This window comes from Streptomyces sp. NPDC096152, assembly GCF_044763235.1.
GTDB lineage: Bacteria > Actinomycetota > Actinomycetes > Streptomycetales > Streptomycetaceae > Streptomyces.
On the sequence record NZ_JBIWFW010000004.1, the window covers coordinates 1 to 56,188 of the forward strand.

A 56,188-nucleotide genomic window follows, 5' to 3' on the forward strand; every position below is an offset into this window, starting at 1 on the left:
TGAATGTCCGCGATCACCGGGATCTGCGACTTCCGCGCGATCGTCGCCAGCGCGTCCGCGTCGTCCTGCGTCGGACACGCCACCCGCACGATCTGGCACCCCGACGCCGTCAGCTCCGCGATCTGCTGCAACGTCGCACCGATGTCCGACGTACGCGTCGTCGTCATCGACTGCACCGACACCGGGGCCCCGCCCCCGACCGGTACCGACCCGACCTCGATCCGCCGCGACACGCGCCGCTCGGCGATCGGCCGGCCCGGTACCTCGGGAACGCCCAGGGAAACGGCGGTCATGGCGTCACTCGCGGTTTCCGGAGACGGTCTCGCGCAGGGCGCGCAGGGACTCCTTGAGGGAGCCCATGGTGGCCAGCACGGCGGTGGGCTCGTACCCGCAGTGCGCCATGCAGTTGGCGCAGCGCGGGTCCTTGCCGCGGCCGTACTTGTCCCAGTCGGTGTCCTCCACCAGTTCGCGGTACGTCGGGACGTATCCGTCGCTCATCAGGTAGCAGGGGCGCTGCCAGCCGAAGAGGGAGTAGTTCGGGATCGCCCACGCGGTGCACGGGAAGTCCACCCTGCCCTCGAGGAAGTCGAGGAACAGCGGGGAGTGGTTGAGCCGCCAGCGGCGCCGGTTGCCGCCCGCGAAGGCCTTCTTGAACAGCTCGCGGGTCTGCTCCACGCCCAGGAAGTGCTCCTGGTCGGGGGCCTTCTCGTAGGCGTAGGCGGGCGAGATCATCATCTCGTCGACCTTCAGGTCGTCGTTGAGGTAGTTGAGGACCTCGATGACGGTCTGCGGGGTGTCGGTGTTGAAGAAGGTCGAGTTGGTGGTCACCCGGAAGCCGCGCCGCTTGGCCTCCTTCATGGCCTCGACCGCCTCGTCGAACACGCCCTCCTTGGCCACCGACTCGTCGTGCCGCTCACGCAGTCCGTCGATGTGGACGGCGAAGGCGAAGTAGGGGGAGGGCGTGAACCGGTCCATCTTCTTGCGCAGCAGCATCGCGTTGGTGCACAGGAAGACGTACTTCCGCTTGGCCGTCAGCTGGCGCACGATCTCGTCGATCTGCGGGTGCATCAGCGGTTCTCCGCCCGCGATGGACACCATCGGCGCGCCGGACTCCAGCACCGCTCCCACGGCCTGCGCGACCGGCATCCGCTGCTTGAGCACGCCGGCCGGGTGCTGGATCTTGCCGCAGCCCTCGCACTTCAGGTTGCAGGCGAAGAGGGGTTCGAGCTCCACGATGAGCGGAAACTTGTCCCGCCTGCGCAGCTTCTGTTCGGCCAGGTATGTAGCGACCTTGATGGACTGACGCAGCGGCATGGCCATCTGGCTCACCTCCGGGGGAGCAACACACTACGGTGCCATTCGAAGAAAGTCGGCAGAACGGAACGAAGAACACGGAACGCTGATATTCCACCGCGCACCGTGCCGATCCGGACGAGTTCATGTTCTGGAGCGTCCACGACCACCCGGACGGCCGCAACCGGGCGCGCGCCCTCGCGCACCGCGCCCAGGAGCGTGGCCGCGGACTCCATGTCGACCGCGATCGCGCCGGTGGCCCGCAGGCCGGAGCGTTCCGGCCCGCGGACCACGTGGTCGGATCCGGTGACCGGCCCGGTGTGGACGGTGCGCCCGGGCAGGGCGCGCGCGAGTTCCCCGACGAGCAGCTCGGTGCCCACGCACCGCACGGTCCCGCGCGGATCCCGGGTCTCCTCGGCGACCACCAGGTCGCCGGGGTGCATCCCGGGGGCGAGTCCGGCACAGAAGCCCGTGGCGAGCACGGCGGCCCCGGCGAGCGCGGGGTCGGCGAGGAGCCGGGTGACGGAGCGTTCCGCCGCCCTGGGCCCCATGCCGGTGCGCAGGACGGTGACGGGCCCGCCGGCGGCCCGGTGGTCCGGTCCGGCCCCGGGGCGCCCGAGGCTCCCGCGCCCGGCACCGCGGCCGCCCGTGCGCAGGGCGAGGCGCTCGATGCCGAGCGCGCAGGCGATCAGCAGCGGTGTCGGGGCGGGCCGGGCGTCCATCAGCCCGCCTCGGCCCCGGCGCGGGCCTTGGCGGCGAAGGGCTCGCCGTGGACGTACCGGCCGAGCGCGGTCAGCGGGAAGACCTGCCGGTAGAGGTGGTAGTTGATGGAGAAGTCCCAGGGGAAGCCGGTGCCGGTGAAGTACGGCTCGTCCCAGGAGCCGTCCTCCCGCTGGGTGGCGGCGAGCCACGCGACGCCGGACTCGACGGCCTTGGACTCCTTCTCCCCCGCCGCCAGCAGGGCGAGCAGCGCCCAGGCGGTCTGCGAGGCGGTGGAGGCGCCCCGGCCGCTCCACCCCTTGGCGTCCCGGTAGGAGCGCAGGTCCTCGCCCCAGCCGCCGTCGTCGTTCTGCACCGACTCCAGCCAGGTCACCGCGCGGCGGATCGCCGGGTGCGCGCCGGGCAGCCCGGCGGCGACCAGGGCGGGCACCACCGACCCGGTGCCGTAGACGTAGTTGACGCCCCAGCGCCCGAACCACGAGCCGTTCGGCTCCTGTTCGGCCAGCAGCCACTGGATGCCGCGCCGGGTGCGCGGGTCGTGGGAGAGGCCCTCGACCGCGAGCATCTCGACGACGTGGGCGGTGACGTCGGCCGAGGGCGGGTCGATGACCTCGCCGAAGTCGCAGAACGGCAGCCGGTTGGGGAAGGGGCTGGTGTTGTCGACGTCGAAGGCGCCCCAGGCTCCGTTCCTCGACTGCATGCCGAGGCTCCAGCGCACCCCGCGGGCCACGGCGTTGTCGACCCGTTCCGGGTCGTGGTGGCGGACCCGGCGCAGGGCGAGGACGACCTCGGCGGTGTCGTCGGTGTCGGGGTAGTTGTCGTTGTGGAACTCGAACGCCCAGCCGCCGGGCGGCAGTCCGGGGCGGCGCACCGACCAGTCGCCGGGCCGCACCACCTGCTCGCCGAGCATCCAGTCGGCGGCCTTCACCAGTTGCGGGTGGTCCGCGGGGACGCCCGCGTCGGCGAGGGCGATGGTGGCCAGGCAGGTGTCCCACACGGGCGACTGGCAGGCCTCGATCATCCGGGCGCCGTCCGGGCGCCGGACGGCGAAACGGTCCAGCGACCGAAGGCCCGCGCGCATGACCGGGTGGTTGAGGTCGTAGCCCAGCAGGTGCAGCGCGATGATCGAGTACACGGCCGGCGGCTGGATGCCGCCCCAGCAGCCGTCGTTCTCCTGGCGTTCGATGATCCAGCGGGCCGCGGTGTTCATCGCGGCTCTGCGCAGCCGCTTCGGCGCGACCTTGCGCAGCGCGTGCAGCGCCTTGTCCAGACGCTGGAAGGCGCCGTCCCAACTCGCCGCCGGGGCGAAGGGTCTGGGCGGGTTGGGGCGGTCGGGGTCGGTGTGCAGCTCGTCGAGCGGGAAGGGCGCGGGCCGCACCGGCCGCTTGGCGGAGACGACGGTGAGCGGGACGATGGTCTGCCGGGCCCAGCAGCCGAAGTCGTAGATGTTGAGCGGGACCCAGGTGGGGAAGTAGAGGAGCTCCGGCGGGAGTTCGGGCAGGTCCTCCCACTTCCACCAGCCGAACAGGGCCAGCCAGATCCGGGTGAAGACGCGGGAGGCCGCGATGCCGCCCTGCGCGCGGATCCAGGCCGAGGCCCTGGCCATGTGGGGGTCGCCGGGCGCGTCGCCTGCCAGGCGGAGGGCGACGTAGGCCTCGATGGTGGTGGACAGCTCGCCGGGGCCGCCGAAGAAGGTGGCCCAGGTGCCGTCCTCGCGCTGCTCGCCGCGGACGAAGAGGGCGGCGGACCGGGTCGTCTCCTCGTCGAGGATGCCCAGGAACTGACGCAGCAGCAGGTCCTCGGCGTCCATCGTGACGTTGGTCTCGAGGTCGCCCTTCCACCAGCCTTCCGCGTCCTGCCGGGAGAGCAGGAAGTCGGTGGCGCGCCGGACCGCGCGTTCGGCGGCTTGTGCTGCCCCGGCCGCCACGGGTGTGGTGAGTACGGTTTCGCTGGCCGCGGCAGCGCGGGGCGGGAGAGTGGCCCCGGTACTTCCGTCGGTCGTCGCTGTCATGGCTTCCCCTTCGTGCAGTCGTGCGAGTCGTGCTGCTGTGGGTCCGCCGTCGGCCGGTGCCTGGAAACCTCCTGCGGCACCGGCCGGCGACTACGCGAGGCTGGTTCGACCGATAACGATCATCTCTTTCGTACGACGACGAAGTCGGCGAGCGCCGTGAAGGAGGCCCGGACCGGCTCGGGCATGTCGACGGCGTCGAGGGCTTCGATGGCGGTGGTGTGCTGGCGGCGCGCCTCCTCGGCCGTCCACGCACGGCCGCCCGCCTCCTCGATGAGGGCGGCGCGGGCCGCGAACTCCTCCTCCGAGAAGTTCTCGAAGTCGCTGCTCTTGGCGTCGGCGGCGAGCATCTCGCCGAGCCGCTCGGAGGCGGATCCGCCCGCCGCGAGGGCGGCCACGACCGGCAGGGACTTCTTGCGCTGGCGCAGATCGCTCCAGGTCTGCTTCCCGGTGGCCTCCGGGTCGCCCCAGATGCCGAGGAGGTCGTCGACGGCCTGGAAGGCCAGGCCGAGGTGGTAGCCGTACTTCTCCAGCGCGTCGGCGGTCGCGTCGTCCGCGCCGCCGAGCACCGCGCCGATGGAGCTGGCGCAGGCGAGCAGTGCGCCGGTCTTGTTGCCCTCCATCTCCAGGCACTCCGCGACGCTGACGCGGTCGCGGTGCTCGTAGGAGATGTCCTGCGCCTGACCGTCGATCAGGGCGCGGGTGGCGGTGGTCAGGCGGCGGGTGGCCCGGCCGGCCTCTACGGTGCCGAGTTCCAGGAGGACCTCGTTGGCCAGGGCGAACAGGGCGTCACCGACCAGGATGGCCTGGGCCGGGCCGTGCACCTTCCAGACGGTGTCGCGGTGCCGGCGCTGCTCGTCGCCGTCCATCAGGTCGTCGTGCAGCAGCGAGAAGTTGTGGACCAGTTCGACGGCTACCGCGCCGGGGATCCCGGTCTCCGGAGCGGCCCCGGTGACCTCGGCGGAGAGCACGGCCAGGGCCGGGCGGACGGCCTTGCCGCCGTCGCCGTGGGCCGGCCTGCCGTCGGCGTCGATCCAGCCGAAGTGGTAGGCGGCCACCGTGTCCATGGGGGGTGCCAGGCGGTCGACCGCCGCCCGCAGAACCGGCGTGGCCAGGGTCCGGCCGCGCTCCAGCAGCGCGGTCACGTCCGCCGCGGTCCTTCGACCGGGCGTCGAGGCCGGGGGCACAGTGGGCACAGTGTCTCTCCTTGTTGCGGTGCCGGGGATGCGGGAGCCTGCCGCGCCGTGCTGGTCGAGCATCACGCCGCCTCCTCCAGAGCGAAGAGGCGGCTCGGGCGGGGCCGGCCGAGGGCGCGCAGCGCGGCCTCCGCCGCGCTCACGCCGCTGCGGACCGCACCCTCCATGGTCGCGGGCCACCCTGTGGCGGTCCACGCTCCGGCCAGGTACAGGCCGGGTGCCTTGGTGCGGGCGCCGGGCCTGAGACGGCCGACGCCGGGGGTCGGGGCGAACGTCGCCGTGCGCTCCCTGGTGACGAAGAAGTCCTCGACCTCCGCGCCCCGCGCGCGGGGCAGCAGCCGCCGCAGCTCGGGCAGGTAGCGCTCCCGCAGCTCGGCCACGGGCGCGTCGATCTCGTCCTGGGCCGCCGACTGGGAGACGGCCAGGTACTGACCCCGCTTCAGGCCGGAGGCCTCCGTACGGTCGAAGACCCACTGCACCGGGGTGCCGAGGGCGGCGAAGAAGGGGCGGGCGAGCACCTTGCGGTCGTAGACGACGTGGACGTTGAGGATGGGCGCGGTGCCGATCCGCAGCAGCCGCTCGGGCGCGTCGAGGGCGCCGGGCGGCAGCAGGCCGTGCGCCTCGCGCTGCGCCACGGCGAGCACGACAGCGTCGGCCCGCAGCGTCTCGCCGGGAACCCGGACGCTCCAGCCGCCGTTCTCGTGGGGGGACAGGGAGGTGACGCGTGTGCGGAGTTCGGTGCGCACGCCCGCGGAGTCGAGCGCCTTGCGGGCCAGCCGGTCGTGCAGCTCTCCCAGCGGGACGCGGGCCCAGCCGATGTCGGCCGCGCCGGGGTGGGACAGCAGACCGGTCTTGAACACCATCGCGGCGAGCCCGAGCGAGGTGTCGCCCGCGACCGCGTTGAGCGTGGCGACCCCGACCAGGTCCCACAGGGCCTCGACGGCCCGCGCCGACTGGCCGTGCGCGGTCAGCCAGCTGCCGAAGTCCTGGGCGTCCAGGGCCGGATCGCTGAGGTCGAGCGCCTTGAGCGCGAGCGCGGCCCGGCCGACCCGGGCGCGCTCGGCGAGCGAGAGGTGGGGGTAGGCGGCCAGGCTGCGTCCCAGGTGCAGGGGCACGGGCAGCGCGTCGCGCCGCAGCCGGCCGAGCCGTCGTCCCTCGGGGCGGGTGGCGTCGAGGACGGGCACGTCGAGCCGGTCCTGCAGCGGGGCGAGCGCGGCGGCGTCGATCCGGCCGAGGAACCAGCGGTACGCGGCGCAGCAGCGCAGGTACACGTGCTGGCCGTTGTCGACGGTCAGGTCGCCGCGCCGGAAGGAGAAGGCGAGGCCCCCGAGGCGGGGCCGCCCTTCGACCAGCGTCACGCGCACTCCGGCGTCGGTGAGCGCGAGCGCGGCGGTGATGCCGGCGAGTCCTCCGCCGACCACGACGGCGTGGCGCGCGGCGCCACGCGGGGCGCCGTTCAGCGGCTGGTCCGGCCGGGTGCCGTCGGTCATCGCGCGCCCTCCCCTGTGCGCCCGCCGTGGCGACGCGGTGCCCCACGGCCGGTCGTTGCCGTCAGGGACGCCGCGTGGCGGCGGAGGGTTGCGCGCCGTTTCTCGGCGGTGGAGCCGACCGGGAGCGAACGGTCCATCAGGCGCGCCTCCTGACGGTCTGCCGGGAGACGTGCCGGGTGTCCAGCCCGGACAGGCCGCGCACGGCGACGTACGCCTTCTCCCGGCCCGGCAGCGAGACCCGGCCGCGCAGCACGGCCTGCGGCTCGCGCTCGATGCGGTCGAGCAGGCGGCGGTAGATACCGGCCATGGCGGCGACGCACGCGCCGCTGCGCCGGTCCAGCATGGGCAGCAGCCGGTAGCCTTCGGCGAACAGGGCGCGGGCGCGGCGCACCTCGAAGTGGACCAGACCCGCGAAGTCGGAGCCCTCCGGCGGGATCGGGCCGCGGAACCCGGCCGAGCAGCCGAACTTGGCGAGGTCGTCGGCGGGCAGATAGGTGCGGCCGCCCGCGGCGTCCTCGCGGACGTCCCGGAGGATGTTGGTCAGCTGCAGCGCGAGGCCGAGCGTGTCGGCGTACTCGGGGGCGCGCTCGGCGCCCCGCGCGCCCGGCTCGGTGCCGAACACGCCGAGCGAGAGCCGTCCGATGGCCCCGGCCACGCAGCGGCAGTAGGCCTTCAGGTCGTCCCAGGTCTCGTAGGTCTCGCCGCGGACGTCCATGAGGACGCCGTCGATGAGTTCGTCCAGGCCCCCGAGCGGGATCGGGAAGGTCCGGGCGGCGTGGGCGAGGGCCACCGCGACGGGGTCGGTGTCGTCGTCCTCGACCCCGCCCTCGCGGACCCGGCCGAGCAGGGCCCGGGTGTCCTCCAACCGGGCGATCTTGACGTCGTCCGTCAGCTCGCCGTCGCCGATGTCGTCGACGCGCCGGGAGAACGCGTACAGCGCGGACATGGCGCGCCGCTTGGACGTAGGCAGCAGCCGGATGCCGTAGGCGAAGTTGCGGGCCTGCTGACCGGTGACGGCCTCGCAGTAGCTGTAGGCGGCGAGTACCGGTGCGGACACCTGCGGCGGAGCTTCCACGGCCCGGATCACCCCTCTCCTCGCAGGGTCACGCCCACCTCGCGCAGCAACTGGACCTTGCCGGGCTTGGGCGGGCCGGGAAGTACGTCGTACCGGGCGGCGGCGATCGCCCGCACGACCGCCCTTCCCCCCGCCACGAACCCCGCGAGCAGCAGCTTCAGCCTGCCGTGGACGCTACCCACCAGGGGGGCGCCCTCGTCCAGCAGGATGCGGGCACGTTCCGCCTCGTACGCGACCAGGGCGCGCACCGACGCGCCGGCGGTGGGGGCGGCGAGATCGTCCTCCCGCACGTGGAAGCGCTTCATGTCGGCGGCGGGGAGGTAGACCCGGTCGCGGGCGAGGTCCTCCGCGACGTCCTGGAGGTGCTCGACGATCTGCAGGGCGGTGCAGACCGCGTCGGAGCGGCGGATCCGCTCGGGGGTCGAGGTGCCGGTGACGGCGAGGACGAGGCGGCCCACGGGGTTGGCGGACAACGCGCAGTAGGCGAGGAGGTCGTCGTAGGTCTCGTACCGCGTGACGAGCTGGTCCTGGCGGTTGGCCGCGATCAGGCCGAGGAAGGGCTCGGGGGTCAACGCGTGGCGGCGGACGGTGGGCTGGAGCCGGCGCAGCAGCGGGTGGCGCGGTGCGCCGTCGAACACGCGGCGCAGGTCGTCCTCGAAGGCGTCCAGGAGGACCAGGCGGTTCCCGGCCTCCTCGGGCGACACGCCGAGCAGCCGGGCGTCGGCCCCGCCGGGGGCCAGGTCGCCGTCGCCGATGTCGTCGACGAGGCGGGCGAAGCCGTAGAGGGCCATCAGGTCGGCACGCCAGGCTCTGGGCAGGAAGAACGGCGCCACGGGGAAGTTCTCGCCCGCGGCCTTGTCCAGCGTGGCGCGCCCGGGGTCGCGCGCCGCGGTGGTTCCCGTCACCGCGCGCTGCCCGGAGCGGGGACGGCACGGCTTGCGCTGAGCTGGGGAGTTTCCGTAGCCATTGCCGTCACATCTCCCGTTCTACACTGCCGATCCAATACACACTATTTCGGACACGCCGCCGGACCCTCCGCGGGGCTGCCCCGAGGGAGGGTGTCGCGCATTATCGCCCCATGTGCCGCTTTCGGGGACCGGTACAGCTTACGTTGTACAACGTGATGTGTTCCGCAGGGGTGTCCGGCACATCACAACAACACACCGATTGGTGTCAAGATTCCGTGCCCCGGCCCGAGTTGGCGTTTCCTTTGCAGACGCGGGGCCCCACCGGAGCAGTTCCGGCGGGGCCCGACGGCGTCCGGGTCACTTGCCGGTGAACTTCTCGTACTCCTTGAGCACCTCTTCGGTGGGGCCGTCCATGCGCAGCTCACCGCGCTCCAGCCACAGCACCCGGTCGCAGGTGTCGCGGATCGACTTGTTGTTGTGGCTGACCAGGAAGACGGTGCCGGCCTCCTTGCGCAGCTCCCGGATGCGCTCCTCGGACCGCTTCTGGAACTTGCGGTCACCGGTGGCCAGCGCCTCGTCGATCATGAGGACGTCGTGGTCCTTGGCGGCGGCGATGGAGAAGCGGAGCCGGGCCGCCATGCCGGAGGAGTACGTCCGCATCGGCAGCGTGATGAAGTCGCCCTTCTCGTTGATGCCGGAGAAGTCGACGATCTCCTGGTAGCGCGACTTGATCTCCTCGCGGGACATGCCCATCGCGAGACCGCCGAGGATGACGTTGCGCTCGCCGGTCAGGTCGTTCATCAGGGCCGCGTTCACGCCCAGGAGCGAGGGCTGGCCGTCGGTGTAGACCTTGCCCTTCTCGGCGGGCAGCAGGCCGGCGATGGCGCGCAGCAGGGTGGACTTGCCGGAGCCGTTGGAGCCGATCAGGCCGATGGCCTCGCCGCGGTAGGCGACGAAGGAGACGCCCTTGACGGCGTGCACCTTGCGCACGCCGCGCTCCTCGCCGCGCTTGAGGATGCGGCTGAGCGCGGCGGTGGCGCTGCCCTTGCCCGTCTTGGCGCCGTTGACGCGGTAGACGATGTGCAGTTCGTCCGCGATGACGGTGGGGATCCGCTCCCCGTCGACGCGGGCGGCGTTCTGCTCAGCCACGGCCGTACCTCTCCTCCGCCTTCCAGAAGTAGACGAACCCGCCGGCGAAGACGACGACGGCCCAGAACAGGGCGACGGCCCAGACGTGCGGCGGCAGGTGCGAGGCACCGTACCCGTCGATCAGCGCGAACCGCATCAGATCCATGTAGACCGCGGCGGGGTTCACCTGCATCAGACGGATGAACCACTCCGGCCGCCCGGCGAGCATCCCGCTGATGGAGAACATCACTCCGGACGCGTACATCCAGGTACGCAGAAGGAACGGCATGAGCTGGGCCAGGTCGGGGGTCTTGGCGCCCATCCGGGCGACGATCAGCGCGAGGCCCGTGTTGAACAGGAACTGCAGCGCCAGCACCGGCACGATCAGCAGCCAGGACAGACCCGGGTAGCTGCCGAAGCCGATGGCCACCACGAACAGCACGATCATCGAGAACAGCAGCTGCTGGAGCTGCTGCAGCGCGAAGGAGACCGGCAGCGAGGCGCGCGGGAAGTGCAGCGCCCGCACCAGGCCGAGGTTGCCGGAGATGGCCCGCACCCCCGCCATCACCGAGCTCTGCGTGAAGGTGAACACGAACACGCCGGTGACCAGGAAGGGGATGTACGTCTCGGGCGTCATGCCCCGGCTGGCCCGCAGGATCACGCCGAAGATGAAGTAGTACACGGCCGCGTTCAGCAGCGGGGTCGCCACCTGCCAGAGCTGGCCGAGCTTGGCCTGGCTGTACTGGGCGGTCAGCTTCGCCTGGGAGAAGGCGAGGATGAAGTGGCGGCGCCCCCAGAGCTGGCGGACGTAATCCGTCAGCGAGGGCCGGGCGCCGCTGACGGTAAGCCCGTGCCTGGCGGCGAGCCGCGCCGCCGTGAGGCCCTCGTCGGGCGACGGTGCCGCGTCGACCGCGACACCGCCGTCGTGCGTTGTCTCACTCACAACCGGATACTTTCGTCTTCGAAGACGCGCCGCCTGTGCGGGCAGCGCGAGCGCGGGCCGGGTGGTGACCCGGCACCCACGGGATTGCTTGTCAGATGACCGGAGGCCGGCCCAGCCGGGTCAGCCGCCACACCGTACGCCACTTCATGGGCCGACGCGGACCGCACGGTGTGGTCCAGCCTTCCCGGAAACCGCCGAACCAGGCCTTCAGCGCCGGCCGGGAGGGGCGGCGGAGCAGGGTGAGCAGCATCCAGACCCCGAGGTAGACCGGGACCAGCGGCGCGGGCAGGTTGCGGCGGGCCAGCCAGACCCGGTTGCGGGCGACCATGCGGTGGTAGACCGCGTGCCGCGAGGGCGCGGTCGTGGGGTGGTACAGCACCATGTCGGACCGGTAGTCGATCATCCAGCCCGCGTCGAGGGCCCGCCATGCCAGATCGGTTTCCTCGTGCGCGTAGAAGAATTCGTCCGGCAGCGCACCCACTTCCGCGAGGACCTGGGTGCGGACGGCGTTGGCGCCGCCGAGGAAGGTGGTGACCCGGGAGGAGCGCATCGGGTCGGCGGCGCGCAGCCGCGGCACGTGGCGGCGCTGGGTGACACCGGTCTCCGGGTCGGCGATGCGGAAGCTGATGATGCCGAGCCCCGGATCGTCCGTGAAGGCCCGGCGGCACAGCTCGGCGGTGTCGTGGTGGGCGAGGAGGCCGTCGTCGTCGAGGAAGAGCAGGATGTCGACGTCCCGGCCGCTCGGGCCGAAGGCCTCGATGCCGACGTTGCGCCCGCCGGGGATGCCGAGGTTCTCCGGCAGCTCGATCGTGCGGACGCCCTCGGGGACGTCGGGGACGGGCGAGCCGTTGCCGACCACGACCACCTCGACCCGGTCGCCCTCCTGCTCGGCGACCGAGTCGAGCAGGGCGCGCAGCTCGTCGGGGCGGTTGCCCATGGTGATGACGACCGCGCCGACCTTGGGCGCGTTGCCCACGGCGCTCATCGCAGCCTGCTGGACGCGAGGACGGACACCAGGTGCAGCAGGGTCTGCAGCAGCGCGATCCCGGCGAGTACGGCGGTGCCGAGCCGGGTGAAGAACAGGTCGCCCCTGGCCGCGTCGGCGATCGCGAGGACCAGGATCAGCAGGGACGCCTCGATGCCGAGGATCAGCCGGTGGAACTTCAGCGCCGCGGCGGCCCGGCGGGCCAGCGCCATGCCGGAGGAGCGCGGCTCGGACGCGGCCTCCTTGACCGGCGGCAGGCCGCCCTGGTGCCGGGCGACGCCGACGAGGTCGGTCTCGGCCTTGACCAGGATCGCGCCGAGGGCGGCGAGGGTCCCGAGGAAGGCCCACAGCCAGTCGATCCGCCCGCTGCCCCACAGGTCGGCGGCGCGCAGGCCCAGCCCGACCAGGACCGCGGCGTCGCACAGATAGGCGCCGACCCGGTCCAGGTAGACACCGCCGAGCGAGAACTGCTGCTTCCAGCGCGCTATCTCGCCGTCGACGCAGTCCAGCAGCAGGTACAGCTGCACCATGACCACGCCGAGCACGGCGCCCGGAATCCCCGGCACCAGCAGGGCCGGGCACGCCAGGACACCGCAGAGGGTCATCAGGTACGTGAGCTGGTTGGGCGTGATCCTGGTGTTGACCAGGTAGCGGTCGACCCGCAGGGACACCTCACGCATGTAGAGGCGTCCCATCCAGTGCTCACCGCTGCGCCGGTCCTTGACCCCCGCGGGGTGGACGACCGGACGGAGTTCAGCTACCGATGGCCTTGACATAGTCGGCGTAGATGTCCTTGATCTGGTTCGTCTTGAGGGCGAGGTGTTCGAGGATCGTGTAGCGGCCGGGCCGGGTCTCCGGGGCGAACTCCACGGCGCGGACGAACTCGTCCACGGTGAAGCCGATCTCCTCCGGCAGCACCGGCAGTCCGTGCCGGCGCAGCACCCCGGCCATGAACGCCGACTGCTCGTGGGCCCCGCGCAGGTACATCGCGAAGGCCGCGCCCAGTCCGCACTGCTCGCCGTGGCTCGCGGCGCGCTGGGGGAACAGCAGGTCGAAGGCGTGGTTGATCTCGTGGCACGCCCCCGACGAGGGCCGGGAGTCGCCCGAGACCGACATGGCGATCCCGCTGAGCACCAGCGCCTCGGCGAGCACCTGGAGGAAGTCGTTGTCGCCGATGCCGCCCGGGTGCCGCAGCACCGCCTCGCCCGCCTGGCGGGCCATGGCCGCTGCCAGCCCGTCGACCTTCTCGCCGTTGACGCGGTGGGCAAGTTCCCAGTCCGCGACGGCGGAGATGTTGGACACGGCGTCGCCGATGCCGGAGCGGACGAAGCGCGCGGGCGCCTCGCGGATCACGTCCAGGTCGATGACGACGGCGATCGGGTTGGGCACGCCGTAGGAGCCGCGGCCCGCGTCGTTGTCGAGGGTCGCAACCGGGGAGCACAGGCCGTCGTGCGCGAGGTTCGTCGGCACCGCGACCAGGGGCAGGCCGACGCGCGCCGCGGCGAACTTGGCGCAGTCGATGATCTTGCCGCCGCCCAGGCCGACGACCGCGTCGAAGTGGCCGGACTTCATCTCGTCGGCCAGCCGGATCGCGTCGTCGAGGGTGCCGCCGCCGACCTCGTACCAGGTGGCGCCGGGCAGGGTGGGGGCGACCCGGTCGCGCAGCCGCGCGCCGGAGCCGTTGCTGACGGCGACGGCGAGCCGGCCGGAGTGCGAGATGCGCTCGTCGGCGAGCACGCAGCCCAGGTCGTCGAGGGCACCCGGGCGGATGTCCACGACGACCGGCGACGGGATGAGCCGGGTCAGTACTGGCACGCGATCTCCCGTCCCCGGGCGAGGTCGTCGTGGTTGTCGATCTCGACCCAGCTGACGTCGCCGATCGGCGCCACGTCGATCCGGAAGCCGCGGTTGACCAGCTCCTGGTAGCCGTGCTCGTAGAACTGCTGCGGGTCGGTCTCCCACACGGCGCGCAGCGCGTCGGCGAGCTCCGGGGCCGCGTCGCCCTCGATGAGGGTGACACCGATGTACTCGCCGGTGGCCTCGGCGGGGTCCATCAGCTTGGTGATCCTGGTCATGCCCTTGCCGGGGTCGACGACGACCTTCATCTCCTCGTCCGCCAGGTTCTTCACCGTGTCCAGGGCGAGGATGATCTTCTTGTCGCCGCCGCGGGCGGCCAGCAGCGTCCGCTCGACGGAGACCGGGTGGACGGTGTCGCCGTTGGCGAGGATCACGCCGTCCTTGAGGGCGTCACGGCCGCACCACAGGGAGTAGGCGTTGTTCCACTCCTCGGCCTTGTCGTTGTCGATCAGGGTGAGCTTCAGGCCGTACTTCCGCTCCAGGGCGGCCTTGCGCTCGTAGACGGCCTCCTTGCGGTAGCCGACGATGACCGCGGCCTCGGTCAGGCCGATCTCGGCGAAGTTGCCGAGGGTGAGGTCGAGCACCGTCGGCTCGCCCTCTATCCCCGCCGGCCCCACCGGCACCAGCGCCTTGGGCAGGGTGTCGGTGTAGGGGCGCAGACGCCGTCCGGCGCCGGCCGCCAGCACGAGGCCGATCATGCGGGTTCTCCTTCGTCGTGTACGGCGGGCGCCCCTGCGGACACCCAGAAGCGGATGCTCTCGGCGAGCACCACCAGGGCGACGACCACGGCGAGGACCGTGAGCGCGACGGTGAACTGCGAGGCGGTGAGCAGCGCCGCCAGCACGGTGACGAGCAGCGTCCGCCCTTCGTGCCCCCCGACGGCGCGCACCAGCCACGCCGGCGGCGCTCCGGCGTCGCCGCGGATGCGGTACACCGTGTCGTAGTGATGGTAGGCGACCGCGGCCACCAGGCCGAAAGCCGCCGGAAGCGCTCCGTTCACGCCGGCCTTGGCGGCCAGGGCGAGGACGGTGCCGTACTCGGCGGCCCGGAACAGCGGCGGGACGAGCCAGTCGAGGGCGCCCTTGAGGGGGCGGGCGACGGCGAGTGCGGAGGTGAGCGCGTACACGACGGCGGCGAGGACCGGCCAGGGGCCGCCGAAGCCGGTCAGCGCGGCGGTGGCCACGACGGCGAGCGAGCCGAGCAGGGCGAGGGCCGGGGCGGCGGCGCCGGGCAGCCGGCCCGCGACGGTGCGCAGGGCGCCCGCGAGGACCTGGGCGAGCGGGCCGCTGTCCGCGAGGTCGGCCAGCGCCCCGGCCGCGCGGTCCGTGCGCGTCGCCCTGCGGGTCACCGAGCGCAGCACGCGGCCCGCGGTGGTGTAGGTGGCCGCGAAGGCGCAGCCGGCGAGCAGCGCGTAGAAGGTGACGCGGGGCGTGGTGGCCGCCGTGAGGAGGGCGATCATCGCCCAGCGCTCGCCGATCGGCAGGACGATCATCCGGCGCACCCAGACCGTCCAGCCGACGCTGTCGAGCTTGTCGGAGAGGGCGGCGGTGGGGCTGGTGTTGGCGGTGGCGTCGTGGTTGGCCTCGTTGAAGGAGAAGTCGACGACGTGCCGGCAGGTCTGCAGGACCATCGCGCCGAGCGCGAGGGCCCACACGTCGTCTCCGCCGCGGGCGGCGCCGAGGGCGAGGCCGGCGTAGTAGGCGTACTCCTTGGCCCGGTCGAAGGTGGCGTCCAGCCAGGCGCCGAGGGTGGAGTACTGGAGCGAGTAGCGGGCGAGCTGGCCGTCGGTGCAGTCCAGTACGAACGAGGCGATGAGCAGCACGCCGGCCGCGACGAAGCCGCCGCGGGTGCCGGTGGCCGCGCAGCCGGCCGCTATCAGGGCGGTGAGCAGGGAGGCGGTGGTGACCTGGTTGGGGGTCAGGCCGCGCCGGGCGCACCAGCGGGCGAGGTAGCGCGAGTACGGGCTGATGCAGAAGGTGGTGAAGAAGCCGTCGCGGGCCTTCACGGCCGACTTCAGGCGTACGGCTTCGTCGTCGACGGCGGCGACGGCCTGCCGTGCCTCGTTGCGGCCCTGCGGGTCGGTGGGCACGGCGGCGACGAGGCTGCCGAGCTCGGGGCGGTGCACGGCGGAGCCCTCGGCGTCGAGGGCGGCGACGATGCGGTCCGCGAGGCTGTCCACGGCCAGTGCGGTGCCGCCGCCGACGGAGTTCTCGCGGGCCATCGCCCGGGTCAGGGCCTGACGGCCGGCCGGGCGGGCGGTGACGGCGCCGGGCACGGCGGCGAGGTCGAAGCGGGGGTCGGTCAGGCCCAGACGCAGGGCGTGCGGATGGCCGACGAGGCGGGCGTCGACGACGGCGACCCGCTGGTCGCCGGGGACCTGGGCCAGCTGCGTCTCGGCGTCGGAGGCGTCGGAGGCGATCCGCACGTCGAAGCCGAGGGACCGCAGATCGTTCTCGATCGACGATCCGGGGACCGGCTGACCGGTGAGGATGGCGGTCGACAACCGAAGTCACTCCCTGGGGGCCGACGCGTCCGCGCCGGTCATGTGCATGGTGGGGGGCGCCGTATGCCTGTGGCACCCGGGCGGCATGTCGGCAGAGGCTATCGGATGCGGGGAAGACCGTGTTCACCGCCCGTTCACGGGACGATCAACGCGGTCTGCTGCGGCCTGCGCCGCGATCATCATCGGTGATGCGGGGGCCTCGCCACAAACCGCGGGGGCGGGGACGGGCATCGCGACGGGGGGGTGGGGTGAGGGGGCGCCCGGGAGAGCGGGTGCCCGAGAGGGCGGGACGTCCGGCGTACGACAGCGGGCGGGGTGTCCGGCATCACGGCGGTCGCCGGTGTGACGGGGGGTGCTCGGTGTCACGGGCGTCGGTGTCGCGGCGGGTGTCCGGAGTCACGGCGGGTGCTCCGTGTCGCGGTGGGTGGCCCGCATAGGGTGGGGCGGCATGACGTGGCTGATCACCGGCGGGGCCGGGTACATCGGGGCACATGTGGCGCGGGTCATGGCCGGGGCCGGGGAGCGTGTGGTCGCGCTCGACGACCTGTCGGCGGGGCGGGCGGCGCGGCTGCCCGAGGAGGTGCCGCTCGTCCGGGGCTCCTCACTCGACGCGGAGCTGCTTGAGCGGGTGCTGGCCGAGCACGAGGTGACCGGGGTGGTGCACCTCGCCGCGCGCAAGCAGGTCGCCGAGTCCGTGGCGCAGCCGACCCGCTACTACCAGGAGAACGTCGGCGGTCTCGCCACGCTGCTGGACGCGATGGCCGGGGCCGGGGTCCGGCGCCTGCTGTTCTCCTCCTCGGCGGCCGTCTACGGCAATCCGGACGTGGACCTCATCACCGAGGACACCCCGTGCGCCCCGGTGAACCCCTACGGCGAGACCAAGCTGGCCGGGGAGTGGCTGGTCCGGGCGGCGGGGCAGGCGCACGGCATCGCCACGGTGTGCCTGCGGTACTTCAACGTCGCCGGCGCGGCCGCCCCGGAGCTCGCCGACACCGGTGTCTTCAACATCGTCCCGATGGTGTTCGACCGCCTCACCCGCGACGAGGCCCCGCGGGTCTTCGGCGACGACTACCCGACGCCGGACGGCACCTGCGTACGTGACTACATCCACGTCGCCGACCTGGCGGACGCCCACCTGGCGGCGGCCCGGAGGCTGGCAGGGACGGACGGCGGCGGGGACCTGACCCTGAACATCGGCCGCGGTGAGGGCGTGTCGGTCCGGGAGCTGATCTCGGTCGTCGGCGAGGTCACCGGCGACCGGCGGCCGCCCGTCGTCGAGGCCCGCCGTCCGGGGGACGCGCCGCGCGCCGTCGCCTCCGCGGAGCGGGCCGCGGCGGAGCTGGGCTGGCGGGCCCGGCGCGGGGTGGCCGAGATGGTCTCCTCGGCCTGGCGGGGCTGGCGGCTGCACCACGGCGACTGACCGCCCCACCGCCCGATCGGCGGTTCGTTCACGCAGGTCAGGGCGGGGTCCGGGGCACATGACAACGGTGTTCAGTGCCGCGTTGCCCGGTACCCGCCGCCCGTAGTTGACTGTGGTCCCGGAACGCGTCTCAGGAGGGCGGAAGGTCAGATGGGGGCCGGTCACGACCACGGGCACGCGCACGGCGCGGCGGCCACCGGGACGGCGGCGGCCGCGCACCGCGGCACGCTGCGCGTCGCGCTGTCGATCACGCTCGCCGTGATGGTGGTGGAGATCATCGGCGGCGTGGCCGCGGACTCGCTCGCGCTCGTCGCGGACGCGGCCCACATGGCGACCGACGCCGTCGGCCTCGGCATGGCCCTGCTCGCCATCCACTTCGCCAACCGCCCGCCGAGCGGCAACCGCACCTTCGGCTACGCCCGTGCCGAGATCCTCGCCGCGCTCGCCAACTGCCTGCTCCTGCTCGGCGTCGGCGGCTACGTGCTCTACGAGGCCGTCCAGCGCTTCCTCACCCCGGCCGACACCCGGGGCGGTCTGATGATCGTCTTCGGTCTGATCGGCCTGGTCGCGAACTCCGTCTCACTGACGCTGCTGATGCGCGGCCAGAAGGAGAGCCTGAACGTGCGCGGCGCGTTCCTGGAGGTGGCCGCGGACGCCCTCGGCTCGCTGGCGGTGATGATCTCGGCGGCGGTGATCCTGCTCACCGGCTGGCAGGCCGCCGACCCGATCGCCTCCCTGCTCATCGGCGTCATGATCGTGCCTCGCACCGTCAAGCTGCTGCGCGAGACCCTGGACGTCCTGCTGGAGGCCGCGCCCAAGGACGTCGACATGGCCGAGGTGCGGGCGCACATCCTGGCCCTGGACGGGGTGGAGGACGTCCACGACCTGCACGCGTGGACGATCACCTCCGGGATGCCGGTGCTCTCCGCGCACGTCGTGGTGAGCACGGACGTGCTCAACGCCATCGGCCACGAGAAGATGCTGCACGAGCTCCAGGGCTGCCTGGGCGACCACTTCGACGTGGAGCACTGCACCTTCCAGCTGGAGCCGGGCGGCCACGCGGAGCACGAGGCGCGTCTGTGCCACTGAGGCGGCTCTGTGCGGCTGAGGCGGGCCTGTGCCACTGAGGGCGCCCGGCGCCGCGACCCGGCCCGGCGCGGACATGCGAGAGTGCCGGGAAGCGCCGGGAGTGCCGCTTTCGTACGGCAGACTTGGGGTTCGAGGACCGATGTGAAGGATGGGTATGTCGATCACACCTGCCACCGAGACGCACAGCTCGCCGAGCGGCACCACGGAAGCGATCCTGCTGGAACTGGTCGACGAGAACGGCGTGACGATCGGCACCGCGGAGAAGCTCGCCGCCCATCAGCCGCCCGGGCGGCTGCACCGCGCCTTCTCCGTGTTCCTCTTCGACGAGCGCGGCCGGCTGCTGCTCCAGCAGCGGGCGCTCGGCAAGTACCACTCCCCCGGCGTGTGGTCCAACACCTGCTGCGGCCACCCCTACCCCGGCGAGGCGCCCTTCGCGGCGGCGGCCCGGCGGACGTACGAGGAGCTCGGGATCTCCCCCTCGCTGCTCGCCGAGGCGGGCACGGTCCGCTACAACCACCCGGACCCGGACTCGGGCCTGGTGGAGCAGGAGTACAACCACCTGTTCGTGGGCATGGCGCAGTCCGCGCCGCGGCCGGACGAGGCGGAGGTCGGCGCGACGGCGTTCGTGACGCCCGCCGAGCTCGCGGAGCGGCACGCGCGGGACACCTTCTCCGCCTGGTTCATGACCGTGCTGGACGCGGCCCGCCCCGCGATCAGGGAGCTGACGGGCCCGTCGGCCGGCTGGTGAGGCGGTACGTCACCGTGGGGGCTTGAGCGGCAGGGCGGCCCAGATCACCTTGCCGCCGCTCGTGGTGTGCTCCATGTCGCAGACCCCGCCCGCCTCCCGGGCGATCTCCCGGACCAGCAGCAGCCCGCGCCCGCCGGTCCGGCCGTGGTCGGCCTCCAGGGCCGTCGGGCGGTAGGGATGGTTGTCCTCCACGGACACCCGTACCCACTCGGCGCCGACGGCGACCTCCACCGCGAGCATCGGCGACAGCAGCGCCGCGTGCCGTACGGCGTTGGTGACCAGCTCGGAGACGATCAGCAGCAGCCCGTGGACGAGGTCGTCCGAGACGGGCACCCCCTGACGCAGCAGCAGGTCCCGCACGGCGTGCCGGGCCTGCGGGACCGAGGCCTCGACGGCGGGAGCGGTGAACCGCCAGACACCCTCGTACGGCGCCGGATCCGGCGGCCGCTCCAGCGGGGGAACCCCCGCGCCGTCCGCTGGGCGCGGGCCGTACCCGCGCCCGTGGTCGCCCGTCGTCGGGTCGCCACCCTCGCGCTCGATTGTCGCCACACGTCGAGTGTTGGTAACGCACCCGTCCTACCTATAGGACTGAACACAAGTCAGCTGGTTTGAAGCGCTTTCTGACCGGCTGGGTATGACACGGTCACGTGTGGGACCGCTCCTGTCGCCCCCCGCGCCGCCTTCGCGAACTCTTCGGTTTGTACGGGCGGCCGCCGGGCGCCCGGGTTCGCGCCCCCGCGGGCGGCGCCGCGCCCGCCGAAACGGTCGCGTTCGGGCCGAGCCGGTCGCCCGGCGGCGTGTCGTACCTCTCCCCGGGCCCTTCTTGATCGAACGGCCGGTCCGGCGGATAGCATCCGGCGCATGGAGCCGCAGCTGCAGCACGAGGTCACCGACGGCGTCGCCACGGTCGTCATCGACCACCCGGCCAAGCGCAACGCCATGACGGCCGCGATGTGGCGGGCGCTGCCCCCGCTGCTGACGGCCCTCGCGGCCGATCCGGGCGTGCGCGCCCTGGTGCTGACCGGGGCCGGCGCGACGTTCTGCGCGGGCGCCGACATCTCCACGCTGCGCGGCTCCCCCGAGGAGGCGCAGCGCCTCGCGGTGCTGGCCGAGGAGGCGCTCGCGGCCTTCCCGAAGCCGACGCTGGCCGCGGTGCGCGGGCACTGCGTGGGCGGCGGCGCGCAGCTCGCGGCGGCCTGCGATCTGCGGTTCGCGGAGGCGGGTGCGCTGTTCGGGGTGACCCCGGCGAAGCTCGGGATCGTCTACCCGGCCTCCTCCACCCGCCGGCTGGTCTCCCTGGTCGGCCCGGCCACCGCCAAGTACCTGCTCTTCTCCGGCGAGCTGATCGACGCGGGGCGGGCGTTGCGCACCGGACTGGTCGACGAGGTACTCCCCGAGGGTGAACTCGGCGCGCGCGTCAAGGAGTTCACCCGCATCCTGGCCGCGCGCTCGCAACTGACCCAGGCCGCGGCGAAGGAGTTCGCGAACGGCCGCACGGACCGTGACGCCCACTGGGCCGCCCAGTCCCTCGACGGCACCGACACCGCGGAGGGCGTCACCGCGTTCCTGGAGCGCAGGCGACCGGTCTTCACCTGGACCGTTCCCGCGTCGGACTGAGACGCCCGCGCCCCGCCGAGGGACGCCCTGAGCCCCGGCTGTCGGTCCCGCCTGCCACAATTGCGGCGCAACCCGAAGTGAGAAGGCGGTACGGGATCGTGACGACACCCCTCGTAGGGTCCATCGAAGGCAGGATCGCCGAGGAGCTCGGCGTACGGGAGCGGCAGGTGAAGGCCGCCGTGGAGCTGCTCGACGGCGGTTCGACGGTGCCTTTCATCGCCCGCTACCGCAAGGAAGCGACCGAGATGCTCGACGACGCGCAGCTGCGCACGATCGAGGAGCGGCTGCGCTATCTGCGGGAGCTGGAGGACCGGCGGACGGCGATCCTGGAGTCGGTGCGCGAGCAGGGCAGGCTCACCGAGGAGGTCGAGGCGCGGATCCGGGGTGCCGAGACGAAGGCGCGCCTGGAGGACATCTACCTGCCGTTCAAGCCGAAGCGGCGGACGAAGGCGCAGATCGCCCGGGAGGCGGGCCTGGAGCCGCTGGCCGAGGGCCTGCTCGGCGACCCCTCCGTCGAGCCGCTCGCCGCGGCGGCGGCCTTCGTCGACGCCGGCAAGGGCGTCGCCGATCCGCAGGCCGCCCTGGACGGCGCCCGGGCGATCCTCACCGAGCGCTTCTCGGAGGACGCCGACCTGATCGGCGAGCTGCGCGAGCGCATGTGGGTGCGCGGACGGCTGGCCGCCAGGGTGCGGGAGGGCAAGGAGGAGGCGGGCGCCAAGTTCGCCGACTACTTCGACTTCGCGGAGCCGTTCACCGAGCTCCCCTCGCACCGGATCCTGGCGATGCTGCGCGGTGAGAAGGAGGACGTCCTCGACCTCGTCCTGGAGCCGGAGGAGCCGACGGACGGCCCTTCCTCGTACGAGGGAATCGTCGCCGCGAAGTTCCGCATCGCCGACCGCGGGCGCCCCGGGGACAAGTGGCTGACCGACACGGTCCGCTGGGCCTGGCGCACCCGCATCCTCGTCCACCTGGGCATCGACCTGCGCCTGAGGCTGCGCACGGCCGCCGAGGACGAGGCGGTGAACGTGTTCGCGGCGAACCTGCGCGACCTGCTGCTCGCCGCCCCGGCCGGCACCCGCGCCACGCTCGGTCTGGACCCCGGCTTCCGTACGGGCGTGAAGGTAGCCGTGGTCGACGCGACCGGCAAGGTCGTGGCCACCGACGTGATCCACCCGCACGTCCCGGCCAACCGGTGGGACGAGGCGATCGCCAAGCTGGCCCGGCTGGCGAAGGAGCACGCGGTCGATCTGGTCGCCATCGGCAACGGCACGGCGTCCCGGGAGACCGACAAGCTCGCCGGTGAGCTGATCACGAAGCACCCGGAGCTGAATCTCACCAAGGTCATGGTGTCCGAGGCGGGCGCGTCGGTGTACTCGGCGTCGGCCTACGCCTCCCAGGAGCTGCCGGACATGGACGTGTCGCTGCGCGGCGCGGTCTCCATCGCCCGCCGGCTCCAGGACCCGCTGGCCGAGCTGGTGAAGATCGACCCGAAGTCGATCGGCGTCGGCCAGTACCAGCACGACCTGTCCGAGGTGAAGCTGTCCCGCTCGCTGGACGCGGTGGTCGAGGACTGTGTGAACGGCGTTGGCGTGGACGTCAACACCGCGTCCGTGCCCCTGCTCGCCCGGGTGTCCGGCATCACCTCCGGCCTCGCCGAGAACATCGTGGCGCACCGCGACGCCAACGGGCCCTTCACGTCCCGTTCGCAGCTGAAGGGCGTCTCGCGGCTCGGCCCGAAGGCGTTCGAGCAGTGCGCGGGCTTCCTGCGGATCCGGGACGGCGAGGACCCGCTGGACTCCTCCAGCGTGCACCCCGAGGCGTACCCGGTCGTACGGCGGATGGTGAAGACCTCGGGCCAGGACGTGGCCTCCCTCGTCGGCAACACCGCGGTGCTGCGCTCGCTGCGGCCCGCCGACTTCGTGGACGACACCTTCGGTCTGCCGACGGTCTCCGACATCCTCGGGGAGCTGGAGAAGCCCGGGCGCGACCCACGGCCCGCGTTCAAGACGGCCACTTTCAAGGAGGGCGTGGAGAAGCTCTCCGACCTGTCCGCCGGGATGGTCCTGGAGGGCGTCGTCACCAACGTCGCCGCGTTCGGCGCCTTCGTGGACATCGGTGTCCACCAGGACGGCCTGGTGCACGTCTCCGCGATGTCGAAGACGTTCGTCAAGGACCCGCGTGACGTCGTGAAGCCGGGTGACATCGTCAAGGTGAAGGTCCTGGACGTGGACATCCCGCGCAAGCGGATCTCGCTGACCCTGCGTCTGGACGACGAGGCGGCGCAGCAGGACCGTCAGGGGCAGGACGGCGGGGGCGAGCGGCGCCGGCGCGGCGGTCGCCCCCCGCAGCAGCGCCAGGGCGGCCGGGGCGGCGGGGGCGGGGGCGGCGGCTCGCGTCAGCCGCGCCAGGCGCCCGCGCCCTCCAACAGCGCCATGGCCGACGCGCTGCGCCGCGCGGGGCTGCTCGACCCGAAGAACGGGCGGCGCTGACGCTACGGGCCCGGACTCTCCGCGTCGCGGGGGTCCGGGCCCGGTTCTCCGCCCCCGGCAGGCTTGAGCGGCGCCTGGCCTCCGTCCGCATGGGCTCCCCGCGGGCTCCCCGTCCGGGCGGGCTCTCCGCGGGATACCCGTCCGGGCAGAGCTTCCCGTCCGCACGGGCTCCCCGCGGACTCCCCGTGCGCACCGGCTCGGCGGGCCTCCGTCCGGGCGGGCTCACCCCCGCGAGGGGGCTCCGGGCACCCGCTCAAAGACCAGCCCGCGCGGGACGAGCGCTCAGCGCTCCGTCACCTTGCCGGCCGCCACCTCCAGGCGGCGGTTCACCCGGACCGCGTCGAGCATCCGCCTGTCGTGGGTGACCAGGAGCAGGGTGCCCTCGTAGGAGTCCAGGGCCGTTTCCAGCTGTTCGATGGCCGGCAGGTCGAGGTGGTTGGTGGGCTCGTCCAGGACCAGAAGGTTGACACCCCTGCCCTGGAGGAGGGCCAGGGCGGCCCGGGTGCGCTCGCCCGGGGAGAGGGTCGCCGCCGGGCGCAGGACGTGGTCCCTCTTCAGGCCGAACTTGGCGAGCAGCGTACGGACCTCGACCGGTTCGGTCTCCGGGACCGCCGCGCGGAAGGCGTCCAGCAGCGACTCGGAGCCGTGGAACAGCTCGCGTGCCTGGTCGACCTCGCCGACGAGCACGCCCGAGCCGAGCGCCGCGTGCCCGGCGTCCAGGGGGACCCGCCCCAGCAGGGCGGCCAGCAGGGTCGACTTGCCCGCGCCGTTGGCGCCGGTCACCGCGACCCGGTCCGCAAAGTCGACCTGCAGGGACACCGGGCCGAGCACGAAGCCGCCGCGCCGCACCTCGGCGTCGCGCAGCGTGGCGACGACCGCGCCGGAGCGCGGGGCGGCCGCGATCTCCATGCGCAGTTCCCACTCCTTGCGGGGTTCCTCGACGGCGTCGAGGCGTTCGATCATGCGCTGGGTCTGGCGGGCCTTGGCGGCCTGCTTCTCGCTGGCCTCGCTGCGGAACTTGCGGCCGATCTTGTCGTTGTCGTTGCCGGCCTTGCGGCGGGCGTTCTTCACGCCCTTGTCCATCCAGGAGCGCTGCACCTGGGCCCGTTCCTGGAGCGCCGCCTTCTTGTCGGCGTACTCCTCGTAGTCGTCGCGGGCGTGGCGGCGGGCCACCTCACGCTCCTCCAGGTAGGCCGCGTAGCCGCCGCCGTAGAGGTTCACCCGGCCCTGGGCGAGGTCGAGTTCGAGGACCTTGGTGACCGTACGGGTGAGGAACTCGCGGTCGTGGCTGACGACGACCGTCCCGGCGCGCAGGCCGGTCACGAACCGCTCCAGCCGTTCCAGGCCGTCCAGGTCGAGGTCGTTGGTGGGTTCGTCGAGCAGGAAGACGTCGTAACGGGACAGCAGCAGGGAGGCGAGGCCCGCGCGGGCCGCCTGCCCGCCGGACAGGGAGATCATCGGCTGATCCAGGTCGACGGCCAGGCCGAGGGAGTCGGTCACCTCCTCGGCGCGCTCGTCGAGGTCGGCGCCGCCGAGGCCGAGCCACCGCTCCAGGCTCGTCGCGTACGCGTCGTCGGCGCCGGGCGCGCCGTCGACGAGCGCCTGTGTGGCCTCGTCCATCACGCGCTGCGCCTCGGCGACCCCGGTGCGGCGTGCGAGGAACGCCCGCACGGTCTCGCCGGGCCTGCGCTCCGGCTCCTGCGGCAGATGCCCGACGGTCGCGGTCGGCGGGGACAGGCTGAGCTCGCCCTGCTCCGGGGCGGCGAGTCCGGCGAGCATCCGCAGCAGGGTGGACTTGCCCGCGCCGTTGGCGCCGACCAGCCCGATGACGTCCCCGGGGGCGACGACGAGGTCCAGTCCGGTGAACAGCGAGCGGTCGCCGTGACCGGCGGCGAGGTTCTTGGCGACGAGGGTGGCAGTCATCAGACCGCCGATCCTAACGGCCGTCGGAGGGGGGGTTCAGCGCCCCACCGGGACGACGAGCACGCTCCCCGGCGCCCGTGCCACCAGGAAGGCCTCTCCCTTCACGGCCCGGGCGTCCAGCGGGATGCGGTGGCGGCCCGGCTCCAGGAGCCCGTCGAAGACCTGCCGGGTGTGCGTGCGGTGGAGGCGGTCGAGGCGGTGGGCGGTGAGGCGGACCCGGCAGGAGGAGGTGACCTCCACCTCTGCCGTGCCGTCGGCGGAGGTCAGGCCGCGCAGGCGGCGCCGCTCCTCGGGGCCGCGGTCCAGGGCGTGTTCGATCTGGGCGACGAGCAGGGGGACGACCGGGGCGAGTCCGTCGACGAGAGCGGCCTCGGCTCCCGCGCGGGCGAAGGCGTCGCGTACGGCGGCTCGTTCGGCCGCGCCGACGGCCCGGCCGAAGGCGACGGCGCCGTACTGGCGCAGTTCCTCCGCGGGCACGCCGGCGACGTCGCGGGCGATGTCGGCGCCGATGCCCAGGGTGCGCAGGGCGGCGGCGAGCCGGGCGAGGACGGCGACCCGTGCCCCGATCAGCAGCACCCGGGGGCGGGGCGCCGGCGCGTCCCCGTCCAGGAGGGCGTACAGCGCCGCTCGGTAGGCGGCGCCGTGGAAGCGGAACGGGCCGATGCCCCGGTAGCCGTTGAGTTCCAGGTCGGCGTGGTCACCGGTCTGCCAGGCGAAGTCCCGCCAGACGTAGTCGTCGCCGGCCCTCTCGATGACCGCCGTGACCGCGCCGCAGGCCAGGTCCGCGCACTCGGGGCAGCCGTAGACGACGTACCGGCCGCCCGGCAGCGGTGCCTTCGCCTCCAGCAGCAGGGCGTGCACCTGGGCGGTGAAGATGGCGGGCGGGACGTCGGAGGCGAGCGGGGACACCGCGTCCAGGTCGCTGAGCCGGAACAGCAGGGGCCGTCCGTCCACGACGAAGTCCACGAAGTCCCGGTGGACCTGGTGGCCGCCGTCGGCGAGGACCTCTCCGGCACGCATCGCCGGGGCCAGGCCGAAGGTGGCGTACTCGGCAGACATGGGGTGAGTATTCCCGTCCCGCGGCCGATGCGAGCGCCGCGTGCCGCATTCCGCTACGGTCCCGGCGTGCGCGGTGAACCGAGTGGCGATGTCGTGGTGGTGGGCGGTGGGGTCGTCGGACTGACCACGGCCGTGGTGCTGGCCGAACGCGGCCGGCGGGTGCGGGTGTGGACGCGGGAGCCGGCCGAGCGGACCACCTCGGCGGTCGCGGGCGCCCTGTGGTGGCCCTACCGGATCGAGCCGGTGTCCCTCGCCGGGGACTGGGCGCTGGAATCCCTGGCGGTGTTCGAGGAGTTGGCGGCGCGGCCCGAGGAGACCGGGGTGCGCATGGTGGAGGGCGTGCACGGCGAGACCCGGCTGGACTCCCTGGGGCCGTGGGCGGCGCGGGTGCCGGGGCTGCGCGCGGCGCGTGCCGGGGAGTACCCGGGGACCGGGTTGTGGGCGCGGCTGCCGCTGATCGACATGCCGGCGCATCTGCCCTGGCTCAGGGAGCGGCTGCTCCGGGCCGGCGGCACCGTGGAGGAGCGCACCGTGCGCGACCTGACCGCGGTCGACGCCCCGGTCGTGGTGAACTGCACGGGTCTCGGCGCCCGGGACCTGGTGCCCGACGAGGGGGTGCGTCCTGTGCGCGGCCAGCTCGTCGTGGTGGAGAACCCGGGGATCACGACCTGGCTGACGTCGGTCGACCACGCCTCGTCCGCGACCACGTACTTCTTCCCGCAGCCGGGCGGGCTGGTCCTCGGCGGCACGGCCGAGGAGGACGTCTGGTCCCTGACGCCCGATCCGGCGGTGGCCGAGCGGATCGTCGCGCGGTGCGCGGCCTTCCGGCCGGAGATCGCCGGGGCGCGGGTGCTGGGGCACCGGGTGGGGCTGCGTCCGGCGCGGCACGCGGTGCGGCTGGAGCGGGTGCCGCTGCCGGGCGGGCGGGTGCTGGTGCACCACTACGGGCACGGCGGGGCCGGGGTCACGGTGGCCTGGGGGTGTGCGCGGCAGGCGGCCGGGCTGGTGGGCCCGGCCGCCTGAGCGCGTCAGTGCCCCGGGATCCGGTCGGCGGCGCCCGGCGCCCGGACTCCGGCCGACGCCCGGGGCGCGGAGAGGGCGGGGCCCGGTCCGGCCGTGGCGCGGGCGAACGCCGCCGCCCCGCCGACCAGGGGCACCCGCGCCCAGGTGCGCGCCAGGTCCAGGGTCAGGGTCGGGGTGGTGGAGGGGGGATCGATGAGGTCCTTGTCGGTCCCCGCGACGATCAGCGCCAGCCGGTGACCCCGGGGCACCACGTGGTCGGTGGCCGCGAGGTCGACCGTGATGGTGTACGCCCGGCCCGGGGTCAGCGGGACGCCCTTGCCGGCGTCGGCGTAGGTGCCGAGGTCGGCCCAGCCCCGGCTGAGGACGGTGCGGCCGACGGCCGCCGTCCTGGCCCCGGTCTCCTTGAAGCAGGCGCTGTCGCCCGCCGTGCTCGCGCCCCAGCAGGTGCGGTCGGTGAGCGTGGTGATGCCCTCGGCGGCGTCGGCGTAGTCCCGGATGGTGTCGGGGCCGAGGTCGACGAGGACGGCGGACAGGTGGGCCGTAGACGTGGTCGGAGTGGCGGTGACGGTGACCCGGGAGGAGCCGGACAGGCGCAGGTCGCGGGTGAGCGGCCGGCTGACGAACCCGGCCTTGTCCGGGGTCGGGGTGTCGATCTGGGCGGCCCAGTCGGTCTCGCCGCGCCGCGGGTCGTCGGTGAGGGTCTCGGTGCCCCGGCTCCGGCGCAGGCCGAGGGCGCCGACGCCCGCCCGCTCGCCGGGGGCGGGGCGCAGGGTGGCCGTCGCCGAGCCGCGCGGCGGCCAGCTCTTCGAGGTCTCCCACTGGTCGGGGTGGCGTTCGACGTCGGCCATGGGCGCGCGGTCGATGCCGTTGTCGTAGCCGAGGAGTTCGTGGTCGAACCAGCGGTGCAGGGTGTCGACCCAGGCTCCGCGCCGGAAGTCGAAGGGGTCGACGTGGCCGGTCTGGGAGAGCCAGATCTTGCGCTCGACGCCGTTGCGTGCGAGCGCGTCCCACCACTGGCCGAAGTTCTTGGTGCGGACGTTGAGGTCCTGCAGGCCGTGCACCAGGAAGACGCTCGCCCTGACCCTGTTCGCGTGCCGGACGTAGTCGCGCTCGGTCCACAGTGGCGTCCAGTCGCCGCTGCGCGGGGCCCCGTCGACGAGTTTCCGCTGCACGGCGGCGCACCGGGTACGGGCGTCGGGGCTGTCGACGTAGCCGGACAGCCAGTCGGGGCCGGAGTCGTAGAGGGGGGCGCCCTGGGCGAAGTAGTAGTCGTACCAGGAGGAGATGGCGCTGATCGGCACGATGGTCCGCAGGCCCTTGACGCCGGTGGCGGCGACGCCGTTGGCGATGGTGCCGTCCCAGCTCTTGCCGATCATGCCGGTCCGGCCGTTGGTCCAGTCCGCCCGGACGGTGGTGGAGCCGGTGCGGGTGGTGTAGGCGCGGGCGCGGCCGTTCAGCCAGTCGATCACGGCCTTGGCGGACCGGACGTCGGAGCGGCCGCCGACGTCGACGCAGCCGTCCGAGCGGTTGGTGCCGGCGAGGTCGACGCCGACGAACGCGTAGCCGCGGGGTACGAAGTAGTTGTCGTAGAACAGCGGCATCTGCACGACGTCGCCGTGTGCGTCGTAGGTCTTCTTCTGGCTCTCGTTGCCGCGCCCGCAGCAGGAGTAGTACGGGCTGGCGTCCATGATGACCGGGATCTTCCGGCCCTGCGTGGCGGGCTCCCTGGGCCGGACGATGTCGGCGGCGACCCGGTCGGTGCGTCCGTCGCCGTCCGAGTCGAGTCCGGTGTCCACCCAGACGGCCTCGCGGACGGCGTTCGCGTACGAGTAGACCGGCCGGCTCTCGCGCGGGGCGCCGTGGGCCGCCGCCGGGGTGAGGAGAGCGGCCGCGAGGACGGCGGTGGCCGTCACGGTGAGCGGTCTCCAGGTCGTGCAGCGCATGCGTGTCGGCATGTGCGGGACGTTACAGGCGGCAACTGCCCCGCAAAAGAGGGACACTGACGGGCCGTCGAGTCGACGGTGGCCGCGCGGGGCCGGTGGGAGCGCTCCGGCCCATGACGGCCGGATGGCGATCGTGTGACAGCGGCGGCCATGGACACGTACGGGGGCGCGGGGACTCAATAGGCTGCGAACGGACTGTGAACCCCTACCACTTGGAGTTCTCGTGCACCGTAGAACCATCGCTCCGGGAGCACTCGCGGCGGCCTCCCTGTTGCTGGCGATCCCGGCATCGGCCGCAAGCGGCTCCCCCGGCGCACCGGGCATCGGCGATCCCTACTACCCGAACTACGGCAACGGTGGATACGACGTCTCCCACTACGACCTCCGGCTGACCTACCGTCCCGCGACGGACGAGCTGGCGGGTACGGCGACGATCCAGGCGCGTACCACCCAGGCCCTGTCGCGGTTCGACCTGGACTTCCTGCTGGACGTGAGCGAGGTGCGGGTCAACGGCGCGAAGGCGGCCTTCACCCTCTCGGGGGAGCACGAGCTGGAGATCACCCCGAAGACCCCGCTGGCCGAGGGCGCGCCGGTCACGGTGGTCGTCCGCTACGGCGGAGTGCCGTCGGCGAAGAGCGCCTACGGGTTCACCACCTGGCACCGGACGCCCGACGGGGCGGTGGCGGCCGACGAGCCCGAGGCGGCCTGGTGGTGGTTCCCGAGCAACGACCACCCGAGCGACAAGGCCACCTACGACGTCTCGGTCGCGGTGCCGGACGGCACCCAGGCGCTGTCCAACGGGACGCTCCAGTCGACGAGTTCGAAGCTCGGCTGGACGCGGTACAACTGGCGGCAGAACAAGCCGCAGGCGACGTATCTGGCCACGCTCGCGGTCGGCCGGTTCGACATCACGACCGGCACGTCCGAGGGCGGGGTGCCGGTCGTCAACGCCTACAGCAAGGACCTCGGCGACAACGACGGGGCCGCGCGGGCGAGCGTGGAGCGCACCGGCGAGATCGTCGACTGGCTGAGCGGCTATTTCGGGCCGTATCCGTTCGGCTCCGCCGGCGGCTACGTCCCCAACACGACCACCGGGTACGCGCTGGAGACGCAGACCCGGGTGTACTACAGCCCGAGGCAGTTCGCGAGCGGCTCCAACACCTCGGTCGTCGTGCACGAGCTGGCGCACCAGTGGTACGGCGACGACGTCTCGATCGCGGGCTGGAAGGACATCTGGATCAACGAGGGCTTCGCCCGGTACGCGCAGTGGCTGTGGTCCGAGCACGAGGGCGAGGGCACCACGCGGGAACTCGCGGACTACGTGTACGCCTCCCACCCGGCCGACGACGCGTTCTGGACGGTGAAGCCGGGTGATCCGGGCCCGGACCACCAGTTCGACATCGCGGTCTACGACCGGGGAGCCCTCGCCGTCCAGGCGCTGCGCGAGGAGGTGGGCGACGACGCGTTCTTCGCCATCCTGAAGGGCTGGCCGAAGGAGCACGCGTACGGCAACGCGTCGGTGGCCGACTTCCGGCAGTACGCCGAGCGGGTGTCGGGCAAGCCGCTGGCGGCGCTGTTCGACACCTGGCTGTTCCAGCCGGCGAAGCCGGGCGCCCCGGCGGCCCGGGCGGCCTCCGTGGCGACGGCGCCGACGGCCGCGCCACAGCCGAGGTCGTGGAAGAAGATCGAGGCGACCGACGACGTGCACGCGCGGTGAACGACGGCCGGGCGGGGCGGCGGAACACCGCCGCCCCGCCCGGGGCCGTGACCGTGGCCCGCTACCTGGTGAGCTCCGAGAGCTCCTCGTCGGCCGCCCGCGCGACCCGGCGGCGGACGCCGAACCAGCCGGCGACCAGGAGGGCCGCGATCAGCGGGATGAGCAGCAGGGTCTTGCGGCCGACCTCGGTGTCGTTCCACATCAGGCCGAGGCAGACGAGCAGGAAGGCGATCGTCGCGATCTCCGTGACCGGGCTGCCGGGCAGCCGGAAGTACGGCCGGGTGACCCGGCCCTCCTTGGCCCGGCGGACGAAGACCAGGTGGCAGACCATGATGATCACCCAGGTGCTGACCACGCCGAGGGAGGCGACGTTCAGCACGATCTCGAAGGCCTGGCTGGGCACCAGGTAGTTCAGCCCCACGCCGAGTACGCACACCGCGCAGGTCAGCAGGATGCCGCCGTACGGGACCTGGCTGCGGCTCATGACGCGGGTGAACTTCGGGGCGGAGCCCGCCATGGCCATGGAGCGCAGGATGCGGCCGGTGGAGTACAGCCCGGAGTTCAGCGAGGACATGGCGGCGGTGAGGACCACCAGGTTCATCACGTCGCCGGCCGCGGGGACGCCGATCCTGGACAGGACCGTGACGAAGGGGCTCTCGTCGCCCGAGTAGACCGAGCCGGGCAGCAGCAGGGCGAGCAGGACGACCGAGCCGCAGTAGAACAGGCCCACCCGCCACATGATCGAGTTCACCGCGCGCGGGACGACCTTCTCCGGCTCGGCCGTCTCGCCCGCGGCGACGCCGACCAGCTCCAGCGCGGCGTAGGCGAAGATCACGCCCTGCATCACCAGGACGACCGGCATCATGCCGTGCGGGAAGATGCCGCCGTTGTCCGTGATCACGGACAGGCCCGGGGTCCGGCCGCCGACCTCGTGCTGCGTGGCCAGCAGGAACACGCCGATCAGCATGAAGCCGACCAGGGTGGCGACCTTGACGACCGAGAACCAGAACTCCATCTCGCCGAAGATCTTCACCGAGATCAGGTTCACGGCGAGGACGACAGCCAGGGCGATCAGCGCGAGCACCCACTGCGGGACGCTGGTGAACAGGCTCCAGTAGTGCGTGTAGAGCGCGATGGCGGTGATGTCGGCGATGCCGGTGGTCGACCAGTTGAGGAAGTACATCCAGCCGGCGACGTAGGCGCCCTTCTCGCCGAGGAACTCGCGCGCGTACGACACGAAGGACCCGGACGAGGGCCGGTACAGGACCAGCTCGCCGAGGGCGCGGACGACGAAGAAGGCGAAGACGCCGCAGACGAGGTAGGCCAGCGCGAGCGCCGGGCCCGCGGTCTGGAGGCGGCCGCCGGCACCGAGGAAGAGTCCGGTGCCGATGGCGCCGCCTATGGCGATCATGTTGACGTGGCGGTGCTTGAGATCCTTGCTGTATCCGGCGTCGCCCGCGTCGGCGGGCGTCCCGGTCGCCTGGGGGTGTGCGGCGACCTGTGCCGTGCGCGTGGAGTCCTTGCTCACGGGTGGTTCCACTCTCTGGTGCCCCGGGCGGTTGTGCGCCCGGTGTCCGTACAAGTCCAGGCCCGCACCACCCATGACGCGGTACAGACCAAGGGGGCAGCTTCCCGGTGAGATCGCTTCTCATGCGATGGCCCATGTCACACAGCGGCGCTTCTCACACGATCTCCGCGCCCCGCTCACCGCCTCCCACCACGGACAACGGGTTTCACACTTCTGGTGAGACAGCGATACTGCTGCACATGACGACCGACACCGGGGAGCCGGCCCTCACGATCGACGAGCTGGCCGCGCGGGCCGGCGTCACGGTGCGTACGGTCCGCTTCTACGGCACTCGCGGCCTGCTGCCGCCGCCGGTGATCGGCCCGCGCCGGGTGGGCCACTACGGCCGGGAGCACCTGGCGCGCCTGGCGCTGATCGAGGAGATGCAGCACCAGGGCATGACGCTCGCCGCCATCGAGCGCCATCTGCGGGGGCTGCCGCCGGACCTCACCCCGCACGACCTCGCCATCCACCGCGCGGTGGTCGCCTCCTGGGCGCCGGACGCGGTGGAGACCGTGTCGCGCGGGGAGCTGGAGCGCCGGGCGGGGCGGCCGCTCACCGACGAGGACCTGCGGCGGCTGGCCGCGATGGACGTGGCGGTCCGGGACGGGGAGTCCTTCCGCCTCGATTCCGGGCTGCTCCGGCTCGGTGTGGAGCTGCTCGACGTGCCGCTGTCGGAGGAGACGGTGCTGGCGGCCCGCACCGCGCTCGTCGAGCACGCGCGGGCCGCCGCGCACGAGCTGGCGCGGCTGCTGCGGGAGGCGGTGGCCGAACGGGACACGCGGGACGTGAAGTCCCTGTCCGCCCATATGCACCCGCTGGTGGTGCAGGCCCTGCTGACCACCTTCCAGCGTTCGCTGAAGGAGGAGCTGCGGGAGTGGCTCGACGGGGGACGGCAGGAGCGCCCCGGGGAGGATCCCGGAGACGCTCCGTCCGCGTGAGCGGTCCCGCGTCGGCGGGCGGGAGCACGACGTCCGCACACGGGGGCACGACCTCCGCCCGCAGGGGCCCGCGTCCGCCCGCAGGGGGCGCTTCGCCGCTACGGCGCCGCGCCCCCGCCCGCGTCAGCGGGCGTCGGTGAAGGTCTCGCCCTTCTCCGCCTTCTCCACCAGCAGGGCGGGCGGGGTGAAACGCTCGCCGTAGCGCTCGGCGAGTTCGCGTGCTCGGGCCACGAAGCCCGGCAGACCGCCCTCGTAGCCGTTGACGTACTGCAGCACGCCACCGGTCCAGCCCGGGAAGCCGATGCCGAAGACGGAGCCGATGTTGGCGTCGGCGACGGAGGTCAGGACGCCCTCCTCCAGCAGCCGGACGGTGTCGAGCGCCTCGGAGAAGAGCATCCGCTCCTGCATGTCCCGGAACGGGATCTCGTGGCCCGGCTTCCCGAAGTGCTCGCGCAGCCCCGGCCACAGCCCGGCCCGCCTGCCGTCCTCGCCGTACTCGTAGAAGCCGGCGCCGCCGCTGCGGCCGGTGCGGCCGAACTCGTCGACCATGCGGTCGACGACCGCCTCGGCCGGGTGGGGCGTCCAGGTGCCGCCGGCCTCCTCGACGGCCCGCTTCGACTCGGCCCGGATCTTGCGCGGCAGGGTCAGCGTCAGCTCGTCCATCAGGGACAGCACCTTGGCGGGGTAGCCGGCCTGGGCGGCCGCCTGCTCCACGGAGGCGGGCTCGATGCCCTCGCCGACCATGGCCACGCCCTCGTTGATGAAGTGGCCGATGACCCGGGAGGTGAAGAAGCCCCGCGAGTCATTGACGACGATCGGGGTCTTGCTGATCTGCCGGACCAGGTCGAAGGCGCGGGCCAGCGCCTCGTCGCCCGTGCGCTCGCCCTTGATGATCTCGACGAGCGGCATCTTGTCGACCGGCGAGAAGAAGTGCAGCCCGATGAAGTCGCCCTGGCGCTCAACGCCCTCCGCCAGCAGGGTGATGGGGAGCGTGGAGGTGTTGGAGCACAGCAGCGCGTCCGGCGCGACCACGCTCTCGATCTCCTCGAACACCTTGTGCTTGAGGGCCACGTCCTCGAACACGGCCTCGATCACCGCGTCGCACCCGGCGAGGTCGCGCACCTCGGCGGTGGGCGTGATGCGGGCGAGCAGGGCGGCGGCCTTCTCCTGGCTGGTGCGTCCCTTGGCGACGGCCTTGGCGCACAGCTGCTCGGAGTAGCCCTTGCCCTTGACGGCCGCCTCCAGGGAGACGTCCTTGAGGACGACGTCGATGCCCGCACGGGCGCACGCGTAGGCGATGCCCGCGCCCATCATCCCGGCGCCGAGCACGGCCGCCCTGCGGACCTTGCGGGGCTCGACGCCCTGGGGGCGGTTGGCGCCGGAGTTGACGGCCTGGAGGTCGAAGAAGAAGGCCTGGATCATGTTCTTCGAGGTCTGCCCGGCGGCCAGCTCCACGAAGTAGCGGGCCTCGATGACCTGGGCGGTCTCGAAGTCGACCTGGGCGCCCTCCACGGCGGCCGCGAGGATGTTGCGCGGCGCCGGGTAGGGCGCGCCGTTCGTCTGCTTGCGCAGGGTGGCCGGGAAGGCGGGCAGGTTGGCGGCGAACTTGGGGTTCGCGGGTGTGCCGCCGGGGATGCGGTAGCCCGGGCGGTCCCAGGGCTGCTGCGACTCTGGGTGCGCGTCGATGAAGGCGCGGGCCTTGGCGAGGAGTTCCTCCGGCGTGGCGGCGACCTCGTCGACCAGGCCGTTGTCCAGGGCGCGCCGCGGGCTGTACTGGGTGCCCTGGAGCAGCACCTTCAGCAGGGCGTCGGCGATGCCGAGCAGGCGCACGGTGCGGACCACGCCACCGCCGCCGGGCAGCAGGCCGAGGGTGACCTCGGGGCAGCCGATCTTGGAGCCGGGCGCGTCGAGGGCGACGCGGTGGTGGCAGGCGAGGGCGATCTCGTAGCCGCCGCCCAGGGCCGCGCCGTTGAGCGCCGCGACCACCGGCTTGCCGAGGGTCTCGATACGGCGCAGGTCGCGCTTGATGGCGAGGCCGCCGTCGAACAGCTCCTGCGCGGTGTCGGGGGTGACCCGGATGAGGTCGCGCAGGTCGCCGCCCGCGAAGAAGGTCTTCTTGGCCGAGGTGACGATGACGCCGCGGATGGCGTCCTTCTCCGCCTCCAGCCGGTCGGTGACCGCGGCGAGGGAGTCGCGGAAGGCCTGGTTCATCGTGTTCGCGGACTGGTGGGGGTCGTCGAGGACGAGGGTGACGACACCGGTGTCGTCCTGCTCCCAGCGGATGGTGGTGCTCTCGGTCATGACGGGGGTCTCCGTTGAGGTCTGGTGGTGGCGCCGGGAGGTCAGATGCGTTCGACGACGGTGGCGATGCCCATGCCGCCGCCCACGCACAGGGTGGCGAGGCCGTAGCGCTTGTCCTGGCGCTCCAGTTCGTCGACGAGGGTGCCGAGGATCATCGCGCCGGTGGCGCCGAGCGGGTGGCCGAGGGCGATCGCGCCGCCGTTGACGTTGACCTTGTCCAGGGACAGGCCCATGTCCTTCACGAACCGCAGCACGACCGCCGCGAACGCCTCGTTGATCTCGACGAGGTCGATGTCGTCGATGGTCAGCCCGGCCTTGGCGAGCGCCTTGCGGGTGGCGGGGGCGGGCCCGGTGAGCATGATGGTGGGCTCGGAGCCGGAGACGGCGGCGGAGACGATCCGCGCGCGCGGCCGCAGGCCGTAGCGCTCGCCGACCTCCCGGGAGCCGATCGCGACGAGGGACGCGCCGTCGACGATGCCGGAGGAGTTGCCCGCGTGGTGGACGTGGTCGATCTTCTCCACCCAGTGGTACTTCTGCAGCGCCACGGCGTCGAAGCCGCCCAGCTCGCCGATGTCGGCGAACGACGGCTTGAGGCCCGCCAGCGAGTCGGCGGTGGTGCCCGGACGCAGGTGCTCGTCGTGGTCGAGGACGACGAGCCCGCTGCGGTCCTTCACGGGGACGACCGACCGGTCGAAGCGGCCGTCCTTCCAGGCCGCGGCCGCCCGCTCCTGCGAGAGCGCCGCGTACTCGTCGACGTCCCGCCGGGAGAAGCCCTCGATGGTGGCGATCAGGTCGGCGCCGATGCCCTGCGGCACGAAGTTCACCGCGAGGTTGGTCATCGGGTCGTTGAACCAGGCGCCGCCGTCCGAGGCCATGGGCACCCGGGACATCGACTCGACGCCGCCCGCGAGCACGAGGTCCTCCCAGCCCGAACGCACCTTGGCGGCGGCCAGGTTGACGGCCTCCAGGCCCGAGGCACAGAAGCGGTTCTCCTGCACGCCGGCGACGGTGTCCGGGAGGCCCGCCGCGACGGCGGCGATGCGGGCGATGTCGGAGCCCTGGTCGCCGACCGGGCCGACGACGCCGAGCACGATGTCGTCGATCGCGGCCGGGTCGAGGCCGGGGAAGCGGTCGCGGATCTCGTGGATGAGGCCGACGACCAGGTCGATGGGCTTCGTGCCGTGCAGGGCGCCGTTGGCCTTGCCGCGCCCGCGCGGGGTGCGGATCGCGTCGTACACGTACGCTTCGGTGCTCACTGACAAGCCTTTCGGTGAGGGTTCGGTCGGGGCGGGTGCGGGGTGTCGGAGCCGTACGTCCATCAGGCGCCGTCCTCCCGGAGTGCGGGCACGCCCCAGTCGCGGGCCACGTCCAGGGTGTCGGCGCCCGGCCGGGCGGGGCCCGTGCGGACGGTGGTGGGGGTCGCGGAGAAACGGGGCGCCGGGGCGGGCTGGGTGATGCCGGAGTGGTCGGTGAAGGTGCCGCGGGCGGCGAGGTGCGGGTGGTGCGGGGCCTCCCGCAGCGACAGGACGGGTGCCACGCACGCGTCCGAGTTCTCGAAGACGGCCGTCCACTCGTCCCGGGTGCGGGACTTGAAGCGGGCGGTGACGGCCGAGCGAAGTTCGCTCCAACGGGTGACGTCCGTGTGGGCGGGCCTGTGGTCCTCCAGGCCGAGGAGGGTGAGGAACTCCTCGTAGAACTGCGGCTCCAGGGCGCCGACCGCCATGTGCCCGCCGTCGGCGGTCTCGTAGGTGCCGTAGTACGGGCAGCCGCCGTCCAGGAGGTTGGTGCCGCGGCGGTCCTGCCAGACGCCGGCCGCGAGCATGCCGTGGATCATGGCGGCGAGGTGGGAGGTGCCGTCGACGATGGCGGCGTCCACCACCTGGCCGGTCCCGGTCGCGCGCGCGTGGTGGAGGGCCGCGAGGACACCGACGACGAGGTAGAGCGAGCCGCCCGCGTAGTCGCCGAGGAGGTTGGCGGGGACGGCCGGCGGCTCGTCCGGGGCGCCGATCATGCCGAGGGCGCCGGTGACGGCGATGTAGGCGATGTCGTGCCCGGCGCGCGGGGCGAGCGGACCCTGCTGGCCCCAGCCGGTCATCCGGCCGTAGACCAGGCGCGGATTGCGGGCGTGGCAGGCGTCGGGGCCGACACCGAGGCGTTCGGCCACGCCGGGGCGGTAGCCCTCGATGAGGACGTCCGCGCGGGCGGCCAGGTCGAGGACGCGGGCGGCGCCGTCCGCGGCCTTGAGGTCCACGACCACCGAGCGCTTGTTGCGGTTGGTGACGTCGTACGCCGGGTCGATCCCCAGCGCGGCGCCGCCGGGGCGGTCGACGCGGACCACGTCGGCGCCCAGGTCGGCCAGAAGCATGGCGGCGAACGGTCCGGGACCGATGCCGGCCAGTTCGACCACGCGCACGCCGGAGAGCGGGCCGTCACGCCCTGGCGCCCGTGCCGTTGTCATCCAGCCCCCTCGCTGTGACACAACTGATGTAACACCGATGATGGTAAGAACGTGTTCCAGTCCGCACAAGACCTGGACGAGCAAGCGCTTAGCCAAGTTGTGCTCGTGCCGCTCCTCCCCCTGGGTCGGGCCACCGCGGGGCATGGGCCACCGCACACCTCCGGGCTCCTCGTCGGGCTCCGCACCCCTCACGCTAGCCTCGGCCACCGACGGTGGCGCGGACCGCGAACCGAGGCGGAACCGGTGCCGGGACAGAGAGGTGTCATGAGCAGGATGAGCAGGACGGACCGTCCGTACGACCTCGTGCTCTTCGGAGCCACCGGCTTCGTCGGGACGCTCACCGCGGAGTACCTCGCCGCGCACGCTCCCGCGTCACTGCGCTGGGCGATCGCAGGCCGCAGTGAGCGCAGGCTCCAGGAGTTGCGCGAGCGGCTGCCCGGCGGCGCGTCCGTCGGGGTGCTGCGGGCGGACGTCGCCGACCCGGCGTCGCTGCGCGAACTCGCCCGGCAGGCGCGCGTGGTGGCCACGACGGTGGGCCCCTACGTCACGTACGGGGAGGAGCTCGTGGCCGCCTGCGCGGACCGCGGCACCGACTATCTGGACCTGACCGGCGAGCCCGAGTTCGTCGACCTGGTGTACGTCCGGCACGACGCCCGCGCACGGGAGACCGGGGCACGGCTGCTCCACGCCTGCGGCTTCGACTCGGTTCCGCACGACCTGGGCGCGTACTTCACCGTCCAGCAGCTCCCGGAGGGCGTTCCGCTGACCGTGGACGGATTCGTCCGGGCGGACGCGGCCTTCTCGGGCGGGACGTTCGCCTCGGCGCTCAACCAGTTCGCCCGGCCCGGCCGGATGCTGGCCGCCGCGCGGGACCGCGCCCGGCACGAACCGCGGCTGCTGGGCCGGCGCGCGTCCGCGCCCACGGGCGCGCCGCGCTTCGCCAAGGAGGTCGGCGCCTGGGCGCTGCCGCTGCCGACCATCGACCCGCAGATCGTGCGGCGCTCCGCCCGGGCGCTGGAGCGCTACGGCCCCGACTTCCGCTACCGGCACTACGCGGCCGTCGCGCACCTGCCGGTCGCGGTGGGCGGGGTGGCGGCCGTCGGGGCGCTCGCCGCCGCGGCCCAGTTGCCGCCCGCCCGCCGCTGGCTGTCCGGCCGGCTCCGGCCCGGCGAGGGCCCGAGCGCCGAGAAGCGCGCCCGGAGCTGGTTCTCGGTGCGCTTCGTGGGTGAGGGCGGAGGCCGGCGGGTGTGCACGGAGGTCGCCGGCGGCGATCCCGGGTACGACGAGACGGCGAAGATGTTCGCCGAGGCGGCCATGTCCCTGGTCCTCGACGACCTGCCGTCGACGGCGGGCCAGGTCACGACGGCCGTGGCCATGGGCGACGCGCTGATCGACCGCCTGCGCGCGGCGGGGATCACCTTCCGGGTGGCGGCGCGCCGCTAGGGCCGGTAGGGGGCAGGTTGCGTCGAGCCCTCGGAGGGCCGGTCCGGGCGGGTCGCGTCGAGTCCTCAGTGGGTGCCGGTCCGGGCCGAGCCCTCAGTGGGTGCCGGTCCGGGCGGGTCGCGTCGGGCCCTCAGTGGGTGCCGGTCCGGGCCGAGCGACCGGCCCGCCGGACGCGTTGGGCCCTCGGAGGGCCCGACCACCGGGTCGTGGTGGGCCGTCGGGGCTCACCCGACCGGTCAGAGCGACCAGCCCGCCACGGTGTAGATCATTCCGCCGATCCAGGCGAGGCCCGCGGCCACGGCGAGGATCAGCACGGCGTTCACGGCGCGCTCGACGGGCCGGTCCGGGTCGGCGAGGGGCTTGGGGGATCTGTGCGTCGTCATGCGGCACAGCCTGCCGACGGCGGCGCGGCACCACATCCGTACGGGTACTCAGGCCGGCTACTCAGACAGGCTCCTCAGGCCTGCTCCTCGGATCGGCCCGGGGCCCGGCTGCCCGGCCCGGCTACTCCGCCCGGGAGGTGGGCGCCGGGTGCGTCGTCGCCTCCCGAAGGGCCCGCCGGCACAGCGCGTCCGCCCTGCGGGTGGTCTCCGGGAGACGGTAGGCGGGGGTGAGGGCGAGCGTGTGGGCGCAGGCGTCGTCCAGGGTCGTCCGGTGGCCGACGGAGACGAAGACCGGCTTGACGCCGTCCCGGGTGCGCAGGGCGCGGCCGACCACTTCGGCGCCCGCCAGCAGGGGGGACCAGCTCCCGCGCGGGGCGTCCGGTTCGTCGTAGGTGAAGGTGAAGGGGTTCTTGGCCACGCCGATCGTCGGCAGTCCGGTCAGGACGCCGAGGTGGCTGGCGAGGCCGAAACGCCGGGGGTGGGCCAGGCCGTAGCCGTCGCACACGACCAGGCCGGGCGGGCAGGGCAGGGCGTCGAGGGCGGCCAGCACGGTGGGGATCTCGCGGAAGGCGAGCAGTCCCGGCACGTACGGGAAGGAGACCCGGCCGACGGCGGTCGCCTCGGCGACGGCCTCCAGGGTGGCGGCGTCCAGCACGACGGCCGCCGCCGCCACGACGTCCCGTTCGTCGTCGTAGGCGACGTCGACGCCCGTGACGTGTCCGGTTCCGGCGGGCGGGCCCGGCTCGTCCCGCACCACCCGCGCCCGCAACTCGTCCTGGACGGCGAGGGCCTGTTCCTCGGTCGCGGGCCAGCCCGCCGGGATGCGTACGGTCGTCATGGTGGGGTCGAGCGTACGGGCCCGGCCGCGCGGGGCATCGACGCGGGGCGGGGCCGCGGCGGGGCCCGGGGCGTCGACGTGGGGGGAGACGCGACGGGCGGGGGGTGTCGACGCCGGGTGGAGAGACACAACGGGCGCGGGGTGTCGACGCCGGGTGGAGAGACACAACGGGCGCGGGGTGTCGACGCCGGGTGGAGAGACACAACGGGCGCGGGGTGTCGACGCCGGGTGGGGAGACGCAACGGGGCGGGCTCGCTGCCTGGGGGCGCGAGGCCTCCGGGCGCGAGTGCCGCCCCGCCGTGAGCCGGACCGCTCAGCCGGACCGCTCAGTTCCTGCCGAGCGCCTTCTGCAGCTGCTGCTTGTTCATGTCCGAGCGGCCGTGGATGTTGCGCCGCCTGGCCTCTTCGTAGAGCTGGTCGTAGGTGGGCCCCTGGGAGCCCTGGCCCGACCGCCGGCCGCCGCGCCGGCCCGAGGACATGTCCTGGACCGAGGTACGACTGGCGGTCTTCGACTCGCCGGCCCGGGCGCGCTCCTTGTTCACCGTGCGCGCCGCGATCTCCTTGGCGCGGCCGGTGCTCTCCCCCCGTTCCCGCGCGCTCGCCTTGATGTGCTCGTACTGGCGCTCCCGTTTGGCACTGGAACCGCGTGGCATGCCGTTCACTTCCTCTCTGTGCAGGGAACGGATACCCGCAGTCTTGAACGATTCGCCCCATCAGGCGATTTTCAGCCACCCAATCGAGCGACCCGCCCTGTTTCACCGGCCGCCCAGCAGCCTCCGTCCGGGGCGCAGTCGACGGTGTCGTACGAACCGGTGTCCACCGTCCGCCAGGTGCGGCCGCCGTCGGTGGTGAGGTCCGTGCCGGTCGGACCCACCGCGAGGGCGGCCGTGCGGCGGTGCGGGAGCCAGGCGACGCCGGAGCGGTAGGCGGGCGGGGGCGTGACGGCGGGCTGCCAGCTCCGGCCGCCGTCCGCGGTGGTGGCGGCCGCCCGCGGCGACGCCTGGTCGGCGCGGTAGTCGCCGCCCACGGCCAGCCCGTGCGCGCGGTCCCGGAAGGCGAGCGCGAAGACCCCCTTGGCCGGGTCTCCCGCCGGGACCGGCGTGTCGGCGGCCGTCCAGGTCAACCCCCGGTCCGCCGAGTGCAGTACGCGCGCGTGTGCCGCCCCGCCGGTGGCCAGCCACACGTCCCGCGGCCCCGACGCGACCATGCACTGGCCACTGGCGGCGAAGCCCGCCTCGCCCGGCTGCGCGGCCGGCATCCCGGTGTCCGGCAGCACGGTCCAGGAACGGCCGCCGTCGCTGGTGGACAGAATGCGGAACCGGCCGTCCACCGGGTCGCTCATCGCGAGTCCGTGCCGGTGGTCGAAGAAGGCGAGGCAGTCGTAGAAGGCCCGTGCGTCGGTGTTCCGGAAGGACTCCGTCCAGGTGGCTCCGCCGTCGTCGGTGCGGTAGACGCGGGACGCCTCGCCCTCGCCGATGGCCAGCACCACGGCGCGTCGCGCGCCGAACGCCTCGATGTCCCGGAACTGCAGGTCCGCGGCACCGGGCGGCGAGACGTCGCGCCAGTGCGCGCCGCCGTCGGTGGTGCGCAGCACCGTGCCGCCGGTACCGGCCACCCAGGCGGTGTCGCGGCCGACGGCGGACAGCCCGCGGAAGCGGACCCCGGGCGTGCCGGTGTCCGTGAGCCGCCAGTGCGGCGTCCGCGGTTCCTGTTCCCGGGCCTGTGCGGGGGCGACCGACGTCAGGGCCAGCAGCACCCCGATGCCCACCGCCGCGGCCGCCGCGCGGCTCGTTCGTTTCGTCGGTCCCGTCCGTCGCGTGCTCCCCAAGCGCCTCAGGGCGGGCGAAGCTAACCCACTCCCCCGGCGCCGTCCAGACGGCCGTCGTCGCTCCAACTCCCTTTCCTCGCGCGGCGGGAGTCCGGGCCCGTGCGGCGGCGGGAGCCGGCCGGAGCGGCGGGGCACGGGTGCGTGGAGAGGCGGTGACGGAGGTCACTCGCCCCCCGTGTGCACGGATTGGCTGATTCCGTCGTCTCTTCCAGTACCCGGCCTCGTCCGCCCGGACGTCCGTCCAGCCGTCACAAGGGAGCAAGGCGTTGTCCACCGTCATCGAGCAGCTCGTGGAGGCGCGCCTCGTCGCCGCCGCGCCCCGGATGCCCAACATCCCCGCCACGCTGTACTACGACCGCCGCGACCCGTTCGCCGTCCGCATGACCTTCCCCGCCCCGGCCACCCTGGAAGGGGTGGAGGTCTGCTGGACCTTCGCCCGTGAGCTCCTCACGGCCGGCCTGCGGGAGCCCGACGGCCACGGCGACGTGCGGGTGCGGCCGTACGGGTACGACCGCACCGTGCTGGAGTTCCACGCCCCCGAGGGCACCGCCGTGGTGCATGTCCGGAGCGGCGAGATCCGGCGGTTCCTGGAGGCCACGAACGAGCTGGTGCCGGTGGGTCTGGAGCACCTGCAGCTCGACCTCGACCACGGCCTGGCGGAGCTGATGCGGGACGCCTGCTAACGCTCCGGCGTCAGCAGCGCGTTGAGCTCGCCGTAGGCGAGCCCGTCCGCCAGCGCCCCGTACGTCCCCGCGTCCAGCAGCTCCCGCGCGGCGCGGCGGACCAGGGCGTGCGCGGCCGCCGCGAGGCTCGATCCCGTGCTCACCCGGGCGGCACCGAGCGCGGCCAGTTCGGCGACCGGCGGCGCGCCCGGCCCGGCCAGGATGTTGAGCGGCGCCTCGACTCCGTCGGCGAGCACCTTCACGATCCCCGGGTCGACGGCCCCGGGGACGAAGATCCCGTCGGCGCCCGCGGCGCGGTAGGCGGCCGCCCGCTCCAGGGTGAGGTCCACGTCGCCGGCGCCCCGCAGGAAGGTGTCGACGCGGGCGTTGACGAACAGCGGCACCCCGGCGGCGTCGGCGGCCTCCCGGGCGGCCGCGATCCTCTCGGCCTGCTCGGCGACGGGCCGCAGCGGGCCCGCGCCCTCCACGTACAGCGCGTCCTCGATGTTCACCCCGACCGCGCCGGCCGCGAGCACCGCGCGGACCGTGTCCGCGACCCCGGCCGCGTCCTCGGCGTACCCGCTCTCGATGTCGGCGGTGACCGGGACGCCGACGACGCCGGTGATCCGCGCGAGGGCGGCGAGCGCCCGGTCCCGGTCCAGCCGGTCGCCGTCGGCGGCGCCGAGGGCCCAGGCCAGCCCGGCACTCGTGGTCGCCACCGCCGCGGCACCGGCCTCCTCGACGACCCGGGCGCTCATGGCGTCCCATACGTTGGCCAGGACCAGCGGGCGCCCGGGCACGTGCAGGGCGCGAAAGGCGAGCGCGCGGTCGCGCGGGGTGTTCTGCTTCGTCATGCGTGACACTCAACCAGCCCCGGCGGGGCGGAGGCTGGCAGAAATCCGACGTGCACGTCGGGCGGCGGTAGGTCGTCCGTGCGGGGAACGCCGCCGAGTGCATGTTCCACCCGGCGGGCCCACGGCACCGCACCGGCCGGGCCGGCCCGCGGCTGCACCGCACGGCCCGGCGTACGGCATCGCCCCGCACGGGCAGCCTGACCCCGGCCCACGGCACAGGGCCGCACGGGCTGTCCGGCCCCGGCCCACGAGGCAGCGCCGCGCGGCCCAACCCTCAGCAGCGCGCGGCGCGGCTCCGGCCGACGGCGAGGCGGTCCGACCGGCGGCGCACCCGCGCCCGCGGGCGGGCCTCCGCCTCGGGCGGGACGCGGCCGGCCGCCGCCTCAGCTCCCGGCAGGCGCCGACGCCGCCGTGGCCGCCGCTGTCATCGCCGTGCGCACCTCGCGGACGACCCTGCGCAGGGCGGGGGCCGCCGCGCCGCTGCGTTCGGTCAGTTCCTCGATCCGCTCCCGGTGGCGTCTGCGGTCCCGGCCGGACGCCAGCGTGCGCAGCCCGGCCGCCGCGGCCAGGGCGACGACGGCCGCCTCCCGCTCGGAGACCGCCGCGACCGGCAGTGACCCCCCGAGCACCTGCCGGGCCTCCTCGCGCAGCGCGTCCACCGCGGTGACGCGCTCCAGGGCGTACTCCACCGACGGGAAGACCCCGAGGACGCGCCGCTTCTCCGCGCGCAGATAGCCCTCGGCGGCCAGCTGCTCCCGTACGGCCACCAGCGTGTGCCGGGCGCGCAGCGTCACCCAGGTCCGCCAGCGGCGGGGCAGCGACTCCCGTACGAGGTCGAGGAGGCCGTCCAGCACCGGGTCCCCGGTGCGGGCGTCCAGGTCGACAGGGGTGGCGATGCCGTCCTCGTCGAGCAGCAGCCCGCGCTGGGCCAGCTCGGTGAGGGCGCCGGCGCGGACCAGGTGGTGCAGATGGGCGGTGCCGGTGATCCGCATCCGTGCGGTGTCCCAGGCGAGCAGGTAGAGCCGGGCCGGAAGCGACAGCGAACCGTTGGGCACGGGGCCTCCCTGGTGCGGTGGGCCCGGGCCCACGGAAATTCCGTTGACGGCCCTCCGGCCCCCCTCGTACGGTCTGAGCGGTTCTGTTGCCGTCGATTGGAGAAGGACGTTGCTCGTCTGAGGTCCCGAGACACCGCCTCACACCGGTCAGGTGTGTGTGCGTCGTGTGCGACCTCGGCGTGCGAGCCGTCCTTCCGGAAGTCCGGCCCAGGCCCTCCTTGTGCCCTCTTCCCGGCCTCCTACACGGCCCCCTCGCCCCGCGGTGTCTCGGCACGTGCCCGTTCCCCCGACCGCACCCGGCAACCGCGAGGCGCCCATGTCCACCTCACTCACCTGCACCTCCCTCTCCTACGCCTGGCCCGACGGCACTCCCGTCCTCGACGGCCTCGACGTCGCCTTCGGCCCCGGCCGGACCGGCCTCGTCGGGGTCAACGGCTCCGGCAAGTCCACCCTGCTGAAGCTGATCGCGGGCGAACTCACCCCGTCCGGCGGCACCGTCCGCGTCACGGGCGAGGTGGGACTCCTGCCGCAGAACGTCACCCTCGACACCGCCCTCCGCGTGGACGAGGCGCTCGGCATCGCGGCGCGGCGGGCCGCGCTGCACGCCATCGAGGCGGGCGACACGGCCGAGGAGCACTTCGAGACCGTCGGCGACGACTGGGACGTAGAGGAGCGCGCCCTCGCCACCCTCGGCGAACTCGGGCTCGGCCACATCGGCCTGGACCGCACCGCCGGCGAGGTGTCGGGCGGCGAGTCGGTGCTGCTGCGCCTGGCCGCGCTGCTGCTGCGCCGCCCGGACGTCCTGCTGCTGGACGAACCGACCAACAACCTCGACCTGTACGCGCGCCGGCGGCTGTACGCGGCCGTCTCCGCCTGGCCGGGCGTGCTCGTCGTGGTCAGCCACGACCGCGAACTGCTGGAGCTGGTAGACCAGATCGCCGACCTGCGGGCCGGGGAGATCACCTGGTACGGCGGGAACTTCTCGGCGTACCAGGAGGCCCTGGCCACCGAACAGGAGGCGGCGGAACGCATGATGCGCGTCGCCGAGGCGGACGTGCGCAGGCAGAAGCGCGAACTGGCCGAAGCCCAGGTCAAACTGGCCCGCCGCAAGCGGTACGGCCAGAAGATGTGGGACAGCAAGCGCGAGCCGAAGATCGTCATGGGGGCGCGCAAGCGCGCGGCGCAGGAGTCCGCGGGCAGGCACCGCATCCTGCACGAGGAGCGGCTCGCCGAGGCCAGGGAGCGGCTCGACGAGGCGGCGGAGGCCGTACGGGACGACGACGAGATCCGCGTCGAGCTGCCGTACACGGCCGTGCCGCCGGGCCGCGGCGTGCTCACGCTCCAGGACCTCCGGCCGGCCCACGGCGCGCGGGTCGAGGGCGTCTTCGAACTGCGCGGCCCGGAGCGGGTGGCGCTGATCGGGCGCAACGGGGCCGGCAAGACGACGCTGCTGCGCACGATCGCCGGGGAGATCCCGCCCCTGTCGGGCGAGGCGACGGCGCACGTCCCGCTGCGGTTCCTGCCGCAGCGGCTGGACGTCCTCGACGACGAGCTGACGGTCGCGGAGAACGTGGCCCGCCGCGCGCCGGACGTCACCGTCAACCACATCAGGGCCCGCCTGGCGCGCTTCCTGTTCCGGGGCGCGCGGGCCGACCAGCGGGCGGGGACGCTGTCCGGCGGCGAGCGCTTCCGGGCGGCGCTGGCCGCGCTGATGCTGGCCGAGCCGGCCCCGCAGCTGCTGATGCTGGACGAGCCGACGAACAACCTCGACATCGCGAGCGTGCGCCGGCTGACGACGGCTCTGGAGTCGTACGAGGGCGCGCTGATCGTGGCCGGCCACGACCTGCCGTTCCTGGAGTCGATCGGCATCACGCGCTGGGTGCTGCTGGAGGAGGGGGTGCTGAGGGAGACGACGCCGGAGGCGGTCCGGGGCCCCGCCTGACGGGCCGCTCGGGGTTTTGCCGGCACCGGCGGTTGGCGCATGATGGCGAACCGGTGCCGCACCGTCCGGCCCGCAGCGCCGTCCCGCCGATTCGGAGACCTGCCGTGTCCAGCAAGAAGGCCCTCGTCCGCCGCCCCAGCCCGCGCCTCGCCGAGGGGCTGGTGACCCACATCGAGCGGGAGAAGGTCGACGTCGAGCTCGCGGTCCGGCAGTGGGAGGCGTACGTCGAGGCGCTGCGCACCCACGGCTGGGAGACGATCGAGGTGGATCCGGCCGACGACTGCCCCGACTCCGTCTTCGTAGAGGACACGGTTGTCATGTACCGGAACGTGGCGCTGATCACCCGGCCCGGCGCCGAGTCCCGGCGCGCGGAGACCATCGGCGTCGAGGAGGCCGTGGCCCGCCTCGGCTGCTCGGTGAACTGGATCTGGGACCCGGGCACTTTGGACGGCGGCGATGTGCTGAAGGTGGGCGACACGATCTACGTCGGCCGCGGCGGGCGCACCAACGCGGCCGGGGTGCAGCAGCTGCGGGCCGCCTTCGAGCCGCTCGGGGCGCGGGTCGTCGCCGTCCCGGTGAGCAAGGTGCTGCATCTGAAGTCGGCGGTGACCGCGCTGCCCGACGGCACCGTGGTCGGCCACATCCCCAAGGTGGACACGCCGTCGCTGTACGCGCGCTTCCTGCCCGTGCCCGAGGAGTCCGGCGGCCATGTGGTGCTGCTCGGCGGCGGCAGACTGCTGATGGCGGCGAGCGCGCCGAAGACGGCGGAGCTGCTCGGCGACCTCGGCTTCGAACCCGTCGTGGTGGAGATCAGCGAGTTCGAGAAGCTGGAGGGATGTGTGACATGCCTCTCGGTGCGGCTGCGCGAGCTGTACGCCTGACCGGCTGAGCACCCGCCCCGTGCGGCCCCGGGACCTGCGGTCCCGGGGCTGTCGCATATCCGGCCCAACTGCCCGATGACGACGGCCTGATCAGCGATCTTTACGGAGAACTTAACCTACGGCTTCGTAACCTACGGCCTCGTAGCCTACGATCCCGTAGGTTCCTGGCATCGCCCGCCGGTTCGTTCCGCCGTCCCGCTCGTCCCCCTCTGGAGTTCCCGTGACGCTCACTTCCGCCAACCTCGGCAGCCCGTCCTCCGCCTGGACCGACGCACGCCTGCTGTACGCGCTGGAGGAAGTGGTCGAAAACGAACTCAACCGGCATCTGAAGGTCGCCAAGGACTGGATGCCGCACGAGTACGTCCCCTGGAGCGACGGCCGCAACTTCCCCGGCCAGTTCGAGGACGGCGAGGCCTGGGACAAGGAGCAGTCCAAGGTCACCGACCTCGGCCGCATCGCGCTCGTGGTGAACCTGCTGACCGAGGACAACCTGCCCAGCTACCACCACGAGATCGCCTCCCTGTTCGGCCGGGACGGCGCCTGGGGCACCTGGGTGCACCGCTGGACGGCCGAGGAGGGCCGGCACGGCATCGTGATGCGCGACTACCTGCTCGCCTCGCGCGCGGTCGACCCGGACCAGCTGGAGCGGTTCCGCATGGCGCACATGAGCGAGGGCTTCGAGTCCGACAACCGCCACTCGATGCTGCACTCGGTCGCCTACGTCGCCTTCCAGGAGCTCGCCACCCGCATCTCGCACCGCAACACCGGCCACCAGTCGGGCGACCCGGTCTGCGACCGCATGCTGGCGCGCATCGCGACCGACGAGAACCTGCACATGGTCTTCTACCGCAACCTGCTCAAGGCGGCCTTCGAGATCGCCCCCGACCTCACCATGCAGGCGGTGCGGGACGTGGTGGTCGACTTCCGTATGCCCGGCCACGGGATGCCGGGCTTCGAGCGCGCGGCGGCGCAGATGGCCATCGGCGAGGTCTACAACCTGCGCATCCACCACGACGACGTGCTCCAGCCGGTGCTCCGCTTCCTGAAGATCATGGAGATCGACGGCCTCGGCCCCGAGGGGCTCAAGGCGCAGGAGGAGCTGGGCCTGTACCTGGGCGGCCTGGACGCGGAGGCCGCGAAGTTCGACGAGAAGCTCGCGGCCCGCAAGGCCCGCATGGCGACCCGCGCGGCGGGCTGAGGGCCGCAGCGGGGCGGCCGGGCGAGGTCGGCCGTGGGCGCGTCGGCCCAGGGCGCCCGTGGGCGCGTCGGCCCAGGGCGCCCGTGGGCGCGTCGGCCCAGGGCGGCCGGGACGGATCGGCCGGGGGCGGCGGGCCCGGGGAGCAGCGGCTAGCCGGACGTCCGGCGCAGCGCCAGTCGCTCCTTCTCGGACAGGCCGCCCCAGACGCCGAAGCGTTCGTCGTTGTCCATCGCGTAGCTGAGGCAGGCCGCGCGCATCTCGCACATGCCGCAGATGCGCTTGGCCTCGCGCACCGAGCTGCCGGGCTCGGGGAAGAAGAAGTCCGCTCCGGTCTGCGCGCACAGGGCCAGGGTCTGCCAGGTGGTGTCGACCGGCGTGATCGTCTCGATGTGCATGGACGAGAGCGTGCCGGGCGGCGAAAAACGTTCCATCAACGCCGGATCAACGCCCCGCCCGGCCTCGTACGACCCGCTCGGCCCCTTGGCTCCCTGCCCCTCGGCTCCCTTGGCCGCCTTGTCCCGCCTGACCGCCTTGTCCCGCCTGGCCGCCCTGTCCCGCCTGGCCGGCGCTCGGCCCGGCCGCCGGCCGACCCCGATGATTGCCCCGTCCCACCCGGCGGCGCACGGCGGCGCGCGGGAGCGGCGGGTACGGACCGGCCCCGACGGCCCCCGCGCACGACGCCCGGCGGTACTCCCGCGCGCGCCCCCGCAGCGATTGTCAGTGGGCGGTGCCAGACTCGGCAGAGCAGACAACGGGACCCTTCGAAGGAGGGCACGGATGCTCACCACCCGTTTCGTCAACGGCGCCCCCAGCTGGCTCGACGTCGCCACATCCGACATCGACGGCGCCTGCGCCTTCTACGGCGGCCTCTTCGGCTGGCAGTTCCAGTCGGCGGGGCCCGAGGCCGGCGGTTACGGCTTCTTCCAGTTGGACGGCCGCACGGTGGCCGGCGGTATGCAGACCGGAGCCGACCAGGGCCCGCCCTCCTGGAACGTGTACTTCCAGACCCCCGACGCGGAGGCCACCGCCAAGGCCGCCGAACAGGCGCACGGACGCGTGCTGGTCCCGCCCATGGACGTGATGGGCGAGGGTCACATGGCCTTCCTCGCCGACCAGGCGGGCGTGCCGTTCGGCATCTGGCAGCCGGGGCGCACCAAGGGCCTGGACCTGGCGGGCGACCCCGGCTCGCTGTGCTGGATCGAGCTCTACACGCCGGACATCGCCGCGGCCGCCGCGTTTTACCACAAGGTGCTCGGCCTGGAGACCTCGGCCGCGCCCTTCCCGGGCGGCACGTACACCTGCGTGAATCCCGCCGAGGGCGGGGAGGACGCGATGTTCGGCGGCATGGTCCCGCTCGGCGACGACCCGGCCGAGGCGCAGGCCGGCCCGCTGTGGCTGCCGTACTTCGAGGTCGCCGACGTGGACACCACGGTCGCCCGGGCCCAGGAGCTGGGCGGCACGGTGCGGGTGCCCGCCACGGAGATGGAGGGCGTCGGCCGTATGGCCCGGCTCGCCGACCCCTACGGAGCCCGCTTCGCGGTGATCAGGAGCGCCTCGCCGCAGACCTGAGACCGACGGCGCGCGGGGCGCCGGGGCACGCGAAGGCGTAACAGGTCCCGGAGAGCACGCGAGGGCGTACCGGGCTAGGCGGAGGCGCGCCGCACCAGCGTCGTGGGCAGTATCACGCTGGAGGGCACGCCTCCCACGCCCTGCCCGGCGCCGTGCCGGTCGAACCCGCGCAGCAGCAGGCGGGCCATGAGCCGGCCCATCTCCTCGATGTCCTGACGGACCGTCGTCAGCGGCGGGTCGGTCTGCTCGGCCACCGGCAGCATGTCGTCGAAGCCGACCACGGCGACGTCCTCCGGGACCCGCAGCCCCCGCTCGCGCAGGACGCGCAGGGCGCCCGAGGCGGTGAGGTCGTTGGCGGCGAACACGGCGTCCAGTCCGGGGCAGCGGTCGAGGAGTTCGCGCATGGCGCGCTCGCCGCCGGCGGGGGTGAAGTCGCTCTCCACGATCAGCCGGGGATCGACGTCGACCATGACGTCCCGGAAGCCGTCGAGCCGGTCCACCGCCGAGGTCTGGTCCAGGGCTCCGGAGATGTGCCCGATCCGGGTGCGGCCGAGGCCGACGAGATGCCGTACGGCCTCGCGGGCGCCGCCCCGGTTGTCGCTGTCGACGTACGCCACCCCGCGCGTGCCGTCGCTCCAGCCGGGCCGCCCGCCGAACACGGTGGGCACCCCGGCGCGCTGGATCAGCCCGGGCAGCGGGTCGTCCAGGTGCAGCGAGAAGACGAGCGCGCCGTCGACATGGCCCCCGGCGAGGTAGCGCCCGACCCGCGCGTGGTCGTCCCGGCCCTCGGTGAGCAGCAGTACCAGCTGTGTGTCGTGGGCGGTCAGTTCCTTGCTGATGCCGCGCAGTTGCAGGGCGAAGAAGGGGTCGGCGAAGACCCGGGTCTCCGGTTCGGCTATGACCACGGCGACGGCGTCGTGCCGTTTCGTGACCAGGCTGCGGGCCGCCTGGTTGGGCACGTACCCGAGTTCCTCCACGGCCTGCCGGACCCGCTCGGCCAGGGGCTCCCTGACTCCGTCCGAACCGTTCACCACACGGGAGACGGTCGCCCGGGACACCCCCGCCCGTGCGGCCACGGCCTCGAGCGTGGGACGCGACGCTGTCTCGGTCACTGGGCACTCCTCACCTGCGGTTGCGGATCAGGATAGCCCCGGCGGCACCGGACCGTGAGAGCGCTCTCGCCCGCGGCCGGTCAGTGCTCGTGCGGCTCGTACCCGGGGATCGTCCCGTCCGTCCTGCGTACCAGGAACAGCCCCGCCATCCCCGTGTCGGAGTGGCTCTGCACATGGCAGTGGTACATCCAGGCACTCGCCCCGACGCCCTCCCCCGCGATCACCTGGAAGCCGAAGGAGTCCGCCGGGCCCACGATCTTGTTGTCGACGACCCGGCTCGGGTCGCCCGGACCGGTGAGCAGCCCGGTGCGGTTGTCGGCCCAGCGGTGCCCGTGCAGATGGAACGTGTGGTAGTACTCGCCGTGCGTGATCATCACGAACTCGACGCGGTCGCCCACCGTGGCCTCGAAGCCGGGACCGGTGTGCGGTGGGCGGTTGTTGACGGTCATGTCGTTGAAGACGATCGTGTGCGTGGCGTCCGGCAGGACGTCACCCTTGCGGCGGACGACGAGCGGTCCGTACAGGCCCTGGCGACCGTCACCGTCTTCGCCTCCGACGCCGGGTCCGGGGTCAATACGGTCGAGTACGCCGTGGACTCGGGAACCTGGCGGCCGTACACCGCGCCGGTGATGGTGCATCAGGCAGGCAGCCACAGCGTGCGCTACCGCGGCACCTCGCTGCGGCTGCAGTGGCGCGACGACGCCCCCGGCGACGGCAACGCCAACTCCGGTGTCTTCGTGCGGTTCCCGTGGGTCCACGACCACCCCGAGGAGCCGCGGCCGGAGTGGGTCGCCATCAAGTACGGGCACGAGGGGTGCTCGACCGGCCCGACGGCGACATGTACAAGACCGGTTCGATCTACGGCTTCGACCGGGTCGGGCTCGCCGGGGCCGGCGTCACCCAGAAGGGCACGTGGAACGACCACGAGATCCGGGTGGTCGGCCGGCACTACTCGGTCCTGCGCAACGGTGTGCTGATCAACGAGTTCGACAACACCGGCGGTCAGGAGTTCTACCCGCCCCGCCCGGACGACCCGGGCACGGACGGGCGGCGGTTCGACTCCGGGTACGTCGGACTGCAGGTGCACAGCACGACGGACGTGATCTCCTACCGGAACGTCCGGATCAAGGAGCTGTAGGCGCCCGGCGGCGGCAAGCGGGGTCCGGTCGTCAGGTGGCGGCCGGGCCCTCCTTCCGTGCCCGGCTCGGCTGCACCCGTTTCGGCTCGCCCGGCATCTTCGGGTACTCGGGCGGGTAGGGCAGGTCGCCCAGGCCGTGGTCGTGCTCGTCCTTCCTGGCCAGCTCCAGCAGCGCCTCCAGGGAGAACGCGTGGTCGTCCATGTCGGCGTGCACGTCGCCGAGTTCGGCGAAGCGCGCCGGCATGGTGGCGAGGTCGAAGTCGCGGGGCCGGGCGGTGTCCACCTCGTCCCAGCGCAGGGGTGCCGAGACCGGGGCGTGCGGGTGGGGGCGCACGGAGTAGGCGGAGGCGATGGTGCGGTCCCGGGCGGTCTGGTTGTAGTCGAGGAAGACGCGGCGGCCGCGCTCCTCCTTCCACCAGGTGATGGTCACCAGCTCCGGCATCCGGCGTTCCATCTCCCGCCCCACCGCGATCGCGGCGCGCCGCACCTGGGTGAAGGTCCAGCGGGGCTCGATCGGCACGAAGACGTGCAGGCCGCGGCCGCCGGAGGTCTTGGGCCAGCCGCGCAGGCCGCCGAACTCGTCCAGCAGAGCGCGCAGTTCGTGAGAGGCCCGGACCGCGTCGGCGTAGTCGGTGCCGGGCTGCGGGTCGAGGTCGATGCGGAGCTCGTCGGGGTGCTCCACGTCGGCGCGGCGCACCGGCCAGGGGTGGAAGGTGAGCGTGCCGTACTGGGCGGCCCACACCACGGCGGCCTCCTCGGTGGGGCACATCTCGTCGGCGCTGCGGCCGCTGGGGAAGGTGATGTGGGCGGTGGGGATCCAGTCGGGCATGCCCTTGGGGGCGCGCTTCTGGTAGAACCACTCGCCCCCTACGCCGTCCGGGTAGCGCTCGAGGGTGGTGGGCCGGCAGCGCAGGGCGCGCAGGATGCCCGGGGCGACCGCCGCGTAGTACCGGGCGACGTCCAGCTTGGTGAAGCCGCGCTCCGGGAAGAACAGCTTGCCCGGGCTGGACAGCCGCACCGTCCGGCCGGCCACCTGGAGTTCGACCGCATCGCCCATGCGAGTCACGGTAGGCCCGGCGCGCACGCCTCGCACATCGGACGGACCGGGGCGGACGGGCCGCGACCGAAAGGCGCCGCCGGGCCGCGCGGCGCCCACTCCCCTCGGCCGCGACCACGAGGCGCGTCGACCCGGCGGCCGCGAAGTCCCCTCGGCCGCGGCCGCGAGGTCCGGCCGGACCGCCGGGCCGCGCCTCGCGAAGTCCTTTCGGCCGCGACCGCGAGGTCCGCCGGGCCGCCGGCTGAGTCCGAGAGAGCCGGCCCGCCCGGCGGGAAGGTCCGGAGGGAGCCTGCCGGACCCGCGGCCGCGACCGAAAGGCGCCCGCCGGCACCGCTGGGTGCGGTGCCGGCAGGCGGGGAGTGGGTCAGCGGCGGACGTCGTGGCCGCGGCGGTCCCCGTCGTGGTGACGGCGGTCGCCGTCGTGACCGCGGCGGTCGCGGTCGCCGCCCCAGGAGACGGAGTCGACGAAGCGGCCGCGGTCGGTGCGCAGGGTCACCGTGTCGGAGTGCCGGTCCCAGACGGAGCGGAAGCGGTCCTGGTAGACGTCGGTGCCGGTGTCCCGGCCGAAGCCGGTGTGCACGCGGACGGTGGCGCGGCCGTAGAGACGGTAGTGGTGGAAGGTGTAGGTGTGGCCGTCCTCGTCGGCGAGCGTCCAGCCGTCGAGGTTGACGGCGCGCCGCGTGGTGTTGGTGACCTCCACCCACTCCTTGTTCAGAGCGCGGCCGGAGCGGTCGTAACGGCCGTCACGGTCCTGGGAGGCGTGGTGAACCGCGCTGATCTCCACGCCCGGCCCGTGCGGCCGGAAGTGGTCGGCCGCGGAGGCCGGCAGCGCCACCGCCCCGGTCAGGGCCGCGGCGGTGAGAGCGGTGGCGGCCAGACGGCGGGCGGTAACAGTCGTGGACATGGTCACAGGTCCCCCTGCTGGGTTCGAGCACCCCCGCCACGGGGCCGTGGCCGGCGCGGGCGGGGTGGTGCGAGGTGGGGTGGGCGGCCGGTCGGCCGCACACGCACACTGTGGCGCCCCCGGCGCGGCGGTTTGAGCCTTCCACGAGCGGTGTTACGAATTGCCCATATTCACGTGACTCTTGACTGTAGCTTCCATTTATCCTCCGAACTCTTCACGCCACCCCGGCCTGCCGGATCGTTCCGCTTGTGCCGCTTGTCCCTTGATGCCCCTTCGCCCTGTCACGCCACCCCATGCCCGCCCGGTCCGTCACCCGAAAGTGAGTAACAGCCGTCCACGGCTGGTCGACCACCGTCCACCGCGGCCCGCTCGACGGGCGGCCGCCCGGGGCGGCTCCTAGAGTCGGAGCATGGATCTGCCGGTGATGCCGCCCGTGAAGCCGATGCTCGCCAAGCCGGTGGCGGCAATCCCGCCGGACATGCAGTACGAGGCCAAGTGGGACGGGTTCCGGGCCATCGTGTTCCGCGACGGGGACGAGGTCGAGCTCGGCAGCCGAACCGGCAAGCCGCTGACCAGGTACTTCCCCGAGCTGGTGGTGGCCCTGAAGGAGCGGGTGCCCGAGCGCTGCGTGCTCGACGGGGAGATCGTGATCGCGCGGGAGGGCCGGCTCGACTTCGACGCGCTGACCGAACGGATCCACCCCGCGGATTCCCGGGTGCGGATGCTGGCCGAGCGCACCCCGGCGTCGTTCGTGGCCTTCGACCTGCTGGCGCTGGACGGCGAGTCGCTGCTGGACGTGCCCCTGTCCGACCGGCGGGCGCTGCTGGTCGGGGCGCTGGCCGGTGCCACGGCTCCGGTACATGTGGCCCCGGCGACCACCGACATCGAGGTCGCGCGGCAGTGGTTCGAGCAGTACGAGGGCG

49 protein-coding genes and 2 pseudogenes (1 of these 51 cut by a window edge) are annotated in these 56,188 nt (G+C 73.3%); 16 read left to right on the forward strand and 35 right to left on the reverse strand.

The window, feature by feature from the left end:
• The 16 genes from ACIQ9G_RS14700 to ACIQ9G_RS14775 all read right to left on the reverse strand — a co-directional run.
• A partial coding sequence (locus tag ACIQ9G_RS14700) for a flavodoxin-dependent (E)-4-hydroxy-3-methylbut-2-enyl-diphosphate synthase (protein ID WP_403608852.1) occupies positions 1–293 on the reverse strand: 293 nt, incomplete at its 3' end.
• 4 nt (positions 294–297) lie between these two features.
• A complete protein-coding gene (hpnH, locus tag ACIQ9G_RS14705; protein WP_403608854.1) occupies positions 298–1,320 on the reverse strand; it encodes an adenosyl-hopene transferase HpnH in 1,023 nt (340 codons plus the stop codon).
• A gap of 5 nt (positions 1,321–1,325) precedes the next feature.
• Entirely contained in the window at positions 1,326–2,015 is a 690-nt protein-coding gene (locus ACIQ9G_RS14710; RefSeq protein ID WP_403608856.1) for a 1-hydroxy-2-methyl-2-butenyl 4-diphosphate reductase, read from the reverse strand.
• Positions 2,015–4,024 carry a squalene--hopene cyclase gene (gene shc, locus ACIQ9G_RS14715; RefSeq protein WP_403608857.1) on the reverse strand — a complete coding sequence of 670 codons (2,010 nt, stop codon included), beginning with the start codon at positions 4,022–4,024 and terminating at the stop codon, positions 2,015–2,017. Before shc ends, ACIQ9G_RS14710 begins: the two co-directional genes overlap by 1 nt.
• A 119-nt stretch (positions 4,025–4,143) precedes the next feature.
• Positions 4,144–5,208: a polyprenyl synthetase family protein gene (locus ACIQ9G_RS14720; RefSeq protein ID WP_403610005.1), complete on the reverse strand. Its 1,065-nt coding sequence runs from the start codon at positions 5,206–5,208 to the stop codon at positions 4,144–4,146.
• 71 nt (positions 5,209–5,279) lie between these two features.
• Positions 5,280–6,707: a hydroxysqualene dehydroxylase HpnE gene (gene hpnE / locus ACIQ9G_RS14725; protein ID WP_403608858.1), complete on the reverse strand. Its 1,428-nt coding sequence runs from the start codon at positions 6,705–6,707 to the stop codon at positions 5,280–5,282.
• Entirely contained in the window at positions 6,704–6,844 is a 141-nt protein-coding gene (locus ACIQ9G_RS14730; protein ID WP_403608860.1) for a DUF6380 family protein, read from the reverse strand. The genes hpnE and ACIQ9G_RS14730 overlap by 4 nt, the downstream gene beginning before the upstream one ends.
• Complete coding sequence (gene hpnD / locus ACIQ9G_RS14735; protein WP_403608862.1) at positions 6,844–7,794, reverse strand: presqualene diphosphate synthase HpnD; 951 nt, start codon at positions 7,792–7,794, stop codon at positions 6,844–6,846. Before hpnD ends, ACIQ9G_RS14730 begins: the two co-directional genes overlap by 1 nt.
• Positions 7,791–8,687, reverse strand: coding sequence for a squalene synthase HpnC (gene hpnC / locus ACIQ9G_RS14740; protein ID WP_403608863.1), 897 nt, complete (start codon positions 8,685–8,687; stop codon positions 7,791–7,793). The genes hpnD and hpnC overlap by 4 nt, the downstream gene beginning before the upstream one ends.
• Positions 8,688–9,047: 360 nt before the next feature.
• Positions 9,048–9,839, reverse strand: coding sequence for an ABC transporter ATP-binding protein (locus ACIQ9G_RS14745; RefSeq protein WP_392196499.1), 792 nt, complete (start codon positions 9,837–9,839; stop codon positions 9,048–9,050).
• The gene (locus ACIQ9G_RS14750; protein WP_403608865.1) at positions 9,832–10,761 is read right to left on the reverse strand and encodes an ABC transporter permease; all 930 of its coding nucleotides are present in this window, start codon (positions 10,759–10,761) and stop codon (positions 9,832–9,834) included. Before ACIQ9G_RS14750 ends, ACIQ9G_RS14745 begins: the two co-directional genes overlap by 8 nt.
• Positions 10,762–10,852: 91 nt before the next feature.
• Positions 10,853–11,746, reverse strand: a complete 894-nt coding sequence (locus ACIQ9G_RS14755; RefSeq protein WP_403608867.1) for a glycosyltransferase family 2 protein — start codon at positions 11,744–11,746, stop codon at positions 10,853–10,855.
• The gene (locus ACIQ9G_RS14760; RefSeq protein WP_403608869.1) at positions 11,743–12,522 is read right to left on the reverse strand and encodes a CDP-alcohol phosphatidyltransferase family protein; all 780 of its coding nucleotides are present in this window, start codon (positions 12,520–12,522) and stop codon (positions 11,743–11,745) included. Before ACIQ9G_RS14760 ends, ACIQ9G_RS14755 begins: the two co-directional genes overlap by 4 nt.
• On the reverse strand, positions 12,500–13,561 hold the full coding sequence (locus ACIQ9G_RS14765) for an iron-containing alcohol dehydrogenase family protein (protein ID WP_403608870.1): 1,062 nt from the start codon (positions 13,559–13,561) through the stop codon (positions 12,500–12,502). Before ACIQ9G_RS14765 ends, ACIQ9G_RS14760 begins: the two co-directional genes overlap by 23 nt.
• The gene (locus ACIQ9G_RS14770; protein WP_403608871.1) at positions 13,549–14,301 is read right to left on the reverse strand and encodes a sugar phosphate nucleotidyltransferase; all 753 of its coding nucleotides are present in this window, start codon (positions 14,299–14,301) and stop codon (positions 13,549–13,551) included. The genes ACIQ9G_RS14765 and ACIQ9G_RS14770 overlap by 13 nt, the downstream gene beginning before the upstream one ends.
• Positions 14,298–16,106, reverse strand: a complete 1,809-nt coding sequence (locus ACIQ9G_RS14775; RefSeq protein WP_403608873.1) for a DUF5941 domain-containing protein — start codon at positions 16,104–16,106, stop codon at positions 14,298–14,300. The genes ACIQ9G_RS14770 and ACIQ9G_RS14775 overlap by 4 nt, the downstream gene beginning before the upstream one ends.
• Before the next feature lie 448 nt (positions 16,107–16,554).
• Here ACIQ9G_RS14775 and galE point away from each other — a divergent pair, with 448 nt between their 5' ends.
• The 3 genes from galE to idi all read left to right on the forward strand — a co-directional run bounded on the left by galE (position 16,555) and on the right by idi (position 19,363).
• Positions 16,555–17,526: a UDP-glucose 4-epimerase GalE gene (galE, locus tag ACIQ9G_RS14780; protein WP_403608875.1), complete on the forward strand. Its 972-nt coding sequence runs from the start codon at positions 16,555–16,557 to the stop codon at positions 17,524–17,526.
• A 150-nt stretch (positions 17,527–17,676) separates the two neighbouring features.
• Positions 17,677–18,615 (forward strand): cation diffusion facilitator family transporter, encoded by a 939-nt coding sequence (locus ACIQ9G_RS14785; RefSeq protein ID WP_403608876.1) that lies wholly within the window; start codon positions 17,677–17,679, stop codon positions 18,613–18,615.
• A gap of 154 nt (positions 18,616–18,769) precedes the next feature.
• Positions 18,770–19,363 carry an isopentenyl-diphosphate Delta-isomerase gene (idi, locus tag ACIQ9G_RS14790; RefSeq protein WP_403608878.1) on the forward strand — a complete coding sequence of 198 codons (594 nt, stop codon included), beginning with the start codon at positions 18,770–18,772 and terminating at the stop codon, positions 19,361–19,363.
• A gap of 9 nt (positions 19,364–19,372) precedes the next feature.
• Here the strand turns inward: idi and ACIQ9G_RS14795 are convergent, their stop codons facing one another.
• Complete coding sequence (locus ACIQ9G_RS14795; protein ID WP_403608879.1) at positions 19,373–19,912, reverse strand: ATP-binding protein; 540 nt, start codon at positions 19,910–19,912, stop codon at positions 19,373–19,375.
• Between the two features lie 312 nt (positions 19,913–20,224).
• Here ACIQ9G_RS14795 and ACIQ9G_RS14800 point away from each other — a divergent pair, with 312 nt between their 5' ends.
• Positions 20,225–20,980: an enoyl-CoA hydratase/isomerase family protein gene (locus ACIQ9G_RS14800; RefSeq protein ID WP_403608880.1), complete on the forward strand. Its 756-nt coding sequence runs from the start codon at positions 20,225–20,227 to the stop codon at positions 20,978–20,980.
• Between the two features lie 98 nt (positions 20,981–21,078).
• Complete coding sequence (locus tag ACIQ9G_RS14805; protein WP_403608882.1) at positions 21,079–23,469, forward strand: Tex family protein; 2,391 nt, start codon at positions 21,079–21,081, stop codon at positions 23,467–23,469.
• A 282-nt stretch (positions 23,470–23,751) separates the two neighbouring features.
• Here the strand turns inward: ACIQ9G_RS14805 and ACIQ9G_RS14810 are convergent, their stop codons facing one another.
• Complete coding sequence (locus ACIQ9G_RS14810) at positions 23,752–25,392, reverse strand: ABC-F family ATP-binding cassette domain-containing protein (RefSeq protein ID WP_403608884.1); 1,641 nt, start codon at positions 25,390–25,392, stop codon at positions 23,752–23,754.
• 36 nt (positions 25,393–25,428) lie between these two features.
• Positions 25,429–26,451, reverse strand: coding sequence for an oxidoreductase (locus ACIQ9G_RS14815; protein WP_403608885.1), 1,023 nt, complete (start codon positions 26,449–26,451; stop codon positions 25,429–25,431).
• Between the two features lie 66 nt (positions 26,452–26,517).
• Here ACIQ9G_RS14815 and ACIQ9G_RS14820 point away from each other — a divergent pair, with 66 nt between their 5' ends.
• Positions 26,518–27,474 carry an NAD(P)/FAD-dependent oxidoreductase gene (locus ACIQ9G_RS14820; protein ID WP_403608887.1) on the forward strand — a complete coding sequence of 319 codons (957 nt, stop codon included), beginning with the start codon at positions 26,518–26,520 and terminating at the stop codon, positions 27,472–27,474.
• Between the two features lie 5 nt (positions 27,475–27,479).
• On the opposite strand, the gene ACIQ9G_RS14825 is transcribed toward ACIQ9G_RS14820, so the two are convergent.
• On the reverse strand, positions 27,480–29,429 hold the full coding sequence (locus ACIQ9G_RS14825) for a Xaa-Pro dipeptidyl-peptidase (protein ID WP_403608888.1): 1,950 nt from the start codon (positions 29,427–29,429) through the stop codon (positions 27,480–27,482).
• 211 nt (positions 29,430–29,640) lie between these two features.
• On the opposite strand from ACIQ9G_RS14825, the gene ACIQ9G_RS14830 reads away from it, so the two are divergent.
• Positions 29,641–31,134, forward strand: a complete 1,494-nt coding sequence (locus tag ACIQ9G_RS14830; protein ID WP_403608889.1) for a M1 family metallopeptidase — start codon at positions 29,641–29,643, stop codon at positions 31,132–31,134.
• Positions 31,135–31,195: 61 nt separating this feature from the next.
• On the opposite strand, the gene ACIQ9G_RS14835 is transcribed toward ACIQ9G_RS14830, so the two are convergent.
• A complete protein-coding gene (locus ACIQ9G_RS14835; protein ID WP_403608890.1) occupies positions 31,196–32,662 on the reverse strand; it encodes an amino acid permease in 1,467 nt (488 codons plus the stop codon).
• 239 nt (positions 32,663–32,901) lie between these two features.
• On the opposite strand from ACIQ9G_RS14835, the gene ACIQ9G_RS14840 reads away from it, so the two are divergent.
• A complete protein-coding gene (locus tag ACIQ9G_RS14840) occupies positions 32,902–33,642 on the forward strand; it encodes a MerR family transcriptional regulator (RefSeq protein ID WP_403608891.1) in 741 nt (246 codons plus the stop codon).
• 123 nt (positions 33,643–33,765) lie between these two features.
• Here ACIQ9G_RS14840 and ACIQ9G_RS14845 read toward each other — a convergent pair whose 3' ends face one another.
• The 3 genes from ACIQ9G_RS14845 to ACIQ9G_RS14855 all read right to left on the reverse strand — a co-directional run bounded on the left by ACIQ9G_RS14845 (position 33,766) and on the right by ACIQ9G_RS14855 (position 38,401).
• Positions 33,766–35,943: a 3-hydroxyacyl-CoA dehydrogenase NAD-binding domain-containing protein gene (locus tag ACIQ9G_RS14845; protein WP_403608893.1), complete on the reverse strand. Its 2,178-nt coding sequence runs from the start codon at positions 35,941–35,943 to the stop codon at positions 33,766–33,768.
• A 41-nt stretch (positions 35,944–35,984) separates the two neighbouring features.
• Positions 35,985–37,199 (reverse strand): acetyl-CoA C-acetyltransferase, encoded by a 1,215-nt coding sequence (locus ACIQ9G_RS14850; protein WP_356190295.1) that lies wholly within the window; start codon positions 37,197–37,199, stop codon positions 35,985–35,987.
• A gap of 62 nt (positions 37,200–37,261) precedes the next feature.
• Entirely contained in the window at positions 37,262–38,401 is a 1,140-nt protein-coding gene (locus tag ACIQ9G_RS14855) for a CaiB/BaiF CoA transferase family protein (protein ID WP_403608894.1), read from the reverse strand.
• Between the two features lie 264 nt (positions 38,402–38,665).
• Here ACIQ9G_RS14855 and ACIQ9G_RS14860 point away from each other — a divergent pair, with 264 nt between their 5' ends.
• On the forward strand, positions 38,666–39,844 hold the full coding sequence (locus tag ACIQ9G_RS14860) for a saccharopine dehydrogenase family protein (RefSeq protein ID WP_403608896.1): 1,179 nt from the start codon (positions 38,666–38,668) through the stop codon (positions 39,842–39,844).
• A 236-nt stretch (positions 39,845–40,080) separates the two neighbouring features.
• Here the strand turns inward: ACIQ9G_RS14860 and mmpA are convergent, their stop codons facing one another.
• From mmpA to ACIQ9G_RS14880, 4 genes are all read right to left on the reverse strand, one after another.
• Complete coding sequence (gene mmpA / locus ACIQ9G_RS14865; RefSeq protein ID WP_403608897.1) at positions 40,081–40,227, reverse strand: morphogenic membrane protein MmpA; 147 nt, start codon at positions 40,225–40,227, stop codon at positions 40,081–40,083.
• Positions 40,228–40,348: 121 nt separating this feature from the next.
• Entirely contained in the window at positions 40,349–41,065 is a 717-nt protein-coding gene (locus ACIQ9G_RS14870) for an endonuclease V (protein ID WP_403608899.1), read from the reverse strand.
• A 326-nt stretch (positions 41,066–41,391) separates the two neighbouring features.
• A complete protein-coding gene (locus ACIQ9G_RS14875; protein ID WP_403608900.1) occupies positions 41,392–41,718 on the reverse strand; it encodes a plasmid stabilization protein in 327 nt (108 codons plus the stop codon).
• A 71-nt stretch (positions 41,719–41,789) separates the two neighbouring features.
• On the reverse strand, positions 41,790–42,827 hold the full coding sequence (locus ACIQ9G_RS14880) for a WD40/YVTN/BNR-like repeat-containing protein (protein ID WP_403610008.1): 1,038 nt from the start codon (positions 42,825–42,827) through the stop codon (positions 41,790–41,792).
• 332 nt (positions 42,828–43,159) lie between these two features.
• Between ACIQ9G_RS14880 and ACIQ9G_RS14885 the strand changes: the two genes are divergently transcribed.
• Positions 43,160–43,576, forward strand: coding sequence for an SsgA family sporulation/cell division regulator (locus ACIQ9G_RS14885; RefSeq protein WP_403608902.1), 417 nt, complete (start codon positions 43,160–43,162; stop codon positions 43,574–43,576).
• On the opposite strand, the gene ACIQ9G_RS14890 is transcribed toward ACIQ9G_RS14885, so the two are convergent.
• Positions 43,573–44,409 (reverse strand): isocitrate lyase/phosphoenolpyruvate mutase family protein, encoded by an 837-nt coding sequence (locus tag ACIQ9G_RS14890; RefSeq protein ID WP_403608904.1) that lies wholly within the window; start codon positions 44,407–44,409, stop codon positions 43,573–43,575. The genes ACIQ9G_RS14885 and ACIQ9G_RS14890 overlap by 4 nt on opposite strands.
• A gap of 383 nt (positions 44,410–44,792) precedes the next feature.
• Positions 44,793–45,464, reverse strand: coding sequence for a GPP34 family phosphoprotein (locus ACIQ9G_RS14895; RefSeq protein WP_403608906.1), 672 nt, complete (start codon positions 45,462–45,464; stop codon positions 44,793–44,795).
• Between the two features lie 316 nt (positions 45,465–45,780).
• Between ACIQ9G_RS14895 and ACIQ9G_RS14900 the strand changes: the two genes are divergently transcribed.
• From ACIQ9G_RS14900 to ACIQ9G_RS14910, 3 genes are all read left to right on the forward strand, one after another.
• Positions 45,781–47,406 (forward strand): ABC-F family ATP-binding cassette domain-containing protein, encoded by a 1,626-nt coding sequence (locus tag ACIQ9G_RS14900; protein WP_403608907.1) that lies wholly within the window; start codon positions 45,781–45,783, stop codon positions 47,404–47,406.
• Between the two features lie 104 nt (positions 47,407–47,510).
• Positions 47,511–48,287: a dimethylargininase gene (gene ddaH / locus ACIQ9G_RS14905; protein ID WP_403608909.1), complete on the forward strand. Its 777-nt coding sequence runs from the start codon at positions 47,511–47,513 to the stop codon at positions 48,285–48,287.
• A gap of 220 nt (positions 48,288–48,507) precedes the next feature.
• Entirely contained in the window at positions 48,508–49,485 is a 978-nt protein-coding gene (locus ACIQ9G_RS14910; RefSeq protein ID WP_403608910.1) for an acyl-ACP desaturase, read from the forward strand.
• Positions 49,486–49,634: 149 nt separating this feature from the next.
• On the opposite strand, the gene ACIQ9G_RS14915 is transcribed toward ACIQ9G_RS14910, so the two are convergent.
• Positions 49,635–49,880, reverse strand: a complete 246-nt coding sequence (locus ACIQ9G_RS14915; protein WP_403608911.1) for a WhiB family transcriptional regulator — start codon at positions 49,878–49,880, stop codon at positions 49,635–49,637.
• Positions 49,881–50,262: 382 nt separating this feature from the next.
• On the opposite strand from ACIQ9G_RS14915, the gene ACIQ9G_RS14920 reads away from it, so the two are divergent.
• Complete coding sequence (locus tag ACIQ9G_RS14920; RefSeq protein WP_403608912.1) at positions 50,263–51,054, forward strand: VOC family protein; 792 nt, start codon at positions 50,263–50,265, stop codon at positions 51,052–51,054.
• Positions 51,055–51,128: 74 nt separating this feature from the next.
• Here ACIQ9G_RS14920 and ACIQ9G_RS14925 read toward each other — a convergent pair whose 3' ends face one another.
• Positions 51,129–52,166 (reverse strand): LacI family DNA-binding transcriptional regulator, encoded by a 1,038-nt coding sequence (locus ACIQ9G_RS14925; RefSeq protein ID WP_403608914.1) that lies wholly within the window; start codon positions 52,164–52,166, stop codon positions 51,129–51,131.
• Between the two features lie 80 nt (positions 52,167–52,246).
• Positions 52,247–52,723: pseudogene (locus ACIQ9G_RS14930) on the reverse strand (multicopper oxidase domain-containing protein); the annotation flags it as partial.
• A gap of 33 nt (positions 52,724–52,756) precedes the next feature.
• Between ACIQ9G_RS14930 and ACIQ9G_RS14935 the strand changes: the two are divergent.
• A pseudogene (locus ACIQ9G_RS14935) lies at positions 52,757–53,304 on the forward strand (DUF1080 domain-containing protein).
• A 31-nt stretch (positions 53,305–53,335) separates the two neighbouring features.
• Here ACIQ9G_RS14935 and ligD read toward each other — a convergent pair.
• A complete protein-coding gene (gene ligD / locus ACIQ9G_RS14940; RefSeq protein WP_403608915.1) occupies positions 53,336–54,361 on the reverse strand; it encodes a non-homologous end-joining DNA ligase in 1,026 nt (341 codons plus the stop codon).
• A gap of 364 nt (positions 54,362–54,725) precedes the next feature.
• On the reverse strand, positions 54,726–55,265 hold the full coding sequence (locus tag ACIQ9G_RS14945; RefSeq protein ID WP_403608916.1) for a lamin tail domain-containing protein: 540 nt from the start codon (positions 55,263–55,265) through the stop codon (positions 54,726–54,728).
• Positions 55,266–55,674: 409 nt separating this feature from the next.
• On the opposite strand from ACIQ9G_RS14945, the gene ACIQ9G_RS14950 reads away from it, so the two are divergent.
• Positions 55,675–56,188: the 5' portion of an ATP-dependent DNA ligase gene (locus tag ACIQ9G_RS14950; protein ID WP_403608917.1), read on the forward strand. It continues 557 nt past the right edge of the window; only the first 514 of its 1,071 coding nucleotides appear in the window; its start codon is at positions 55,675–55,677; its stop codon lies beyond the right edge, outside the window.

Excerpts from the sequence above, each read along its gene's own strand:
- idi (WP_403608878.1), top strand. The coding sequence starts at position 18,770 with ATGTCGATCACACCTGCCACCGAGACGCACAGCTCGCCGAGCGGCACC.
- ACIQ9G_RS14890 (WP_403608904.1), bottom strand. The coding sequence starts at position 44,409 with ATGACGAAGCAGAACACCCCGCGCGACCGCGCGCTCGCCTTTCGCGCC.
- ACIQ9G_RS14815 (WP_403608885.1), bottom strand. The coding sequence starts at position 26,451 with ATGTCTGCCGAGTACGCCACCTTCGGCCTGGCCCCGGCGATGCGTGCC.
- ACIQ9G_RS14900 (WP_403608907.1), top strand. The coding sequence starts at position 45,781 with ATGTCCACCTCACTCACCTGCACCTCCCTCTCCTACGCCTGGCCCGAC.
- galE (WP_403608875.1), top strand. The coding sequence starts at position 16,555 with ATGACGTGGCTGATCACCGGCGGGGCCGGGTACATCGGGGCACATGTG.
- ACIQ9G_RS14800 (WP_403608880.1), top strand. The coding sequence starts at position 20,225 with ATGGAGCCGCAGCTGCAGCACGAGGTCACCGACGGCGTCGCCACGGTC.
- ACIQ9G_RS14760 (WP_403608869.1), bottom strand. The coding sequence starts at position 12,522 with ATGTCAAGGCCATCGGTAGCTGAACTCCGTCCGGTCGTCCACCCCGCG.
- hpnH (WP_403608854.1), bottom strand. The coding sequence starts at position 1,320 with ATGGCCATGCCGCTGCGTCAGTCCATCAAGGTCGCTACATACCTGGCC.
- ACIQ9G_RS14915 (WP_403608911.1), bottom strand. The coding sequence starts at position 49,880 with ATGCACATCGAGACGATCACGCCGGTCGACACCACCTGGCAGACCCTG.
- ACIQ9G_RS14785 (WP_403608876.1), top strand. The coding sequence starts at position 17,677 with ATGGGGGCCGGTCACGACCACGGGCACGCGCACGGCGCGGCGGCCACC.
- ACIQ9G_RS14855 (WP_403608894.1), bottom strand. The coding sequence starts at position 38,401 with ATGACAACGGCACGGGCGCCAGGGCGTGACGGCCCGCTCTCCGGCGTG.
- ACIQ9G_RS14710 (WP_403608856.1), bottom strand. The coding sequence starts at position 2,015 with ATGGACGCCCGGCCCGCCCCGACACCGCTGCTGATCGCCTGCGCGCTC.
- ACIQ9G_RS14875 (WP_403608900.1), bottom strand. The coding sequence starts at position 41,718 with ATGCCACGCGGTTCCAGTGCCAAACGGGAGCGCCAGTACGAGCACATC.
- ACIQ9G_RS14770 (WP_403608871.1), bottom strand. The coding sequence starts at position 14,301 with ATGATCGGCCTCGTGCTGGCGGCCGGCGCCGGACGGCGTCTGCGCCCC.
- mmpA (WP_403608897.1), bottom strand. The coding sequence starts at position 40,227 with ATGACGACGCACAGATCCCCCAAGCCCCTCGCCGACCCGGACCGGCCC.
- ACIQ9G_RS14845 (WP_403608893.1), bottom strand. The coding sequence starts at position 35,943 with ATGACCGAGAGCACCACCATCCGCTGGGAGCAGGACGACACCGGTGTC.
- hpnE (WP_403608858.1), bottom strand. The coding sequence starts at position 6,707 with ATGACCGACGGCACCCGGCCGGACCAGCCGCTGAACGGCGCCCCGCGT.
- ACIQ9G_RS14840 (WP_403608891.1), top strand. The coding sequence starts at position 32,902 with ATGACGACCGACACCGGGGAGCCGGCCCTCACGATCGACGAGCTGGCC.
- ACIQ9G_RS14825 (WP_403608888.1), bottom strand. The coding sequence starts at position 29,429 with ATGCCGACACGCATGCGCTGCACGACCTGGAGACCGCTCACCGTGACG.
- ACIQ9G_RS14730 (WP_403608860.1), bottom strand. The coding sequence starts at position 6,844 with ATGGACCGTTCGCTCCCGGTCGGCTCCACCGCCGAGAAACGGCGCGCA.
- ACIQ9G_RS14860 (WP_403608896.1), top strand. The coding sequence starts at position 38,666 with ATGAGCAGGATGAGCAGGACGGACCGTCCGTACGACCTCGTGCTCTTC.
- ACIQ9G_RS14810 (WP_403608884.1), bottom strand. The coding sequence starts at position 25,392 with ATGACTGCCACCCTCGTCGCCAAGAACCTCGCCGCCGGTCACGGCGAC.
- ACIQ9G_RS14920 (WP_403608912.1), top strand. The coding sequence starts at position 50,263 with ATGCTCACCACCCGTTTCGTCAACGGCGCCCCCAGCTGGCTCGACGTC.
- ligD (WP_403608915.1), bottom strand. The coding sequence starts at position 54,361 with ATGGGCGATGCGGTCGAACTCCAGGTGGCCGGCCGGACGGTGCGGCTG.
- ACIQ9G_RS14945 (WP_403608916.1), bottom strand. The coding sequence starts at position 55,265 with ATGTCCACGACTGTTACCGCCCGCCGTCTGGCCGCCACCGCTCTCACC.
- ACIQ9G_RS14755 (WP_403608867.1), bottom strand. The coding sequence starts at position 11,746 with ATGAGCGCCGTGGGCAACGCGCCCAAGGTCGGCGCGGTCGTCATCACC.
- ACIQ9G_RS14870 (WP_403608899.1), bottom strand. The coding sequence starts at position 41,065 with ATGACGACCGTACGCATCCCGGCGGGCTGGCCCGCGACCGAGGAACAG.
- shc (WP_403608857.1), bottom strand. The coding sequence starts at position 4,024 with ATGACAGCGACGACCGACGGAAGTACCGGGGCCACTCTCCCGCCCCGC.